The sequence below is a fragment of the Dactylosporangium darangshiense genome, assembly GCF_039537565.1.
Classification (GTDB): Bacteria; Actinomycetota; Actinomycetes; order Mycobacteriales; family Micromonosporaceae; genus Dactylosporangium; species Dactylosporangium darangshiense.
Genome location: NZ_BAABAT010000003.1, coordinates 1 through 57389 on the forward strand (window position 1 = coordinate 1; position 57389 = coordinate 57389).

Consider the following 57389-nt stretch of genomic DNA (forward strand, 5'->3'; position numbering starts at 1 on the left):
CCGCCCGGCGCGCGGCCGCGCTCGTCGCCGCCCTGCGCGCCGAGCTGCTCGCGGCGCGCCGCCGGCAGCGCCGCGCCGGGCGGCCACGGTGACCGCCCGGCGCGCGGCCGCGGCGGCGTGCCTGGCCGCGACCCTCGCCGCACTGCTGCTGCCCGGCCGGTGGTACCTGCTGTCGCTGCTGCCGTTCGCCGCCGGCGCGTGGCTGGTCATGCGGCTGGACCGACGTGCCGCGCTCGTCCTCGTCCTGCTCGGCGCCGTGCTGCTGCCCCTGACCGCCGCTGCGCGTCCGCCGGACAGCAGCGACGACGTGTACCGCTACATCTGGGACGGCCGCGTCCAGCTCGCAGGCGTCGACCCCTACCGGTATCCGCCCGCCGCGCCGCAGGTCGCCGGGCTGCGCGACGACACGCTGTGGCCCGCCGGCGGGCACTGGTGCGTCGCCGGGGGCTGCACCCTCATCAACCGGCCCGCCGTGCCGACCATCTACCCGCCCGTCGCCGAGGGGCTCTTCGCCGCCGTCGCCGCGCTGGCGCCGCCCGCCGCCCGGGAACGCCCGCTGCAGCTGGTCATGGCCGCGTTCGCCGCCGCCGTCGGTGCGCTGCTGTGGCGCGCCCGCGCGGCCCTCGGCCGCGACCCGCGCCGCGCGGTGCTGTGGGCGTGGTGCCCGATGGTGGCCCTCGAGGCGGGCAACAACGCGCACGTCGACGTCGTCGCGGTCGGCCTGGCCGCCGCCGCGATCTGGCTCCTCGCGCGCGGCCGCGCCGTGGCCGGCGGCGTGGCCTGGGGCCTGGCGATCGCCACGAAGCTGACCCCGGCGCTGCTCGCGCCGGCCCTGCTGCGCCGCCGCGGCCCGGCCGTGTGCCTGTCGGCGGCGGCCGCGGTCGGCGTCGTCTACCTGCCGCACGTGCTCGCCGTCGGGCCGGCGGTGCTCGGGTACCTGCCCGGGTACCTGCACGAGGAGGGCTACGCCGACGGCTCCCGCTTCGCGCTGCTCGGCGCCGTGTTCCCCCCGTGGCTGACCGCGCCCGCCGCGGCGGCGACCCTGGCGGCGGCGGCCGTGCTGACCGCGCGCCGCGCCGACCCGGACCGCCCGTGGCGCGCCGCCGCCGCGATGGTCGCGGCGACGCTGCTGGTCGCCGCGCCGGCCTACCCGTGGTACGCGCTGCTGCTCGTCATGCTCGTCGCCTACGGCGCGCCGGCGGAGTGGCTCGCGGTCGCGTTCGCCGCCTACCTGGCGCAGTTCGCCCCCGACATGGGCCTGGCGACGTCGACGGCGCAGCGCATCGGCTACGGCGCGGCGCTGGCCGTCGTCGTGGCCGGCCTCACGGTGCGCCGCCGCGCCGTCAGGGCAGGAACGTCGCCCATTGCCGAATCCGTTCGACCGTGACGCCGGGCCGGGCGTAGTACGGGTCGGCGGCGATGAACTCCTCGACCGCGCGCCGGTCGGGCAGGTCGAGCACGATGACGGCGCCGCTCTCGTCGGCCAGCGGGCCGGCCATCCGCACCACGCCGCGGGCGTGCTCGCCCGTGAGGATCGCCCGGTGCGCCGGCCGCGCGTCGAGCCGGCCCGGGTCCTCGCTGAACGACAGCTCCACGATCCACATGCCGGCATCGTATCCACCGCACACGCCCGTCCACGGCATACGTCCGCCGGGGCGGGACAATGGCGGCGTGCTGACGTTGCCGGAGCCGTGCGTCGTGGTGCTCGTCGGGCCGGGTGCGGCCGGGAAGTCCACCTGGGCGGCGGCCAACTTCCGCGCCGACCGGATCGTGAGCAGCGACGCGCTGCGGGCCCTGGCCGGCGCCGGCGAGGACGACATCGCCGCGTCCGCGGACGCGTTCGAGCTGCTCGAGAGCGTCGTCGAGCGGCGGGTCCGCCGGCGGCTCACCACCGTCATCGACACGCTCGGGCTGGACGCCGACCGGCGCCGGCGGTGGGTGGCTCTCGCCCGCGAGCACGGGCTGCCGTGCGTGGCGATCGCGTTCGACACGCCGGCCGCCGAGTGCCGGGCCCGCAACCGGGCGCGGGCGCAGAAGCGGATCCCCGCGGACGCGCTGACCCAGCAGCTGCGCGCCTGGGCCCGCACCAAGGATGTGCTCGCCGCCGACGGTTTTTCCGCGGTACACCTGGAGACGCCCGTCCGCGTAGTCCCTCAGGCCTTTGCGGACGCGACCCAGGCGGCGCAGCGGCAGCGGGAGGCGCCCGCGTCGCTGCGCTTCGGCCTGCATGTGGGCGAGTTCAAGGGCGTCGACGTGCGCGCGACCGCGCGGGCGGCCGAGGAGGCCGGGTTCGACGCCGTGTACGTGATGGACCACTTCCGCCAGATCCCGCAGATCGGCCGCGCCTGGGACGACTTCCTCGAGTCCTACACGACCCTGGCGTACCTCGCCGCCTGCACCGAGCGGGTGCGCCTCGGCGCGCTGGTCACCGGCGTGACGTACCGCAACGTCGCCCACCTCGGCAAGATCCTCGCCACGCTCGACGTGCTGTCCGGCGGGCGCGCCGTCTGCGGGCTCGGGCTCGCCTGGTTCAAGGAGGAGCACACGGCGTACGGCTGGCCGTTCCCGTCCGTGCGCGAACGCTATGCGCTGCTCGAGGACGCGCTGCGCTTCCTGCCGCTGCTGTGGGGCAAGGGCAGCCCGCGCTTCGAGGGCCGCGTGCTGAGCGTCCCCGAGGCGATGTGCTACCCGCGCCCGGTCCAGGAGCGCATCCCGATCGTCGTCGGCGGCAACGGCGAACGGCACACGCTGCGCCTCGCCGCGCAGTACGCCGACGCCGCCAACGTCATGGGCGACCTCGCCACCGTGCGGCGCAAGGCCGAGGTGCTGCGCGGCTACAACCCGCACACGCGCCTGACCCACCTGAGCACCGCCCTCGTCGCCGCCGACGACCGCGGCGTCGAACGCCTCGTCGAGGCCGGCCGCGGCCGGCGCCCCCGCGAGACGTACGCCGCCTCCGTGCACGCCGGCACCGTCGCCGACCACGTCGGCCGGTTCCGCCAGCTCGCCGAGGCCGGCGTCAGCGAGGTGATGCTCCGCCTGCCCCACCCCGACTGCATGGAGCCGATGTCGCAGGTCATCGCCGCGTTCCGGGGCTGACGTAGACTCCCGGGCATGTTCGTCATCACGCTTCGCTACCTGGCCGAGCTGGACCGCATCGACGAGGCGATGGAGGCGCACAAGGCGTGGGTCGACGGGCAGTACGACGACGGCGTCTTCGTCGCCTCCGGCGCCATGGTCCCCCGCACCGGCGGCGTGATCCTCGCCGCCGGCCTCGAGCGGCCCGAGCTGGAGGCCCGCCTCGCCCTGGACCCGTTCCTGCAGAAGGAGCTCGCGGAGTACGACGTCGTCGAGTTCGCACCGCGGCGCGTCGCCCCCGGCCTGGAGCGCCTGCAGGGGTGAGCACGCCGGAGTACTGGGGCGCGCGCACGGTCCGCGTCGAGGGCGGCATCCGGGCCCGCAGCACGCGCGGCGCCATCGGCGAGAGCTGGTGGTCCAAGCGCTTCCTGGCCGTCCTCGAGTCGTTCGCCCTCGGCACCCGCCTCACCCGCGGCCGCAACTACGCCCGCGCCGGCCAGGTCCTCGACCTGCAGGTGCTGCCCGGCTCGGTGCAGGCGACGGTCCAGGGCTCGCGCCCCCAGCCCTACAAGGTCTCGATCGGCCTGGCCGTCTTCGGCGACGACGTGTGGTCCGTCGTCGAGCGGGCCCTCGCCGCCGAGGCCCTCGGCGCGGCGAAGCTGCTCGCCGGCGAGCTCCCGCCGCACGTCGAGGACGTGTTCCTGGCCGCGGACGCCCCGCTGTTCCCGGCCCGCTTCGCCGACCTCGCGATGCGCTGCACGTGCCCCGACCAGGCCGTGCCGTGCAAGCACCTGGCCGCCACCTGCTACCTGCTCGCCGAGCGCTTCGACGCCGATCCGTTCCTCATCCTGCTCTGGCGCGGCCGCACCCGCGACGACCTCCTGTCCGCCCTGCGCGCCCTGCGCACCGGTGTCCAAGAGGATCTCGAGGTGCTTCCCGCGGAGCCCGCGATCTCCCCCATCGGCACCGCCGGTGCCCTGACCGGCGTCGCCGAGCCGGACGTGGAGATCGAGCGTTTCTGGCTGCCGCCCGTCCCCCTCACCGACCCTGCGCCGTCGTTCGCGACCGAACGGGACCTGCTCCTGCGCCAGCTGCCCACGCCGCCGCCCGAGGTCGGTGGAGCCGAGACCCTGCGGGTGCTGCGGCGCTGGTACCGCCAGAACCGGTCATAAGTACGACCGCACCCCTGCTTCGGCCGGATGCCCGCGTTTTCGGGCTGCAGCAGCATTTTCGGCATGCCAAACCCTCATCCGGTACTGCGGGCAGCCGCCCTCGCCAAGCACTACGGCCGCCGCCAGGCCCTGTCCGGCGTCGACCTCGACGTCCCCGCCCGGCGCATCGTCGGCCTCGTCGGCCCCAACGGTGCCGGCAAGTCGACCCTGCTGCAGCTCGCCTGCGGCCTCATCGAGCCGAGCGCCGGCACCCTGTCCGTCCTCGGCGCCCGCCCCGCCGCCGACGCCGCGCACCTGGCCCGGGTCGGCTTCGTCGCGCAGGACGCGCCGGTGTACGGGGCGCTGACCGTCGCCGACCACCTGCGCATGGGCGCGCGGATGAACCCGCGATGGGACGCACCGCTGGCCCGGGACCGGGTCGCGCAGGCCGGCCTCCCCCTCACGCAGCGGGCCGGCCGCCTGTCGGGCGGCCAGCGCGCCCAGCTGGCGCTCACGCTGGCCGCCGCCAAGCGCCCCGAACTGCTCATCCTCGACGAGCCCGCCGCGGCGCTCGACCCGCTCGCCCGCGACGGCTTCCTGCGCGGCCTGCTGCAGTCGGTCTCCGACCTGGGCGCCAGTGCCATCCTCTCCTCGCACCTGCTGGCCGACGTCGAGCGGGTCTGCGACCACCTGATCGTCCTGGCCGGCGCCCGCGTCCAACTGGCCGGCGACGTGCCGGACCTGCTCGCCGCACACCGCCGCATCCCGCCGGGCGCACCGCTTCCCGACGGCGCCGAGCGCATCCACGACGCCGTGGTGCGCACCCCCGTGCCGGCCGGCGCCGCGGTCGAGCTCTCCGAGCTGGTGCTCGCCTACCTCGGGCGGGCCGCCCGATGATCTGGATGAGCTGGCGGCAGTTCCGCACCCCGGCCCTCGTCGGCGCCCTGGTCCTCGCGGCCTTGGCGGCGTACCTCATCAGCACCGGCCTCGACATCCGCTCCGCCCGCGACGGCTACCTCGCCCAGTGCCACGCCGCCGGCGACTGCCCCGCCGCCCTGTCCCGCCTGGCCGGCGACTACCGCACCCGCCTGCTGCTCCTGGCCGGCGTGCTGGGCCTGGTCCCCGCGCTCATCGGCATGTTCTGGTGCGCCCCGCTGATCGCCCGTGAGCTGGAGACCGGCACGCACCGCCTGGCCTGGAACCAGAGCGTCACCCGCCGCCGCTGGCTGCTGGTGCGCCTGTCCACGGTCCTGCTGGCCGCGGTGCTGGTCGCCTTGGCCGCCAGCGCCCTGCTGACCTGGGCCGCCGCCCCGGTGGACGCCATCGCCGGCGACCGCTTCGCCACCGTCAACTTCGGCGCCCGGTACCTCTCCCCCATCGGCCAGGCGGCCCTCGCCGCCGCGCTGGGCGCGGTGACCGGACTGTTCGTGCGCCGGACGGTACCGGCGATGGCCCTGACCGGCCTGCTCGTCATCGCGATCCTGTTCGTGATGCCCAACGCCGTACGCCCGCACCTGATGCCCGCGCAGCACCTGTCCCGCCCGATGACCGCCGCCGCGATCGACGAGGCCCACGGCCTGGGCACGCTCGGCAGCGCGCCGGTGGTCCGCGGCATCGAGGTCCCCGGCGCCTGGGTGACCGACGTCAGCGAGCTGCTGACCGCGGACGGCCGCCCCCTCGACTCGCGCACCTTCAACGATTGCCTGATGCACGCCCCGAAGACCGGCGCGAGGGGCACGTTCGGCGACTCGTCTCCTTGCCTGGCCTCGCACGACCTGCACCTGGACATCGCCTATCAGCCGAACTCGCGGTTCTGGCGCTTCCAGGTCCTCGAGACGGCGCTGTACCTGGCCCTTTCGGCACTGCTCTGCGCCTTCGCGGTGTGGCGCATCCGCCATCGCACCTGACGCGGGTTGGGGGCACGAAAAGTCGGGCGCTGGCGCGCCACGACTTTTCGGACTTATCGCCTGACGGGGGATTCGCCCGTTTCAGCGGGCGCCACCCGCGTCGCCGCCCTGCTCAAAGGCATCGCCGAACACCGACGGCGGCGCCGCCGGGCGCCAGCCCGCGTCAAGGACCGCCCTCGAGGCCGCGGGTCGCAGCCATCGGCGTGGGGTGTGGGCGTGAGACGCATACGGGCCGCGAACCCGTTCGAAACGATTTATCCGCTGTCAGGGTATAAATCCGACAAGTCGTGGCACGGAGTGCCCGACTTGTCGGGAAACAACGCAGTCGAGAAGGACGGCTCAGAGGGGCGGGAGCGGGCAGTCGGGGCACGTGCAGTCGGTCAGGCTGTCGCAGCGCGCCGCCACGACGCGGGCCAGGGTGTCGCGGACCGTGGTCAGGTCGGCGATGCGGCGATCTATCTCGGCCAGCTTGTCGGTCGCGCGGGCATGCAGGCCTGCCTGCGTGCGGCGGCGGCCGGCGGAGAGCAGGTCGGCGACCTCGTCGAGGGTGAAGCCCAGGCGCTGGGCCGCCTTGATCGCGGTCAGCAGGGTCACCGTGTCCGGCGGGTACAGGCGGTGGCCGCCCGGCGTTCGGAGCGGTTCGGCGAGCAGGCCGCGGCGTTCGTAGTACCGCAGCGTCTGGATGTTGACACCCGCCCGCTCGGCGACCTCGCCCGTGCGCAGTCCGGGGAACGGATGATGCATACGGAAACGGTAAACCCGTACCCGGGTACCGGATGCAAGCGTTCCGCGAAAGCTACCATTGCGGGTCGGCGCGCACGAACCAGACGTGAGGAGCACGGGCTTGAACGCTTGGGAGCAGGTGGAGGCGCTGCGGTTCCCGGGGCGGGAGTTCGACTCGTCGACCGGCGTGGCCCGCTTCCACTATGCGCTCGGTGACCTCGTGCTCACCGAGACGGTGGACTTCGGGGCGCCGAGCGTTGCGCATCCGGCTTTGGAGCGGGTGCTCGATCTGCTGTACGTCGCCGCCTCCACCTCCTACTACAAGATTGCCGCGCCGAAGCGGGTCGAGCTCGACGGGGTCGCGCTCGCCGAAGGGGCGCTGCCGTGGGTTCGCGCGCTGTTCCGCGAAGGGCTGGGCGAGTTCGCCTACCAGAACAAGCTCGAGTACGTGCTGGACCTGCCGATCGAGGCCAAGGAGACCGCCGAACCGCCCGCGTGGGTGCACACGCCGAGCGGGGCGCCGCTGGCCGCGGTCGGAGGGGGCAAGGACTCGATCGTGAGCATGGAGGCGCTGGAGCTGGCCGGGCTGGAGCCGGTGCTGTTCTCCGTCAACCCCAACGCGATCATCCGCGGGGTGATGGCGGTGTCGCCGCAGCCGGTGCGCACCGTGCGCCGCCAGCTCGACCCGCGGATGCGGGAGCTGAACGCGGCCGGTGCGTACAACGGGCACATCCCGGTCACCGCGATCAACTCGCTGATCGCCGTCGCCGCCTCCGTGATGCACGGGCTCGGGCCGGTGGTGATGTCGAACGAGAGCTCTGCCTCGGTACCGAATCTGAACTGGCTCGGGCGCGACATCAACCACCAGTGGTCGAAGGGGCTGCCGGCCGAGGCGCACCTGCGCGACGCGCTGCTGGCGCACGCCGGGCTGCAGGACGCGTACTTCTCGCTGCTGCGCGGTCTGTCCGAGCTGCACATCGCCGGGCTGTTCGCGAAGTTCACCGAGTACGACGAGGTCGTCACCAGCTGCAACGCCGCGTTCAAGCAGCGCGACGCGAGCGAGCGGTGGTGCGGGCACTGCCCGAAATGCCGGTTCGTGTTCCTCGCCCTGGCGCCGTTCACCGGTCGCGAGCGCCTGCTGCACATCTTCGGCACCGATGTGTTCAGCGACATGACGCAGCTTCCGGGGTACCGCGAGCTGATGGGACTCACCGCGCACAAGCCCTTCGAGTGCGTCGGCGAGATCGAGGAGTCGCTCGTCGCGCTGCGGCTGCTCACCGAGCACCCCGACTGGCGCGACGCCCCGATCGTGCGGGCGCTCGCCGCCGAGGTGCCGGCGCTGCCCACCGACGCCGAGGTCGACGCGGCGTTCCGCGGCGACGGGCCGAACGTGGTGCCGCCGCGCTACCTCGAGGCGCTCAACGCGCTGGGTAGTCCGCGCTAGTCGCGATCAGCGCCCGGATCGCCGCGGCGATGCGCGGGATCTCGCGCCGTTCGAGCTGGGTGAAGCTGTCCCCGTACGGCGCGTCGCGGATCAGCATCGCCAGCCCGCCGACGATCTTGCAGCGGGCGACGGCGCGGGCGACCATCGACACCGGATACCCGCCGGAGGGCTGCGCGAGCAGCCCCGTCGTCCACTCGCGGGTCTCCGGGATCTCCTGCATCTCGGTCCACTCGAACCGCCCGATCACCCACAGCGCACCGACCTCGACCTCGTCGATCTCCTCCCGCGGCCGGCCGAAGCGCTGCTTGACGAAGCGCGAGCGCCGCTCGACCACGCTCACCGGCGCGATCCCGGCCGCGTACAGGTCCAGCGCCGCCTGCCCGGACGTCACCCAGCCCCGCTCGGTCGCCGCGGCCGCGTCGGCGCGGTCGTCGCCGCGCCCGCGCACCCGCCGGCGCCGCTCCAGGCACTGGATGCACAGCGCCGCGTAGCCGCCGCCGGTCACCTCGTTGTGCGCCTGGTGCGACATGCAGAAGGCCCGCCCGCATTCGCGGCATCGACCGATCGCCAGCACCGCGCACCCGTCGATCGCACACTCGGCCGCCATGCGGCCGACCATATCGTGCCCCCACCCGTCCCGCAGGATGTCCACACCATCGAGCCGCGTCCACGTCCGGCCGAGCCCGGACGCCACGGACGATTGAACCGCCGCCCCCTGCCCCGCATCGACATCGCCGCTTAGTTCGCCGCGTTGACCCTGCTGGCTTTTTCCGACAAGTCGGGCACTCCGTGCCACGACTTGTCGGATTTATACCCTGACAGGGGATAAGTCCTCGCAGGCACGTCCCGGCGGCACTTTCTCTCCACGATCACGCCAAAACACCGGGGGCAAATCGGACATCGTCCTGATTGTGGAGGCAAAATGCACCCCTTTGTACACTATCTCTCCACGATCACGGCGATGTCCGATTTCGAGCCGCACTCCACGCATGATCGTGGAGAGAAAACGTCGTGAACGGGCCGTCAAGCCGCATTGAATCGGACTTATGCCCTGTCGGGGTATAAATCCGATAAGTCGTGGCGCGGAGCGCCCGACTTATCGTGCAGCAGAGGGAGACGCCGGCGAGGGACGGGCCAGAGGGGAGAAAGGCGCATTCCGGTACTGTCGGCGGCATGACCGGCGCCTTCCCCGAACCGCCGCCGTCGTACGGCCCGCCGCCGTCATACGGTGCACCGCCGCCCTACCCGCCGCCGCAGCCAGGGCCCGAGTCGGCGCCGTATCCCCCGCCGCAGCCAGGGGCCTATCCGGGGGCGCCGCAGCCAGGGGCCTATCCGGGCTACCCGGGGTCGCCGCAGCAGGGGCCCTATCCGGGGGCGCCGCAGGCGGGTGGAAACGGGCGCAAGGCGGTTGTTGCCGTTGTCAGTGTTGTGGCGGTCGTTGCCGTGCTGTGCGTGGCGGGGATCGTGGGCGTCGTGTGGTACACAACGAAGCACGACGACGGCGGGAGTTCGGGGGCCGGCGGGCAGGACATTGCCGGGCTCATCGACTACCGCACGACGCACCCCGACTGGCTCGAGCGCGACCACAAGCCCAGCGGCGAGAAGATCCAGTATCCGATGGTGCCGGCCGCCGGTGGGCCGCATCATCCGGTGTGGATGCGGTGCGCGGGGGACGTGTACACCGAGCCGGTCGACGAAGGCAATGCGGTGCACAGTCTCGAGCACGGGGCGGTGTGGATCACCTACCGGCCGGGGCTGGCCGCCGGTGAGGTCGAGAAGCTGGCCAAGAAGGTGCGCAACCAGGACTTCATGCTCATGAGTCCCTACGTCGGGCAGAGCTCGGCGATCTCGCTGCAGGCCTGGGGGTATCAGCTGCGCGTCGAGTCGGCCGGGGACTCGCGCGTCGACGCGTTCATCAAGGCGTACCGCGAGACCGCCACCATGGAGGCCGGGGTGCCCTGCAGCAACGGGGTCACCAGCAGCGACGCGAGCGCCGAGCCGACCGCCACCGGGTGACGTCGTGCGCCGCAGGGGGCCGCTGCCGTTGCTGCTCGGCGTAGCCGTCGCCGTCGTGGTGGCGGGCTGTGGCGCCCCGCGCGGGACCGACGGGAACCTCGTCGACGGGTGGGCGCTGCCGCCGGCGCCGAGCTACGTCGCGCCGCGTGCCGGGCAGTGCCTGAACGACCCGGGCTTCACGGCGTTCGAGCGGCCGGACCGGGCGAGCGCGACCACTGTGGACTGCGCGCGGGAGCACACGGTCGAAGTGGTCGCCACCGGGGAACTGCGGGACCCGCCGGTCTGGGACTCCGATGCGACGCGGACCGTGTATGCCGCCTGCGATGCGTCGGCGAGCGCGTACGTGGGCGGGGACTGGCACACGGGGCGGCTGCTGCCGTACCTGTCGGTGCCGTCGGAGCAGGGGTGGCGCGGCGGGGTGCGGGCGTGGGTGTGCGGGCTCGCCGAGGCGGCCGACGACCTGTTCTTGCCGAAACAGACCAGCGAGCCGTTGCACGGCCGGTTGCGGGAGCTGGCGCTGGGGTGCGTGGACCTCGACGGCGGGGATCTCACGGCCGACGGGTTCTACCGCAGCGTCGATGCGGTCCTGCCCGTGCCGTGCGCGCAGGCGCACGACACCGAGTTCGTCGGGGTGTGGGCGGCGCCCGCGGGTGCGTTCCCGGCCGACGCCCAGGCGCTCAACGCGACCGTGAGCAAGGCCTGCTTCACGCAGGTGGCGGCGTTCATGGGGGTGACGGAGCTGCAGCTGTACCAAAGGAAAGACGTCTACACCTTCTGGGACGGGCTGACCGCGGCGCAGTGGCGGCTGGGTGACCGGGTCGCGCACTGCTTCCTCAACGTCTCGACGAACACGCCGCTGCGCACCTCGCTGCGCGGGCTCGGGACGAAGCCCCTGCCGCAGGGCTAGGCCGACGGGTCCAGGGTCAGCAGCGCTCGCAGGTCTGCCGTCGACAGCTCGGTCAGCCAGCCCTCGCCGGTGCCGACGATCTTGGCGGCGAGGCCGCGCTTGTCCTTGATCAGGGCTGCGATCTTCTCCTCGACGGTGCCGGCCGTCACGAACTTGCGCACCTGGACCGCGCGGCGCTGGCCGATGCGGAAGGCGCGGTCCGTGGCCTGGTCCTCCACGGCGGGGTTCCACCAGCGGTCGACGTGCACGACGTGGTTGGCCGCCGTGAGCGTGAGGCCCGTGCCGCCGGCCTTCAGCGACAGCACGAACAGCGGCGGCGAGGACGCCGATGCCTCCTGGAAGCGGGCCACGAGCGCGTCGCGGGACGCCTTCGGCAGACCGCCGTGCAGGAACGCGACCTCGCGGCCGAAGCGGGCGGAGAGCTCGGCGCGCAGCATGGCGCCGAACTCGGCGTACTGGGTGAAGATGAGAGCGCGCTCGCCGGCGGCGAGGATCTCCTCGGCGATCTCCTCGAGGCGGGCGAGCTTGCCGCTGCGGCCGGGCAGGCGGCTGCCGTCGCGCAGGGCCAGCGCCGGGTGGTTGCAGATCTGCTTGAGGCGCGTCATCGTCGCGAGCACCAGGCCGCGCCGCTCGATGCCCTCGCTGCTGTCGATGCGGGCGAGCATGTCCTCGACGACGGCCTGGTAGAGGCTGGCCTGCTCGCGGGTCAGGCTGCAGACCACGTCCATCTCCAGCTTCTCCGGCAGGTCGGAGATGATGCTGCGGTCGGTCTTGAGGCGGCGCAGCACGAACGGCTGGGTGACGCGGCGCAGCCGGGCGGCGGCGTCGGCGTCGCCGAAGCGCTCGATCGGCTCGGCGTAGCGCTCCTTGAACTTCGTGGCGCTGCCCAGCAGGCCCGGGTTGGCGAACTCCATGATGGACCACAGGTCGGCGAGGCGGTTCTCGACGGGCGTGCCGGTGACGGCGATGCGGTGGCGGGCGGGCAGTGCGCGTACCGCCGCGGCCTGTTTCGTCGCCGCGTTCTTGACCGCCTGCGCCTCGTCGAGCACGACCCGGTGCCACGACACGGCGCCGAGCTGCTCCGCGTCGCGGGTGGCGACCGAGTAGGTGGTGACGACGAGGTCGAACTCGGCCGGGTCGAGCGCGCGGGCGCGGTCGGCGCCGTGGTGGACGTGCACCCGCAGCGAGGGCGCGAAGCGGGCGGCCTCCCGCTGCCAGTTGCCGACCAGCGACATCGGGCACACCAGCAGCGTCGGGCCGGGCGCCGCCCCGGCGATGAGCGCCAGCAGCTGCACGGTCTTACCCAGGCCCATGTCGTCGGCGAGGATCCCGCCGAGGCCCGCTGTCTCGAGGAACCTCAGCCAGTTCAAACCCCGCATCTGGTACGCCCTGAGCTTCCCCTCGAACGCATCGGGCACGCCGCCGTCGCCCAGGCGCAGGTCCGCCTCGCCGCTGAGCAGGTCGCCGAGCCAACCGTCGGCGGCGACCTCGACCACCGGCAGCCCGCCGGGGCCCTCGGCGGCGCCGCCGGCCAGGTGCAGCAGGTCGGCGACGGTCATCGCCTCCTGCTCGCGGTGCCGCTCGATGAACGACAGCCCCTCGGCGAGGCGGCGCGGGTCGAGCTCGACCCACTGCCCGCGCAGGCGAACGAGGGGCGTCTTGAGGTCGGTGAGGCGGCGCAGCTCGTCCTCGGTCAGCGGCTCGTCGCCGATCGCGAGCTCCCACCGGTAGTCCACGACGGCGTCGAGGCCGAGCCCGCTGTCGGTGGCGACGGTGCCGGGCGCGGTGCCGCCGGACGAGCGCGCGGTGAGCCGTGCGCCGAGCCGGGCGGAGGCGCGCCGCCACCAGCCGGGCAGCACGACGCCGAAGCCGGCCGCGGCCAGCAGCGGCGCGGCGTCGCTGAGCAGCCGGTGCGCGCCGTCGGTGTCCAGGCTGAGCGCCACCGGCCGGGCGTCGCGCAGGGCGTCCTCGAGCGCCGGGTACAGCCGGCTGGCCCGCCCGAGCTCGGCCAGGAGCGTCTCCTGCGGCGCCGGGATGTGCCGCTGCAGGGCCTTGAGCGCGCCCCGGGACCGCCACACCCGGTCGGCGTCGACGACGAGCGTCGGTTCGTCGGCGGCCTGCAGCGCGAACTCGAGCGTCCAGCGCGGCTCGGCCGGCGCCTCCTCCCCCGGCTCCGGCTCGGGCGGCTCGACCAGCCGGAAGCAGGCCCGCACGGCGCCACCGACCGCGTCGGCCTCCCAGCCGGCCAGCCGGTCGCGCAACCGCTCGATCGCGTCCGGCGCCAGGCCGGCGATGCGCCGGTCCCGCCCGGTGAGCGCCCGGAGCCACCCGCCCGCGCCCGCGTCGGCAAGGGCCACGCGCCCGGCGGCGTCGGTGAGCGCATCGAGGATCCCGGCGAGCGCCTCGGCCCGGGTGACCGGGGGCGCGGCGGCCAGGACCGCGGCGGGCAGGGCGAGCGCGAGGGCGCGCGTGTAGGCGGCGTCGCGGCCGGTGAGGACCGGCAGCCAGCGGGCCTCGTCGCCGACGATCCCGGGAAGCATGCGGCCGCGGGCGACGAGGCCGGCGGCAAAGGACGCGACGGCGGCGAGCCAGCGGGTGGAGTCGGCGAGCACGATGTCCTCGCCGGCCAGGGCGGCGAGGCCGCGCAGCAGGTCGAGGGCGTCGTCGGGGGCGTACTCGGCGGTGTCCACGGCCCAGGCCCGCAGCCGGGCGCTGCCCTCGCCGACGGGCATCGCCGCGGCCGGGGACGGCTCGGGGCGGCCGTCGCGGGTGGGCAGGCGCAGGGTGCGCACGGCGCTGGTGGCGGTGCCGCCGTCCAGGTCGAGGCCGGCGACGGCGTAGGGGTGGCGGCGTCCGCGGGTCACGAGCGAGCCGGAGCCGGCGGGTGGCGGCTCCTCCGCCCAGAGGCCGACCCGGCCGTCGACCCAGAGCGCATGGACCACGAGCACCGGTGAAGCCTAGTGGAACCCCAGCGTATCGACCGTGCGACACATCTACCCAGTGACCGGCGTCGTTGTTACCATCCGGTAATCCGAGTCATTTTCATATTGACTCGCAACCCCCGGAAGGGATCCGCCATGTCCCTGCCTCTCGTCAAACGCGCCCTGGGGGCGTTGCTGCTCACCTCCGCCGTCCTCGTCGCACCCGTCGTCGCCGCCGCGCCGGCGCAGGCCGCCGTGCTGGCGCCCAACGACTACTGCCTGGAGCAGTGCAACGACATCCTGCCGCCGGGCGAGAACGGCAACGCCACGCTTGCGGACATCCTGGCCCACCAGGCGCTGGGCTTCCGGCCGGCGCACTCGGCCGACCAGCTCGGGCCCTACGCGAACCTCGTCGCCGCCTACACCGGGCTCACCGACGAGCAGATCTCGTCGTTCTACAACAGCTCGTCGTTCGGGGTGCCGGCCGGCCAGGTCGCGCGCACCTACAGCCCGCGATCCGACGTGACGATCGTGCGGGACAAGGCGCTCGGGGTGCCGCACGTGACCGGCACGACCCGGGCGGGCACGATGTTCGGCGCCGGGTACGCCGGCGCGGAGGACCGCCTGTTCGTCATGGACCTCATGCGCCGGGTCGGGCGCGGCAAACTGACCCCGTTCGCCGGCGGGGCACCCGGCAACCGGGAGCTCGAGCAGAGCATCTGGCGCAACGCCCCCTACACCGAGGCCGACCTGCAGGCCCAGGTCGCGGCCCTGCGCACGAAGGGCGCGCGCGGCGCGCAGCTCTACGACGACGTGCAGCAGTACGTCGCCGGCATCAACGCCTACATCGCCGCCTGCATGGCCGGGCGCAACTGCCCCGGCGAGTACGTGCTCACCGGGCACCTCGACGCGATCACCAACGCCGGCGGGCCCGAGCCGTTCCAGATGACCGACCTGATCGCCATCGCCGGCGTAGTCGGCGGGCTGTTCGGCGGCGGCGGTGGCGGCGAGGTCGAGTCCGCGCTGGTGCGGGTCACGGCCCGGGCGCGGTACGGCCCGGCCGAGGGCGACCGGCTGTGGGCCGCCTTCCGCGCGCAGAACGACGAGGAGGCGGTGCTGACCCTGCACGACGGGCAGTCCTTCCCCTACGGCGCGGCCGACCCGGACGCGCCCGGCGTGGCGCTGCCGGACCTGGGCAGCGTCGCGGCGCAGCCGGTGGTGTTCAACCCGAGCGGCTCGGCGACGACGACCGCCGGTGTCGCGCCGGGCGCGGCGACCAAGCGCGGCATGTCCAACGCCGTGGTGATCGACGCGGCACACTCGGCGACCGGGCACCCGATCGCGGTCTTCGGGCCGCAGACCGGGTACTTCTCGCCGCAGCTGCTCATGCTGCAGGAGCTGCAGGGGCCGGGGGTCAGCGCGCACGGCGTGGCCTTCGCCGGGCTCAACCTCTACGTGCTGCTCGGCCGCGGGCAGGACTACGCGTGGAGCGCCACGTCGGCGGAGCAGGACATCACCGACACCTACGCGGTGCCGCTGTGCAACACCGACGGCTCGCCCGCGACGCTGCAGTCCTCGGCGTACCGCTTCCACGGCGCGTGCACGCCGATGGAGGCGCTCACGCAGAACAACGCCTGGACGCCGACCGTCGCCGACTCGACGCCCGCCGGCTCCTACTCGCTCATCACGTACCGCACGAAGTACGGCCTGGTCGCCTGGCGCGGCACGGTCGGCGGGCAGCCGGTGGCCTTCACCCAGCTGCGCTCGACCTACCGGCACGAGGCTGATTCGGCCATCGGCTTCCAGGCGTTCAACGACCCGGCCGCCATGGGCACGCCGGCCCAGTTCATCGCCGCCGCGTCCGACATCGGCTACGCGTTCAACTGGTTCTACGTGAACTCGGCCGACACCGCGTACTTCAACTCGGGCGCCGACCCGGTGCGCAAGTCCGGCGCCAACCCGAACCTGCCGACGAAGGCCGACGCCGCTTATGAATGGTCCGGATGGAATGCGGATACGAATACGGCCGACTACATTCCGGCGTCACAGCATCCGCAGTCGGCCGGACAGGATTATTTTGTCTCTTGGAATAACAAGCAAAGTAAGGACACCGGCGCGGCGGACGGAAACTTCAGTTTCGGGGCCGTCCATCGCGCGGATCTGCTCGACAAGCGGGTCAAATCCGCGCTGAGCGGCGGCAAGGTCGACCGGGCCGGGGTGGTCCGGCTGGTGCAGGACGCGGCGGTCACGGACCTGCGGGCCGAGAACCTGCTGCCCGAGCTGCTGCGCATCCTGGACCCGGCCGGCACGAGCACCGACCCGAACGTGTCAGCGCTGCGGGCGTGGCTCGCGGCCGGCGCGAAGCGGGTGGAGACCTCCCCCGGCTCGCACGCCTACCAGCACGCCGCCGCCATCCGCACCTTCGACGCCTGGTGGCCGAAGCTCGTCGACGGTGCGTTCCGGCCCGGGCTCGGCGACGACGTCTACGCGGCGCTGACCAGGGCGCTGCAGATCGACGAGTCGCCCTCCGGGGCCACCGGGCCGACCAGCGCCGGCTCGCTGAACCAGAGCCAGGGCCACAAGGGGTCCGCCTTCCAGTACGGCTGGTGGGGGTACCTCGACAAGGACCTGCGCGCCGTGCTCGGCGACCCGGTCCGCAGCGGCCTCGGCCGGACCTACTGCGGCGGCGGCAGCGTCGCCGGGTGCCGGCAGGTGCTGGTCACGACCCTGGCGGCGGCCGTCGCCGAGCCCGCGGGCACCACCTACCCGGGCGACAAGGACTGCTCGGCCGGCGACCAGTGGTGCGCCGACACGATCATCCAGTCGCCGCTGGGCGGGATCACGCACGACAAGATCTCGTGGCAGAACCGGCCGACCTATCAGCAGGTGGTGTCGTTCCCGGCCGGGCGGGGCGCCGACCTGACCAACCTCGCGTTGAACCGCAGCGTGAGCGCGAACGGCACCTTCATCGGCTACACCGCCAAGGCCGCGGTCGACGGGGACCCGACCACGCGGTGGAGCAGCTGGTGGACCGACAGCCAGTCGATCACGGTCGACCTCGGCTCGGCCCGCACCCTGCGCCGGGTCATCCTGCGCTGGGAGACGGCGTACGGGTCGCGGTACCGCATCGAGGTCTCCGCCAACGGCAGCACCTGGCAGCCTGCGGCGGTCGTCGACGCGGGCAACGGCGGCCTCGACAACGTGACGTTCGCGCCGGTCAGCGCCCGGTACGTGCGCATGGTCGGCGTGGCCCGGGGCACCGGCTACGGCTACTCGCTGTGGGAGATCGAGGCCTATTCCAGCTGAGGGGCACACGAGCTGGATCGCCCCGCGGGTGGGCGGCGGCGCGTCCGTCGCCCACCCGCGGGGCCCGGGTCAGTCCCGGGCCTGCCGCCAGGCCCTGATCAGGTCGTGTACCTCGTCGGCGACCTCGTCCGGCTCCAGGTCGTCGGTGTCCACGACCTCGCCGAGGGCGCGCAGGTCGCGGCGGGCGGTGAGGTACGCCCCGAGGTCTTCCAGGCGCCACCCGTCCGCGTCGAGGCTGTCGGCGGCCTCCACCCGTTCGATGAGCACCGGCGGCGAGACGTCCAGCAGCACGTGGCGCACCTCGTGGCCGCGGTGGCGCAGGGCGCCGAGGATGTCCTCGAGGTGCCGGCGGCGCAGCACGGTCATCGGCACCAGCAGCGGGTCGGCGCCCCGGGCCTGCCGGGCCGCGGCCGCCACCGTGGCCGCCCGCCAGGCCGGCAGGTCCTGGTAGTCACCCCGGCGGACCAGGCCGGCGGTGCGCTTGAGCAGCCGGTCGATCACCTCCGGGTCGAAGGCCCGCGCCCCCGGCTCGCGCCGGCACAGCCGCTCGGTCAGGGTCACCTTGCCGACCCCGGACGGGCCGTTGAGCCAGACGATCACGGCGACCCCCGCCTCCCTGCGCACCACGGGCTTCCAGGATTCTCGCAGGCGGGACCGAGGGGGATGCCAGGCCGGCACGGGATAAAGGAAGACATGACGATCCTGACCCTTCCCCAGCGCACCCCCGCCACCGCCGAGCACGAGCGCATCGACGTGCTGCTCGTGGCGCTCGCCGGACGCTTCGCCGACCTCGAGCGGCACCTGCCACAGGGCTGGGAGCTGACCCGCAGGACGGAGCTTCCGGCCGGCTGCCGCGAGCCGGACATCGTCGTGCTCGACGACCCCGGCCCCAGGGCGGTCACCGCCGCCTGCCTGCGCCACCCGGCCGCCTCGATCGTGGCCGTGCTCGGGCCCTACAGCGACCACCAGCGGGTGGTCGACGTCCTGGAGGCCGGGGCCGACGCCTGTGTGCGCTCCGGCACGGCGGCCGTGATCGCGGCGCACCTGGAGGCCTGCCGGCGCCGCCAGGCGGCATAAGGGGGTTTGGCGTATCCCACAACATATTCCAGAGAGCGCTCTCAACCGATTCTCTGATTGACATTGGGCTAGTCATGGGCCAGTCTGATCCCAGTCTTGAGAGCGCTCTCCGGCCGAGGCGGCGGATCGGGTGACCGGCGGATCGGACCGGCGAAATCGTGATCAGGGTGTAACCGGTGTGAGGGTGCGACGGGCGATGGAGCGGCATGCTCCATCGCCCGTCATTGTTTGTGCGCTACACATTGCTGAGCTTCAGTCATGATGGTCCGGCCAACAGATATGGGGGACGCCACAATGGTGATGTCGGGGCGGGACCGGCCCACACTCGAAAACGTCGCGCAACGCGCCGGCGTGTCGCGGGCGACGGCCTCCCGCGTGGTCAACGGGTCGACCTCCGTCGCGCCACACATCCGCGACAAGGTCCTCAGCGCCGTCGAGGCGCTCGGCTACGTGCCCAACCAGGCCGCCCGCAGCCTCGTCACGCAGCGTACCGACTCGATCGCGCTCGTGGCGTCGGAGACGGCCAGCCGGGTGTTCTCCGACGACCCGTTCTTCTCCAGCATCATCCGCGGCGTGAGCCTCGAGCTCGAGGCCGTCGACAAGCAGCTGGTGCTCATGATGGTCGGCCCGTCCGGCCCGAGCCACGACCGGGTCGAGCGCTACGCGACCGGCGGGCACGTCGACGGGGCGATCATCTTCTCGATGCACGGCGCCGACCCGCTGCCCGAGCGGCTCAGCCGGGCCGGGGTGCCCGTCGTCTGCAACGGCCGGCTGCTGATCCAGTCCTCCGTGCCGTACGTCGACGTCGACAACGAGAACGCGGCCGGCGCAGCGGTGCACCACCTGCTCGACACCGGGCGGCGGCGGGTCGCCACGATCGCCGGGCCGCAGGACATGAGCGCCGGCATCGACCGGCTCAAGGGGTACCGCTCGGCGATGCAGGACAGCGGGCGCCGCTCGCTGGTGGCCGTCGGCGACTTCACCCGCCAGTCCGGCGCCCTCGCGATGAGCCAGCTGCTCGGCGACGACCCGGACCTCGACGCCGTCTTCGCCGCGTCCGACGCCATGGCCGAGGGCGCCCTGCGCGCGCTGCGCCAGGCCGGGCGCCGGGTGCCCGACGACGTGGCGGTCGTCGGCTTCGACGACATGGACTTCGCCCGCGACACCGAGCCGCCCCTGACCACCGTGCGCCAGCCGATCACGGACCTCGGCCGGATGGCCGCGCGACAGGTCCTGCGGATGGCGGGCGGCGAGCAGATCGAGCCCGTTCTGCTCCTGCCTACCGAGTTGGTGAAGCGCGAATCGGCATGACGCGAGGCAAACCGGGCGACCGGGGGCGTGAGGCCGGCGCTGGTGCAGCGGGACACAGCGTGAACCTGGCATTGTGGCAGGAATGAGGCTTGCCACCTGGAACGTGAACTCGGTCAAGGCCCGCCTGCCCCGGCTGGTGGAGTGGCTCGAGCAGACCCGGCCCGACGTCCTCTGCGTGCAGGAGACGAAGGTCGCCGCCGACGCCTTCCCGGCCGCCGAGGTCAAGGAGGTGGGGTACGAGACCGCGCACCACGGGGAAGGGCGCTGGAACGGGGTCGCGCTGCTGTCCCGCATCGGCCTCGACGACGTGCGGCGCGGGTTCGACGGGGACCCGGGCTGGGCCGGTGAGCCCGGCGGCGACGAGGCACTGTTCGACGAGCCCCGGCGCGAGGCACGGGCCATCTCGGCGCTCTGCGGCGGGGTGCGGGTCTGGTCCGTCTACGTGCCCAACGGGCGCACGCCCGAGTCGGCGCACTACGGGTACAAGCTCACCTGGCTCGAAGCGCTGCGCGGCGCGGTGGCGGCGGACCTCGCGGCGGGCGAGCGGGTCGCGGTCTGCGGGGACTACAACGTCGCGCCGGCCGACTCCGACGTCTTCGATCCCGCCGCCTTCGTCGGCGCCACGCACGTCACGAAGCCGGAGCGCGACGCGCTCGGCGCGCTGCTGGACACCGGGCTGGCCGACATCGTGCCGAAGCCGATGAAAGGGTCCAACCCATTCACGTACTGGGACTACCGGGCAGGCATGTTCCATCAGGACAAAGGCATGCGCATCGACCTGGTCTACGCGAGCCCGGCCATTGCGGACGGCGTCACGGGCGCCTACATCGACCGCGAGGCCCGCAAGGGCAAGGGACCGTCGGACCACGCCCCCGTCGTGATCGATTTCGATATTTGAGTACTCTGTGTCACCATGCTATCTGACCGGACCGTACTGTTAAGTGTGAAACGATCAACGATCGTCCTGGATAGCCCGTTCTCGTCGGTCTTGCCGCCATGTTTCCGCCACATTGCGTGATCACACCGTTACGATTCGGCGCAAAATCGCCCGTTTAGGTGGGGTATGACCCCAAAAGTCGCTGTGCTTGGATCACGCCCTCATCACGGCGCGGCGTGGACTTGGTTACAGGACAGGGGGTGACCCTTGACGATCGGCCGAACGGGAGACAGGGTTCCTCCAACGAAGGCGACACCACCAAGTCGGCTTCGTGCACGCTCTGCCCGTGGACCGAACCTGCGGATAGGGCACCAGGAGTCCACGAAGACACAGCCGATCGGCTGCTGACTGCCACGGGCCCCGGTCTGGCCGACGCATGCTCGCTGCACGGTGCGACGGCCATCGCTGGCGGCTTCGTGAGGCGGGCAGGCGGCCGGGGAGAGGGGCACCACGCCCATGACTATGGGACCCGTCACGTCGAAGAGCGACGAGCAGGTGCCGACGGTCGAAGAGGCGACCGCTACGCCTGCCGGTGTTCCCGCGAAGGCCATCGAAGGTCGCTCGCTCAGTCAGATTGCGTGGATCCGGCTCAAGCGCGACAAGGTCGCGCTGACAGGAGCCGGGTTCATCATTTTCCTGGTGCTAGTCGCGGTTCTCGCCCCCCTGATCAACAAGGTCTGGGGCCACCCGGTCAACGAGTACCACTCAGACAGGATCGATCCCCTGCTCGGCGGTATCCCGCCGGTCGGCACCTGGGGCGGGGTCTCCAAGGATTTCCTGCTCGGCGTGCAGCCGGTCACCGGCCGGGATCTGTTCTCGCAGATCATCTACGGCGCCCAGGTCTCCCTGCTCGTGGCGCTGGCCGCCACGATCGCGGCGGTCGCGATCGGCGTGGTTCTCGGTATCGTCTCCGGCTACTTCGGCGGCGTCATCGACAACCTGATCAGCCGCCTCATGGACCTGATCCTGGCGTTCCCGTACCTGCTCTTCTCGATCGCGCTGATCTCGGTCGTGCCGGCGAGCACCGGCTGGCGCATCGGCGTGGTCATCTCGGTGATCGCGTTCTTCAGCTGGCCGTACATCGGGCGTATCGTCCGCGGCCAGACTCTCTCCCTGCGGGAACGCGAGTTCGTCGAGGCGGCGCGCAGCATCGGGGCGGGCCCGTCCCGCATCCTCTTCCGTGAGCTGCTGCCCAACCTCGTCGCGCCGATCCTCGTCTACGCGACGCTGATCATCCCATCGAACATCCTCTTCGAGGCCGCACTGTCGTTCCTCGGCGTCGGTGTGCTGCCGCCCACTCCCTCGTGGGGCCGGCTGCTCTCGGACGCCGTGCAGTACTACGAGTACGACCCGATGTACATGTTCGTGCCCGGCTTCGCGATCTTCCTCATGGTCCTCGCCTTCAACCTGTTCGGCGACGGCCTGCGTGACGCCCTCGACCCGAAGTCCGGCCGGTAGCCCCCTGGCCGCCGGCCGGCCTTCGGGCCTGCCACGCAATCCTTTGCACCAACGACGTCCGGCCCCCGCCAGCCCGGTCGAACCCTGTGCATTCCCCGACTTCACTCGCACAGCAGCACAGCTCGGACGGCCCGTCCCTCGGCGGGCCGCGCCAAACAAGGAGGGAAACCCAGTGAGAATGAGGACAGGGGCATTGGTGGCCGGTTCGGCCGCTATCGCCCTGGTGTTGTCCGCCTGTGGATCGGGCGGCGACGCAAAGCCCAGCGCGAGCGAGACCGCCGGTGGCGTCTCCGGCTTCAACGCCGCCACCAAGGGCGTGGTGAACCCGTCCGACAAGAAGGGCGGCACGCTCAAGCTCGTCAACAACAGCGACCCCGACTCGTTCGACCCGGCGCGTGCGTACTACGCGTGGGTGTGGAACTTCATGAAGGGTTACTACGTCCGCTCGCTGCTCACCAACGAGGCGAAGCCGGGCGAGGACGGCCTGAAGCTGGTTCCCGACCTGGCCGCGGCCATGCCGGAGATCACCGACGGCGGCAAGACCTACACGTTCAAGCTCAAGTCGGGCGTGAAGTTCGAGGACGGCTCGCCGATCACCTCCAAGGACATCAAGTACGGCATCGAGCGCAACTTCGCGACCGATGTCCTGTCCGGTGGCCCGCCGTACCTGGCGTCGGTCCTGGACCAGGGCCAGAAGTACCCCGGCCCGTACAAGGACACCGACGCGAACAAGCTGGGCCTGAAGTCCGTTGAGACCCCGGACGACAGCACGGTCATCTTCCACCTGAAGGACCCGCTGTCGGACTTCGCCTACCTGCTCGCCATGCCGGCCGCCGGCCCCGTCCAGCAGGCCAAGGACACCGGCGAGAAGTACGGTGACAAGCCCGTCTCGACCGGCCCGTACAAGTTCCAGTCGTACGACCCGGGCAAGAAGGCCGTTCTCGTTCGCAACGAGAACTGGGACCCGAAGACCGACACCGTGCGCAAGGCGCTGCCGGACGAGATCGACCTGACCATCGGCACCGCGGTCGAGGAGATCGACAACCAGCTGCTGAGCGGCGAGGTCGACATCGACACCGCGCAGACCGGTGTCCAGCAGGGTGCCCAGCCGAAGATCCTGCTCGACCCGGAGAAGAAGAAGAACGCGGACACCCCGAACACGGGCTTCATCCGCTACTTCTCGATCAACACCAAGGTCGCGCCGTTCGACAACATCCACTGCCGCAAGGCCGTGCAGTACGCGACCGACAAGGTCACGATGCAGACCGCGCGTGGTGGCGCCGACGCCGGTGGCGACGTCGCCTTCAACATGCTGCCCCCGACCATCGCGGGTCACGACGACTACGACCCGTACAACACCAAGTCGGGCAAGCCGCAGATCGACAAGGCGAAGGAAGAGCTGGCCGCGTGTGGCAAGCCGAACGGCTTCGACACCGTCCTCGCCACCCGTAACTCCGGCAAGGAGCCCAAGACGGCCGAGGCCCTGCAGGCTGCCCTGAAGAACGTGGGCATCAACGCTCGCCTCGACCCGACCGAGCCGTCGCTGTACTTCCGCTCGACCATCGGCGCGCCGTCCAACGTGCACGCCAAGGGCTACGGCCTGATGATGGCCGGCTGGGGCGCGGACTTCCCGACCGCTTACGGCTTCCTGCAGGTGCTGGTCGACGGCCGCGCGATCTCGGCTTCGGGTAACAACAACTACTCCGAGCTGGACGACCCGGAGATCAACAAGCTGATCGACCAGGCCACCGCGGAGACCGACCCGAAGAAGGCCGCCGACGTCTGGGCCCAGATCGACCACAAGGTCATGGACCAGGCCGTCATGGTGCCGTTCGTCTACGACAAGGCGCTCAACTACCGCAACCCCCGCGTCACGAACGTGTTCGTGACGGAGTACTACGGCATGTACGACTTCGGCAGCCTGGGCGTGTCGGGCTGACCCTCGGGTCCGCTCCAGCCCCAAGCACCGAAGCAGCAAGCCTGAACAGCCGGTAACCCGCCCTTCACGAGTACAGAAGGCAGGTGAGGGCCACGGCGCCGGCCGGTGAGACGGGAACCCCGTCGAGCCGGTCGGCGTCAGGCCGCACACGTGATCAATTACATCTTGCGCCGCCTGGTCACCGCGGCACTGCTCATCGTGGCCGTCTCCATGGTCACCTTCGCGATCTTCTTCCTGATCCCGAAGGCGGCGCACGCCGATCCCGCTGAGATGTACGTCGGTAAGACGGCGACCCCGCGCGACGTCGAGGCGACCCGGATCAAGCTGGGTCTGGACAAGCCCATCTACGTCCAGTACGGGAAATTCGTGAAGGGGCTCGTCGTCGGGCGGGACTACGACAGCGGCCCGACCGTCACCCACTGCTCGGCGCCGTGCTTCGGCTACTCCTTCCGCACCGACCGCGAGGTGTGGCCGCTGCTGCTCGACCGGCTTCCGGTCACCATCTCCCTCGCCCTCGGCGCCGCGGTGCTCTGGCTCGTCGGCGGTGTCGGCGGCGGCGTCATATCCGCGCTGAAACGCGGGAAAATCTCCGACCGGGTCGTGATGATCATCGCGCTGGCCGGCGTGTCGCTACCGGTGTACTTCACCGGCCTCGTCTTCCAGCAGCTGTTCGTCCATCAATGGAAGATCTTCCAGGGCGGCGAGTACATCAACTTCGTCGACGACCCGCTGGGCTGGGCCAACAAGCTCTTCCTCGCCTGGGTGAGCCTGGCGCTGCTGTTCGCCGCGACCTACGCGCGGCTGACGCGGGCCACGATGCTCGAGACCCTCGGCGAGGACTACATCCGCACCGCCCGCGCGAAGGGCCTGAAGGAGCGGGTCGTCGTCGGCAAGCACGCCATGCGCGCCGTGCTCACGCCGATCGTGACGATCTTCGGCCTCGACCTCGGCACGCTGCTCGGCGGCGCGATCCTCACCGAGCGGGTGTTCAGCCTGCCCGGCATCGGCAAGCTCAGCGTCGACGCGGTGAACCAGAAGGACCTGCCGATCATCCTCGGCGCGACACTGTTCGCCTCGTTCTTCATCGTCTTCGCCAACCTGATCGTGGACCTGCTCTACGCCGTGATCGACCCGCGGGTCCGGCTCACATGACCCGACCCGCGTCCCGGTCCCCTCACGGCACCCCTGGAAAGGAGTGAGCATGTCCAGCAGCCTGCTCACCGACGTCAGCCCGAACCCGGGCGGCCCCGGCTCCCAGCCCGCGCAGTCGTTCCTCGACGTGCGCGAGCTGCGGATCCACTTCAACACCGACGACGGCGTGGTCAAGGCCGTCGACGGCCTGACGTTCCAGCTGGAGCGCGGCCAGACCCTCGGCATCGTGGGCGAGTCCGGCTCCGGCAAGAGCGTCACGAGCCTGGGCATCCTGGGCCTGCACCGGCGCGGCTCGGCCAAGATCTCGGGTGAGGTCTGGCTCGACGGCGAGGAGCTCATCGGCGCCTCGCCCGAGCGGGTCCGCCTGCTGCGCGGCGCGAAGATGTCGATGATCTTCCAGGACCCGCTGACCGCGATGCACCCCTACTACACGGTCGGGGCGCAGATCATCGAGGCGTACCGGGTGCACCACAAGGTCAGCAAGTCCGACGCCCGCAAGCGGGCGATCGAGATGCTCGACCGGGTCGGCATCCCGCAGCCGCAGCGGCGCGTGGACGACTATCCGCACCAGTTCTCCGGCGGTATGCGCCAGCGTGCGATGATCGCGATGTCGCTGGTGAACAACCCGCAGCTGCTCATCGCCGACGAGCCCACCACGGCGCTCGACGTGACGGTCCAGGCCCAGATCCTCGACCTGATCCGCGACCTGCAGTCGGAGTTCAACTCGGCGGTCATCATCATCACCCACGACCTCGGTGTCGTGGCCGAGGTGGCCGACGACATCCTGGTGATGTACGGCGGCAAGTGCGTCGAGCACGCCACCGCGGAGGCCGTCTTCCGCCGCCCCGAGCACCCGTACGCCTGGGGCCTGCTCTCGTCGATGCCCCGCGTCGACCGGGAGGTGCGCGACCGGCTGGTGCCGATCAAGGGCAACCCGCCGTCGCTCATCAACCTCCCGAGCGGCTGCTCCTTCCACCCGCGCTGCCCCTACGCGGAGCGCAACGGCATCCCTTGCAAGACGGTCGAACCGGCCCTGGCGGAGGCCACGCCCAAGCACGGCGTCGCCTGCCACATCCCGCCGGCGGAGCGCGCGGCCATCTTCAAGTCGGACATCGCCCCGAACCTCTGAGGAGCACGACAGTGTCGACGACGAGCACCCAACCCCAGCCGGCCGCGGTACCACAGCGCGGCGGCGAGAACCTCCTCGAGGTGCGGGGCCTGGAGAAGCACTTCCCGATCATGCGGGGCGCGTTCATCAAGCGGAAGGTCGGCGCGGTCCGCGCGGTCGACGGCATCGACCTGGCCGTCAAGGCCGGCGAGACGCTCGGCCTCGTGGGCGAGTCCGGCTGTGGCAAGTCCACCACCGGCCGCCTGATGACCCGGCTGCTGGAGCCCACCGGCGGCCAGGTGCTGCTGGAGGGCCAGGACATCTCGCACTTCGGCGTGGGCAAGATGCGCCCGCTGCGCCGCGAGGTGCAGATGATCTTCCAGGACCCGTACTCGTCGCTGAACCCGCGGCACACCGTCGGCTCGATCGTCGGCGCTCCGCTGCAGGTGCAGAACATCAAGACGGCGCACGGGCAGAAGCGGGAGGTCCAGCGGCTGCTGGAGCTGGTCGGGCTCAACCCCGAGCACTACAACCGCTACCCGCACGAGTTCTCCGGCGGCCAGCGCCAGCGCATCGGCATCGCCCGTGCCCTGGCCCTGCAGCCGAAGCTCATCATCGCCGACGAGCCGGTGTCCGCCCTGGACGTGTCGATCCAGGCGCAGGTCGTGAACCTGCTGGACGACCTGCAGCGCGAGTTCAACCTGACGTACGTGTTCATCGCGCACGACCTGTCCGTCGTCCGGCACATCTCGGACCGGGTCGCGGTCATGTACCTGGGCAAGGTCGTCGAGGTCGGGTCGCGCGACGGGCTCTACGCGACGCCGCTGCACCCGTACACGTTCGCGCTGCTGTCCGCCGTGCCGGTGCCCGACCCGGGCCGCCGCGACAAGGCGCACCGCGAGCGCATCCTGCTCACCGGCGACGTGCCCAGCCCGATCGACCCGCCGTCGGGCTGCCGCTTCCGCACCCGGTGCTGGAAGGCGCAGGACCTGTGCGCGTCGCAGGAGCCGCCGCTGCGGGAGCTGCTGCCCGGCCAGACGGTCGCGTGCCACTTCCCGATCACCGACGAGGAGCGCTCGGCGCGCGGCGCGGCCGCCGCCCGGGCCGCCGCGGCGGAGATTCCGGTGGACACGTCCGAGGATCCCTTTGCGGAGCCGATCGCCTGACGGTTTTTGACAGTTCGGGGAGTCGCCTTCTGGCGGCTCCCCGACTTCGTTTCCGGGCCGATCGCCATACGGTGTGCTGATGTACGCCGACGACGCCACCCGGCTGGCCCGCCTCGAACGGCAGGTCGCATTCCTGTACCGCCACTTCGGCCTCGACCCCGCCCTCGCCGATGCGTTTCCCGGCGCGGCCGGAATGCCGCCGGAGTTCACCGAGGCGCTGCGGGCGCAGAACCTCATCGCCGCGATCAAGATCTATCGCCAGGTCACCGGCGCCGGGCTGGCCGAGGCCCGCGACGAGGTGGAGCGCATCGCGCGCTCCGTATGACGGGTGACTGTGCGCGGACGGTGAGGCCCGGGAGTCACGGGCCGCGCCCACGGCGGACGTCGCGGTAGCTCTGATTCAGGCTTTTCAAGGCTTTTGACGCCCCCTCGCCCTGAAAATCTTGACGGGAAAGGGTTTCCCCGTATCAACAACTCTTGTTCGATGTCCCCATCCCCTCGACCAGGGAGGTTATGTGGGATTCAACAAGAGGCTCACCGGCGCCGCGGTTTTCACCGCGACGCTCACGGTGACGGCGGCCGGCCTTATGTCGGCCCCGGCCAGCGCTGAGACCTCGGCGACGACGCAGTACACGGTCATCGCCGCGGACAACGTCTCGGCCGCCGACGCCACCGCCGCCATCAAGAAGGCCGGCGGCCAGGTGATCGGCAGCAACGACGCGGTGGGCATGTTCACGGTGGTCGCGCCGCAGAACGGATTCGTGGAGAAGGCTGCGGCGACGTCGCAGCTGGTCGGCGCGACCCACCAGGTCGCGATCGGCAAGGCCCCGAAGAAGGACCGGCCCGGCGACGTGGAGCGAGAGGCCCAGCAGGCGGCCGCGGCCGCCAAGAAGAGCGGGAACAAGCCGACCACGGCCGGCATGGACCCGCTCGACGACAAGCTGTGGGGCCTCTCGGCGGTCAAGTCGGACAAGGCGCGCAAGGTCAACGCGGGCGACAAGCGCGTGACCGTCGGCATCCTGGACACCGGCGTCGACGCGTCGAACCCCGACATCGCCCCGAACTTCAACTGGGCGCTGTCGAGGAACTTCGCACCGGACAAGACCGACATCGACGGCCCGTGCGAGGTCGCGAGCTGCCTCGACCCGGTCGGCACCGACGACGGCGGCCACGGCACGCACGTCGCCGGCACCATCGGCGCGGCGGCCAACGGCTTCGGCGTCTCCGGCGTCGCGCCGAACGTGTCGCTGGTCGAGCTCAAGGGCGGCCAGGACTCCGGGTACTTCTTCCTGGAGCCGACCGTCAACGCGCTCGTGCACGCGGCCAACAACGGCATCGACGTGGTGAACATGTCGTTCTACGTCGACCCGTGGCTGTACAACTGCACCGCCAACCCGGCCGACTCCCCGGCCGCGCAGGCGGAGCAGCGCACCATCATCAAGGCGATGTTCCGCGCCCTCACGTACGCGCACTTCAAGGGCGTGACCCTTGTCGCCGCGGCCGGCAACAACCACGAGGACGAGGGGCACCCGCGCACGGACATCTCCAGCCCGGACTACCCCGCCGACTCGGCCTACGACCGGCCGATCGACAACCGGTCCTGCTGGGACCTGCCGACGGAGGGCCCCTTCGTCATCGGCGTGTCCGCGCTCGGCCCGTCGCTGAACAAGTCCGACTACTCCAACTACGGGCTCGAGAACATCAGTGTCGCGGCGCCCGGCGGGTACTTCCGTGACGGCCTCGGCACCGATACCTATCGAACGGTCGGCAACGAGATCCTGTCGACGTACCCGAAGAAGGTGCTGCAGGAGGAGGGCTCGGTCGACGCGGACGGCAACGTCCTGCCCGACTTCGCCGACTCCGTGTTCAAGCAGTGCAACGCCGCCGGGCAGTGCGGGTACTACACGTACCTGCAGGGCACCTCGATGGCCTCGCCGCACGCGGCCGGCGTCGCGGCGCTGATCGTCAGCGCGCACGGCAGCAAGCAGGGCAAGGGCTTCGGCCTGGAGCCGTGGAAGGTGGAGTGGATCCTCTACACCTCCGCCGCCGAGCACGCCTGCCCGAACCCGCGCACGGTGTCCTACGTCGACGTCGGCCGCCCGGCCGAGTTCGACGCGACCTGTGACGGTGGCAAGGAGTTCAACGGCTTCTACGGCTTCGGCATCGTCGACGCCTACGCCGCGGTGACCGCCCACGCCTGGTGGGAGCACCACTAGCCGGTTTGCGGGCCGCCTCGCGGAACCTCTGCGAGGCGGCCCCCCGGGCAGCTTAGGATCATGCCCGTGGCTTACCAGGCGGCTTCGGACCGATACCAGGACATGCACTACCGGCGCAGCGGGCGCAGCGGACTCAAGCTGCCGGCGATCTCCCTAGGGCTGTGGCACAACTTCGGCAGCGAGCGGGCGTTCGAGACGCAGCGCTCCATCGTGCGCCGGGCGTTCGACGCCGGCGTGACCCACTTCGACCTGGCCAACAACTACGGCCCGCCGCCGGGCGCCGCCGAGGAGAACTTCGGGCGGATCGTGGCCGAGGACCTGCGGCCGTACCGCGACGAGATCGTCGTCTCCACGAAGGCCGGTTACCTGATGTGGCCGGGGCCCTACGGGGAGTGGGGGTCGCGCAAGTACCTGCTCTCCTCGCTCGACCAGTCGCTGCAGCGGATGGGCCTGGACTACGTCGACATCTTCTACTCGCACCGCCCCGACCCGGACACGCCGCTGGAGGAGACGATGGGGGCGCTGGACGCCGCCGTGCGCTCCGGCAAGGCCCTCTACGTCGGCATCTCCAACTACAGCCCCGAGCAGACCGCCGAGGCGGCCCGCATCCTGCGCGACCTCGGCACGCCGCTGCTGATCCACCAGCCGCGGTACTCGATGCTGGACCGCTGGATCGAGCCGGAGCTGCTCGGCGTGCTCGAGGCCGAGGGCGCCGGGTGCATCCCCTTCTCGCCCCTCGCGCAGGGGCTGCTGACCGACCGGTACCTCGACGGCATCCCCGAGGACTCCCGGGTGCGCACCAGCGTCTTCCTGAACGAGACCGACCTCACCCCGTCGCGGCTGCAGCTGATCCGGGCGCTGAACGAGGTGGCCCGCGAGCGCGGCCAGAGCCTGGCCCAGCTGGCGCTGGCCTGGGCGCTGCGCGACTCGCGGGTCACCTCGCTGATCATCGGGGCGTCGAGCGTCAAGCAGCTGCTGGACAACCTCGGTGCCCTGCGCAACCTGGAGTTGTCGGGCGACGAGCTGGCCCGCATCGACGGGCTACTTGCTGAGGAAGGCGCCTAGCGCGCTGATCACCGGCTGGAGGGCGGGCGGGATCGCGCCGTCCTTCGCGGTGATCTGCCGGCCGCTGTACGTCACGGTGTAGGTGTAGGCGTCGGCCACCGCCCCGTTGTCGTTCACGGTCGGCATCTTGTTGAAGTCGGTCGAGGCGAGCGCGGCCTTGAGCGCGTTGAGCTCGTCGGTGGTGAGCTTGCCGTCCCTGCTGCCCTGGCGGGTCGTGATCGTGTATGACCCGTCGGGGCGCACGACCAGCTTGTCGTTGTTGCCGGCCAGCCCGCCGGTGCGGGTGAAGGTCACCAGCGTGTCCATGGCGGTGGTGTTGCCGCCGGTGTTCGCCTTCGAGCTCGGGTCGGTCTGCGGCCCGGCGCTGGGGTTGCCGGTCGCGGCGCTACTCGCCGTGTCGCTGCTCACGGCCGCCGGCCCGGAGGTGGCGGCCGAGCTGGCCCCACCGGCGTCGTCCTGGGCGTCCGAGCAGGCGCCCAAAGCGAGCGTGAGCAGGGCGGCAACGAGGATCCGGGACTTCATCGTGATTCAGCTCCATCCATAGGTCTTCCTCTTTGGACTGCGGCTCGACCGACCCGGTTCCCCGGATAATCGCGCGTTTTTGTCATACCCCCACGACATGATGACCCCATGCGTCTCACCCCCTACCGCCGCGTCCTCGCCCTACCGGGCGTGCGGCCCCTGATGGTGCTGGCCCTGCTGGCCCGCATCCCGATCACCGCGATCGGGGTGACCATGACCCTGCACGTCGCTCAGGACCTCCACAGGGGCTGGGGCGCGGCGGGCCTGGTCGGGGCGGCGCTGACCGTAGGCACGGCCCTCGGCGGCCCGCTCAACGGCCGCTTCGTGGATCGCCGCGGCCTGCGCCCCATGCTGGTGGTGACCACGGTGGCCGAGGCCGTCTTCTGGACCGCCGCGCCGTCCCTGTCCTATCCGGCGCTGCTCGTCGGCGCCTTCGTCGCCGGCGTCTTCTCCCTGCCGGTCTTCTCGGTGATCCGCCAGTCGATCGCCGCGCTCGTGCCCGTGGAGCACCGCCGCCAGGCCTACGCCCTGGACTCGATGTCCGTCGAGCTGTCGTTCATGGCCGGCCCGCCGCTGGCCGTGGCGCTCATGAGCGCCCTGTCGGGCCGCGTCGCCATGTGGTCGATCGGCGCCGCCCTGATCCTGGCCGGTGCGGCCCTGTTCATCGCGAACCCGCCGGTCCACGAGACCGCCGCCGACCCCGGCTCCCCCGCCGCGCCCCCGGTGCGCCGCCGCGACTGGCTGACCCCCCGCTTCGTCGCCGTCTGCGCCGCCGCCGCGGCCACGACCGTCGTGCTGGCCGGCACCGATCTGGGCATCGTCGCCATGCTGCGCAACGCGGACCAGGTCGGCCTGGTCGGCGCCCTGCTGGCCGCGTGGGGCGTGTACTCGCTGATCGGCGGCTTCGTGTACGGCGCCCTGCCGCGCGCGGTCCCGCTGGTCGCCCTGCTCGGCGGCCTGAGCCTGTTCACCATCCCCGCCGGCCTGGTCGGCGACGCCTGGCCCCTGCTGTTCCTGACGCTCCTGCCGGCCGGCGCCCTGTGCGCACCCACCCTGAGCGCCAGCGTCGACCTGGTGAGCCGCCTGGTCCCGCCGTCGGCCCGCGGCGAGGCCATGGGCTGGCACGGCTCCTCCCTGACCGTCGGCCTGGCCATCGGCTCGCCGCTCGCGGGCTGGGCCATCGACACCGGGTCGCCGTCGTGGGGGTTCGCGGCGGTGGGGCTGCTGGGGGCGGCGATCGCCGGCGCCCTGCTGGCGTTCCGCCACCTGGACCGTCCGGCCCCGGCGGCGGCGCCGCCTGCGCCCGCGGACGCCGCAGCCACGGACGCCGCGCCCGCGGACGCCGCACCCGCCGAGGCCGCGCCCGGGACCGCCGCGTTCGCATCCGCCGCGTCTGCCGCGCCCGCGTCGTCCGACGCCGCGCCCGGAACCGCCGCGTTCGCATCCGCGGCCGCCGCGCCCACGGCGTCCGCGGGCGCTGTGCCCACCGCGTCTGCCGTGCCCGCGCCGTCCGACGCCGCGCCCGGAACCGCCGCGTTCGCATCCGCGGCCGCCGTGCCCACGGCGTCTGCCGCGCCCGCACCGTCCGACGCCGCGCCCGGAACCGCCGCGTTCGCCTCCACCGGCACTGTGCCCACCGCGGCTGCCGCGCTCGCGCCATCCGACGCCGCGCCCGGAACCGCCGCGTTCGCCTCCACCGGCACTGTGCCCACCGCGGCTGCCGCGCTCGCGCCATCCGACGCCGCGCCCGGAACCGCCGCGTTCGCGTCCAGGGCCGCCACGCCCACCGCGGCTGCCGCGTCCACGCCGTCCGACGCCGCGCCCGGAACCGCCGCGTTCGCGTCCGCGGGCTCTGTGCCCACGGCGTCTGCTTCGCCCGCCGTCGCTGCGGCCGGGGCCGCCGCGTCCGCGCCGTCGCTCGCGGGCACCGCGCCTGCTGCGCCGTCTCGGACAGCGGCGGACGCCATCCAGGAGCGCACGCCGTTTGCCGCACCGGCGCCCGCGCACAGCTAGTCGGCGTGCCGCCGCGGCTCACGCTCCGGGCCGCGGCGGGCGCCACCCAGTTGCGCAACCGAACCAGCGTCCATGCCCGCGCCGTCGCTCGCGGACACCGCCTGCCGCCCCGCCTCCGGTAGCAGCGGACGCCACACGGGAACACACGCCGTCTGCCACACCAGCGCCCGCACGCACATAGTCGGCGTACAGCCGCGGCCAACGTTCCAAGCCGCGACGGGCACCGCCCGGCAGCACAGCCCGAACCAACGGCCATCCCCGCGCCGTCGCCCGCCGGCCCCTGGCCGGGACCGCCACACCCGCCGAATCCGCGCACGCGGCCGGACCGACCGCATCCACATCCGCATCTGCGGTCGGCACACTCAGGAGCGCTGCGGCCAACGTCCCCGGTCGCGGACACCTCGTCAGCCGCCGCGTCGTCTCCGGCCGCGGCAGACGCCACACGCGAACACATGCCGCTTCCGCACCGGCGTCCGCGCACAGCTAGTCGGCGTGCCGCTGCGGCTCACATTCCGGGCCGCGGCGGGTGCTGTCCGGCAGCGCGGCCCGACGACCGCATCACCAGCCAGGCGCCGGTGTAGCGGGAGAGGCGGGAAAGGTCGTCCACTGCATTGGCCAGGGAGGGGCGCGGGGCGCTGACAAAGGGAGCGTTAAGGGGCGTAGAGGGGAGCAAAGGGGGCGCTACCGGAATGTCGGATGTTCGGCGCGGGTAGCGGGCTGAACTGCTTAAACGCTCAACTGAAAACGTGTCTTGTCAGTTAAGAGTGAAAGACTGGACGAGTTCCAGTCTTCGGATGATGCACCCGGAAATCAGAGGAGTGTGGGGGCTCCTACGAAGGATTAGCTCATTTACTGTATGCCGTCAATCAACTGCGGTACGTATTGTAGTGCCGGGAACTGGTAGTAGAAGAAGCTCGCCATGTTGTCGCGGAGGACCGGCTGGCGTCTCGCGAGAAGCTGGGAGATCTGGGACAAGTTGGACACCGTGCTGGTTAAATCTTTGTGTTGCAACGTTTCCAAGTGATTCCGGGATTACCGGCGTACCGTATGCGCCTTTTACGACGTTTGGGAAGAACTGGCTCACTGAGCGTGTACCGGTGCCGGTCAGGATGCCGTTGAAGTGCTGGCCGCGTAGTGCGGGGACTCCCAGATGTCCGGGGGTGCCAGGCATGATCAGCGTGCCGCCGTGGTCTGTCATGTCGCGCAGGGCCGCTACCACCTGCGGGGATTCGCTCAGGGTGCGATACCGGACGCCGCCGGAATAGACGCTCTTGGCGTCGTCGTAAACGAGGAATACCGCCACGGCGAACGGGACATTACGAGAATGCAGATAATCGGCGATCCGGCGTAGCTGTGCCGGGTCGGAGTCCGGGTCGACGTCCTCGAAGCGGATCAACGGGTGCGGTGTCGTTCCCTCGTGCCGGGGGCGAGCAGGTCGGACAGCAGGTCGTCGAAGATCGCGTACGTGAACGGGACCTCGGCCACCTAGGTCAGGGGCGGCCGGCCCGCGTCGCCCACTGGGTCGTGATGCCGGACGGCCGTGGCGACCGCATCGTCGATCGTCGCTGCATGAAAACCGATTCCGGGGTACTTCCGGATCAACTGCCACACGTTGCCGCCCGGCCGCCACGCCGGCCAGGAACTCCTGCGGCAGCGGCTCGTCATACGTCGATCAGATATAGATCGTCAAGCAGGTGTCGTAGTGCCGATCCGGGGGTGTACTTCGTCACTGCCCCGGGGCTCTCAGGCGCCGCGGTGCGAGGGCGGATTGCCTGCTTGGAGCGCCTAGAGCTCGGTCAGGCAACCGTATTGCCCGGTTGTGTCATACAGGACGAGCATCCCGCTCGCCGGGTATGCAGGAGAACGGCCCGGTGACGAGGGCGGCCGCAGTTGTGCCGATTGGAGAGGTTTTGCAGGAGCTCACCGCGAACGCGACCACGACGACCAGCGCGATCCCGATGACCTCGACGGCGAGGCGCCGTTGTGGGGCGAAGGTGACAGTCAGTATTCGTTGGACTGCGGTTCGATGCATGAGCAACTCTCCGGAGAAGTCGCCATCAATGCCAGCAAATCGGGCGCAATCCACCCGTCGGTCGGGCTTATCCGGCGGGTCCGTCGACAAACGGGATGGTTGCGTCCGTCACTCAGCGCGGTACGATCCGGCAGAGCCGCCCTGCGGTGATCGGTGTGGAACCCCCTCCACATCGCACCGCTCGTGGCAAACCCGACGGAGGGCGATCTTGATTCGTTGCTGCCCGCTTGCAGCTCGCACACCGGACGCGCTGGGCCACTCGTGGCCGCCAGCCGGGACGGCGGCCACGCGGTCGGCAACCGCCCGAGTCGGGGCCTGGCTCCATAGTGCTGAGAGGTCCGCATGAGCACGGCGATGCAGGTGCGGCTGCGTCACTGGCCCGGGATGAAGGTTTCCTGGCTCGGTGCCGGTGCGGTCGTCCACTCCGGTGAGGAGCCCAGTGCGGGCGCGGCGGCGCTGGTCGTCTCGCCGCACGGTTCCGCCGAGTGCGCGGTGGTGATCAGCTCCCACACGGTGAAGCTGCAGCCCGCGATGATCGAGGAGCTGGCCGAGGTACTGGCGAACGGGCTGCCCCGCGGTTTCTCCGCGATGCGCTTCGTCGCCTGGGACGGCGCCTGCGCAACCAACGAGCGCCCAGCCGCGGCGCACATGCTGGCGATGCGGCTCGGCATCGACGTCATCGGTGCGGCCGGCCCGCTGCTGGGCGTGCCCGGCGGCTCGCTGTTCGCGCCGATCGGGCGCGGCGAGCAGCGGCCCGGCGGCTTCTGGCGCTTCCGCACCGGCGTGCAGCCGGTCCGCGTCGGCTGGCGCTTCCCGGCACCGGCCTGGGAGTCGGACCTGTGCACCGAGATCCCGGAGCTGCCGGGCGACCTCGTGCTCGACCAGATCCCGGCCGGCCTGTGGCTGCACCGCCGCCGCGTCGGCAGCGTGACCGACCTGGCCTACTCGGTGCCGACCGACCACGCCAACCCGGCGCTGATCCTCGGCCACCCCGGCGACCAGCCGTTGCAGCGCGACGAGCTCGCGCGCGCGGTCGGCGCCATCCCGACGCTCGCGTCCGACCGTTGCGTCTACACGCCGTACGGGCAGGACCCCATCGCCGACGGCCCGGTCGGCCCCGTCGTGGCCGACGTCCTCGGCCGCGCGGTCCACGTGCGCACCGGCCTGCCGCTGTGCGCGCCCGCCGGGCAGCGGGCCGTGGTCACCATCGACGCCAAGGGCCTGCCCCGCTGGCGTACGTTCGCCCGCGAGCTGTGGCACGCGCCCCGCACCGGCGCGCCCCGCGCGGTCGACTGGGTCAACCCGTGCCCCGACCTGCTGGACACTCCGGCCGGCCAGGCGACGTTCTCGCTCGGCTCCGGCTGGGTGCTCGAGGTGGTACAGGCCGGGCTGTGGATTCGCCCGGAGCACCTCAACGACCCGGCGGACTGGATCCGCGGCCTGCCCGTCGACGTGAACCGCTGCGCCGTCATCGTGGGCGCGCCCAACGCCGCCGAGCTGCCCCCGCCGGCGCACACCATCGCCGAGATCCTCGAGAAGCTGCCCATCGACGCCCGCAAGCGCGCGTACCTGACCGTGCCGCGCGGCGCCGCACCCAACGTCTTCATCCTCGCCACCGGCCTGCGCGACTCGCTGCCGGAGCCGGGCGAGGTGGAGCTCGTCGCGCCGTCCGCGTCGGCGGCGACGGGCATGACCGGCTCCTTCCCGGCCGTCCAGGACGCACCGCGGCACGCTAGCCACCCGGCCGCCGGCCGCCGCGGCGACGCCAACGGGCCGTACCTCGTGGACGGGCGCCCCGCCAACGGGCACCCGTCGGGCGCGCACCCGACCGTCACCCGGCCCGACGGGCCCGAGCGCGGCTACGAGAGCCGCACGGGCGAGTACGGTGCCGCCTACCCGGAGCCGCGCACGAACTCGTTCGAGGCGCCGCGCAGCTACGACGAGGACCGCCGCGACCCGCGCACCGGCTCGTTCCCGGCCGCGACCGGCTCGTTCCCCAACGCGACCGGTTCCTTCCCGGCCGTCGACCCGACGGGCTCCTTCGAGGCGCCGCGCGCGAACGGCTACGACGAGGGCCACCGCGGCTCCCGCACCGGCTCGTTCCCGGCCGTGTCCGACCCGACGGCGACCGGCAGCTTCGCGCCGCTGACCCCGAACGGCTCGCAGCGCCCCGGCCGCCCCGGCGGCTACCCGGGCGAGCCCCCGGTCCAGCAGCCGCGCCAGCGTCCGGCCGACGCCACAGGATCGTTCCCGGCCGCCAATGGATTCCGTGGTACGCCGGAGTCGACCGCACCCATCGTGCCCGGCACGGCGCAGGGCGGCCCCGCGAACGGCCACGGCGGCACCACGTACGGCGGCGGCCAGGGCTTCCCCGGCCAGGGCCACCCGGGTCAGGGCCACCCCAGTCAGGGCCACCCCGCCCAGTCCCACAACGGCCACAACGGGCACGGCCCCAACGGCTACGCGCACAACGGCAACGGGCACGGTCCGGCGCCGGTCAACGGCCATGGACCGGCTCCCGTCAACGGCCATGGACCGGCTCCCGTCAACGGCCATGGACCGGCTCCCGTCAACGGGCACGGACCGAACGGACTCAACGGCGCCGGGCACCCCGGGCACAACGGCAACACGTACGGCGGGATGCACCCCGACCTGCACGTCGCGCCGCCGCACGCGTTCCACCGCGAGGACCAGCCGCTGCAGAACGGGCCGCACGGGTACAGCTTCGACGCGCCCAACTACGACGAGCACCACTTCGATCCGGTCACCGCGCCCACCCGGCACCACGACGAGCCCACGGGCCGTATGCCGGCGCAGCGGGCGCCGATGCCCGACGAGCAGGCCGAGCCCGCCGACGAGACCTCCTCGATCACGACGGGCCGCGAGATCCGCTCGCACAACAAGAAGGGCAAGGCCGTCCGGGCCGACGACAAGACGAGCACGCAGGAGCTCGACCGGTTGCTCGGGTTCTTCGACGAGATCCGCCGGGCGAAGGCGTGGGACGAAGACTCGAACGCTCCGGATGAGCAGGCTGCCAAGCGCGCCGCGGCGGGCCAGCCCCCGGCCGGTCCGCGGCGAGCCCGGCACTGATCTAGACGCATCGAACCGCCCCGGTCGTTGTCACGGCCGGGGCGGATTTTTTGTGCTCAGAGCCGCCGGCCGTCGGGAGCTGGGCATAACCGAAAAGTCGGATATGTCCGTCGCGGGGCGGCGGACATATCCGGTGCGCGGGGCGACGCGGGAAGAGGCGCCGCGCGACGGCCGCTAGGATCGCACGGTGCTCGACATCATGCTGCCGCACTACGGCGAGCTGAAGTTGCTGAAGGTCGCCGTCGAGAGCATTCTCGCGCAGACCGACGAGCGGTGGCGGCTGACCGTCATCGACGACAACCCGGCGGAGCGGGAGACCGGGATTCCCGAGTACTTCGCGGCGATGAGCGATGCGCGGGTGCAGTACCGGCGCAATCCGCGCAACCTCGGGATCACCGGGAACTTCCAGCAGTGCGTGGACCTCGCGACCGGGCCGTTCATGGTCATCATGGGGTGCGACGACGTGATGCTGCCGCGGTACGTGCAGCGGGTGCACGAGCTGCTCGAGGCGCACCCGGATGCCGTGCTGGTGCAGCCGGGGGTCGAGGTCATCGGGGGCGACGGGGCCGTGGTGAAGACCCTGGCGGACACGACGAAGCGGCGGGTGTACGCGCCGAAGTTCGCCGGGACGGTGGCGATGGCCGGCGAGGAGCTCGCGGTGAGCCTGCTGCGGGGCAACTGGCTGTACTTTCCGTCGCTGGTGTGGCGTACCGCGGAGATTCAGGCGGTCGGGTTCGACCCCGAGCTGAAGGTCATCCAGGACCTGAAGCTCATCCTGGCGCTGGTGACCCGCGGCGGGGGGCTCGTCGCCGACGACGAGGTCGTGTTCCAGTACCGGCGGCACGGCGAGAGCCTGTCGGCGTCGACGGCGGTGACCGGGAACCGGTTCAGCGAGGCGCGGGAGTTCTTCGTGGCGGCGGCGCGGCACATGGACGAGCACGGGTGGCCGCGGGCCGGGCGGGCCGCGCGCTGGCACCTCTCGTCGCGCATCCACGCGCTCACGATGCTGCCGGCGGCGGCCCGGCAGCGCAGCGGGGGCAGCGTTCGCGTCCTGACCCGCTACGCGTTCGGCAGAGCCCGCTAGCCGGAACCTGTCCGGATCCGCGCCGCTCGTTCGTCGTGCATGAAGACGAGCGAGACAGGACGGAGCCGGACGATGGTGCCGATGTGGCAGGAGATGACGCCGAGCGGGAGCGACCGGCGGGCGGTCGAGGCGGACCTGGGGCGGCTCGCGCGGGCGTGCCGGCGGGCCGTGGACCGGTTGCGCGGGAAGGGTGGGAGTCGAACCCACACGGGCGTGAACCCAACGCCGTTTTCGAGACGGGTGCCGGCACCAAATCGGCTGGCCTTCCCAATGACACACGCGTACCCCCGGGAGGATTCGAACCTCCGGCCTCCTGGTTCGTAGCCAGGCGCTCTCTCCACTGAGCTACAAGGGCGCGGAAAGTGAGGGGATCGAACCCCCGCGGGGTCTCCCCCGTCGACGGCTTAGCAAGCCGCAGCCTTACCTCTCGGCCAACTCTCCATGTGGCGCCGCCCCCGGCGAGGGGGCGGCGCCGTGCGTACCCGGAAGAGGATTCGAACCTCCAACCTCCTGACCCTGAATCAGGCGCCTCTTCCCTTGGGCCACCCGGGCGTGGATCCGACCGGACTTGAACCGGCCACCTCCGCTTTGCAAGAGCGGCGCTCTACCTGATGAGCTACAGACCCGTGGGGCCCCGGCGGCGGGCGGTAGCGAAGGAGCCGCGCCGCCGGGGCCATGTGTCAGCGCTGGACGAGCGCGCCCCACGTCGGAACCGACGCCTTGACGCGCAGCACCATGCCCGCTTCGGCGGGGGTGCGGTCACCCTTGCGCTGGTTGCAGCCCGTGCAGGCCGCAACGGTGTTCTTCCAGCTGTTCCGGCCGCCGCGCGAGCGGGGCAGGATGTGGTCGATGGTCGTCGCCTCGGCGCCGCAGTAACCGCAGCGGCGGCCGTCGCGGGCGTGGACACCGGCGCGGGACCAGGCCGGCCCGCCGGTGAAGCGCCAGCGGGTGACGACGTAGGACACGAGCCGAACGACCCGCGGGAGCGGGTAGACCCCGATCAACCGGTCCGGCTCCGCCTCGTGGATCACGGCCACCTCACGCAGGAGCATGCGGATGGCGTGGCGGATTGAGACCCGGTGCAGGGGTCCGAGGTCGGCGTTGAGTACGAGAACCGCGGTCACCGGGCCTCCTCCCTTCATCTGCACGACGAACTGCAACTGCAACCAAACGATCTTGCGTGCCGCGAGCGGGAGTCGAACCCGCACTGGTTCCTTTTTGAAGGGAACGCCTCTGCCATTTGGGCTACCACGGCGTGTGTCGCTATATGCAATTTTCAACGACCAACTTCAATGCCTGAGGGCATGAAAAAACCGCCCGGTGTTGCTCCGGGCGGTTCGCGTGGCCGGGGGCGTCCCCTAGCCTCGCCACCTACCCGTGGCCTTCGACAAGCCGCTGAGCAGCCACGACCGGCGACCCGCGGCCAGCGCGGCGCGACGGATCGCGCTGTGCGCGTCCAGTCGTGACTCGCGGTGCTCGCTCATCGTCCGGTCCTTTCCGATCCGCTCTGCGTGCTTGACGTATTCAAAGATAGGCTCGGTGCCGCCGCCGATGCAAGAGATTAAATGGCGGCCGTGTAGTGCGCGAGGTACAGGTTCATCTCGTCCGTGGACTCGTCGCCCTCGTTGACGCTGAACCACAGCGAGTTCTCCAGCCAGAAGCGGTGGACGAACTGCTCGAAGCCGTCGGCGGCCCGCACCATGTTGGCGATGAGGGTGGTGCGGTCGACGTCCTCGAGGCCGACGATCTCCAGCAGCCACGGCGAGGCGATCACGAACGGCTCGGCGCCGGGGCGCAGGTAGAGGTACCAGATGACGGTGTCGCGCTGGTCGCGCAGGAACCGCACGAGCTGCGCGGCGGGCTCGACGGGGCTCGGGACCGGGCGCGGTGCGAGGTCGAAGTCGCAGCCGGTGCAGGACGGGATGGCGTCCATCAGGACCTGGCTGCTCATGAACCGCTCGAACGGGGCCGGCAGCGCGATGTGCTCGGCGAGGGCGGCGACCTCCATGGCCCGCAGCGGGTCGTGCGGCGCATCGGGCACCAGCCAGGAGAAGGTGCCGTCGAAGCGCGACTCGTCCACGACCGGCAGGCTCTCGGTGGGGTAGAGCTCGTAGGTGCCCACGCTCGCCCGGGCGACGCCCAGGTCCGTACCCCACCAGCCGTGCGGGAAGTCGATCGTCATGTGTCGCACGGTAGTTCGGCGTCTGTGGTTCTTCCGTCGCCTATCGGACCGAGAGCATTTCCTTTCAGGTCAAGATCCCAGATCAGGCACTGACCGCGGGCCGCACGCCGGCGAGCGGGACGGGCCCGAGGTACGTCAGGTTGACGACGATTGCTTCCACCGTGGACGGTTTGCTCACATACTCGTGCGCCCCGCGGCGGGCGAACGCTGGACGGGCGGCTCAGGCTCATGGGGTACACCTGCTGCGTCTTTGGCTCTTGAAGCCCGCAGCGGGGCGCTCAGCGGCCCCGGAGGGCGGCTCAGGGTGCGGGGCTGGTCCGCTTCAGCTGGACGGTGGCGATGTTGCTGGCGAGGCTCATGGCCACGGAGCCGCAGTTGACCCGCTGGGGCGAGGGGACGTGGGCCGTCAACGGTCCGCTGTAGTCGGTGTGGCCGTTGCGGATGAACGTCTCCGTGCCGTCGGGGCGGGGCGAGGAGTACGTGATGACGCCGTTGCTGACCTTGTACTGGTAGGAGATGAAGCCCGCGAAGACGTAGTCGAAGGTGGTGCTGCCGTTGCTGCCGCGCAGGTGCGTGCCGTCGCCGTAGTCGATGACGACGCGGCCGGTGTCGCTGTAGCGGTGGTATGCGCCGTTGCCGCTGAACAGGAACGTGCCGGTGTTGCGCACGGTGACCTGCTCGTCGTGCTTCTCCTCCAGCCACACGCCGGCGATGCAGGGCGCGGCGGAGGCGCTGGGCCCGGCGCTGGCGGAGGCCGACGCGCTCGGGTCATCGGTGGCCGAGGGCGTGTCGGCCGGCGTGGGCGCGGCGGTGTCGCTGGTTTCGACGACCGGGTTGGCGTCGGCGCCGGAGGGCGCGGCGGTCTCGTCGCCGCCGGACGTCAGGGCATAGACGATCACGGCGCTCACGAGCGCCAGGCAGACGACGCCGAAGATGATGCCGGGGATCAGCAGCGGATTGCGCCGCGCGGGCTGCGGAGGCGTCGCATAGGCCGGGTGCTGGGCCGGGAGCTGGGCCGGGCCGCGGTAGAGACGGCAGTTGATGCAGTAGCCGGCGACGTCGACCCTATCGGCTCCGCAACGTGGACAAGGCACTCGACCGCTCCCTCCGCCGGGGTCAATCTACCGTGGCGTCCATTGTGGAGACAGCCCGCCCGTGCCCAGAAAAATGGTGAGACCGGCATCCACGGGGGAAGACGCCGGTCTCGATGAAAACTTTAGAGCCCTGTGCGGCTTTGCGCCAGCCGTGGAGACGGTCAATCCGCCGGAACCGGTTTCGGATTTCCGACTGTGACGCTCGCCGATCTTCGAAGCCCTTCGACACCGCTCTGCAGCGCCACGGCGGGGTGACAGTGCGCAGTCACCGGCGGCGCAGCGTGGCCGGCGCGGCGGACCGGTATGGTTTCGCCGGACGAATCGCTGGGAGGAGGCGGATGTCGACCCTGTTCGTCGCCGGGCTCGGCATCGTCGGCCTGGCGCTGCTGACCGTCGGCGCCGACCAGCTGGTCGTGGGCGCGGGTCGCCTCGCGACGGTGCTGCGGGTCGCGCCGGTCATCGTCGGGGTCGTCGTCATCGGGCTGGGCACGAGCGCGCCGGAGTTCGTGGTGTCGGGAACGGCGGCGGTGCGCGGCAACGCGGGGCTGGCGCTGGGCAACCTGGTCGGGTCGAACATCCTCAACGTCACGCTGATCCTGGGCGTGGTCGCGGTGGTCTCGCCGGTGCTCGTGCGCTCCTCGGTGCCCGTGCGGGAGGCGCCGCTGATGGTCGCCGGTGTCAGCGTGTTCGGGGCGTTCGCCCTGGTCGGGCTGAAGCTTGTGGCCGGGGTACTGCTGGCGCTGCTGAGCCTCGGCGCGCTGGCCCTGCTGGTGCGCCTGTCGCGGGTGCCGCCGGACGACCCGCTGCCCGACGACGTTGCCGCGTTCGTGGAGCCCTCGCCGCCGCCGGGGCGCTGGTGGGTCGAGGTGACCCGCATCGCGCTCGGCCTGGCCGCGACGCTCGGCGGCGCGCAACTGGTGGTGGCCAACGCCTCGACGCTGGCGCACCGGTGGGGCGTCAGCGACACCCTTATCGGCTTCACCCTGGTGGCCGGCGGCACGGCGCTGCCGGAGCTGATGACGTCGGTGCAGGCCCAGCGCCGCGGCGAGGGCGACCTGATGGTCGGCAACCTGCTGGGCAGCAACCTGTTCAACAGCCTCATCGGCGGCGCGGTGGTGGGCCTGGCGGCGGGGCGCGACACGATCGCGCCGTTCGGCTTCGCCGCGGTCACCGCGATGGTCGCGGCGGGCGTGCTGGCGTGGCTGCTGCTCAAGCGGGGTAGCCGGATCACCCGCCCGGAGGCTTGTGTCCTGCTGGCCGTCTACGGGCTGACCCTGCCGTTGTTGATCTCGGCCAATCCGTGACGTTTCCGCCCTCCGGCGCTGGGTACGCGGGTCGAATGGGCGACGCAATGGTCCGGACGCACCGCTCCGGCGACGTTCCGGGCGGCACGATCGTGGTGGAAGTCCTAGGGCCGCTGGAGGCGGCGACGGTCGGGGCGCTGCGCTCGGTGGTGCTGGACACCCTGGAGACCTACCGCCCGCGCCAGCTGACCGTGGACCTGCGCCGGGTGCCGTTCATGGACTCGATCGGCATCGGCACGCTGGTCGCCGTGAACAACAAGGCGCGCGATGTGGGCGGGGCGATGGAGGTGCGCAGCCCGTCGCCGTTCGTGCACCGGCTGCTGCAGATCACCGGGCTGACCGAGCTGTTCGGGCTGCCTGACCTGCCCGACGATGCGCCGGTCTCCGGCGCCCCCGCGGACCTGGGCTTTACCTCCTAGGCGCCGCGCGGCCGCGGTCCCGCGTCAGCGCGGGGAACCCCCAGGACCAAGGACCGGGGCCGCCGCCACGGGGGAAGCGGCGGCCCCGGCCGTCCTTGGGTTGCACGAAATGTACTCCCCCGGCCAGCCGCTGCACAGCCCCCAATTCGTGCCGTCTTCCCGACCGTGTGGATCTGTCCAATGTGGAACACACGACCGCACACGATCGCACAACCCGTTGGCAGAAAAGGGTTTCGGAGCGGATCTCGAAAGAACGTTTACCGTTGCTCGGCTACATCAATGCATGGCGGTCGACGACTGGGCGCGCTCCCACGGCGCTCAGCCCAGGCGGGCGGCGCGGCGCCCGGCCTCGGCCGGGGTCAGCAGCTCGCCGTCGAGCACGACGGCCCAGAAGGCGTCGAGCGGGATGCGCTCGAACAGCGGGGAGCCCAGGCCCTCGAAGACGTCCTCCGGGACCAGCTTCAGCGACGTCGTCACGACGATCGTCGGCACGCTGCGGGCCAGCTCCAGGGTGCCCTTGATGTTGAGCACGCGGGTCGGGCTGATGGCGTCGGCGCCGCCGATGCCGGTGACGGGCTCGAGGCCCTCGGTGCCGGGCGCGTCGACGGTGCCGGCGGGCAGGCCGGCCACCGTCGCCTTGACCAGGGCGCTGCTGGGCGCGGTGCGCACCCAGCCGCCGCGTTGCCGCAGCACCCGCGTGGCCACGGACACCGAGCGCTCGACGTCGCGGTCGAGCTGCTCGCGGATCGCGCGCAGGGCGGGGCCGGGGTCGTCGCCGTTGGCTGCGCGCGCGATGTGCCACATCGAGGCGTACCCGGGCAGCAGGCCCGGCAGCGGTGCCACCATCGCGCGCAGGGCCGCCGGGTCGTGCACGAACTCGGCCAGGCCGTCGAGCACCTGCCGGGCCACTCCGGTGGCACCTGACGTGCGGTCCTGTACAGCCGCGGTGAGTAGCGGCGACAACGTTGGCGCGCTCATGCTGCTCCGAATGCTCCTGTCGAAAACGGACAACGACCCCAGACGGACTCATGTATGAGACAGCTGGGGTCGATCTCCGTCAAGTAGACAAACGAGCAAGAACCGCTCGGCGCAGCGGGTCTTTACCGGGCGGCAATCGGGGTGTAATCCCGGGCGCCGTAACCGGTGTAGACCTGGCGGGGCCGGCCGATCTTGGTGTCGGGGTCCTTGATCATCTCGCGCCACTGCGCGATCCAGCCGGGCAGGCGGCCGAGCGCGAACAGGACGGTGAACATCGTCGTGGGGAAGCCCATGGCCTTGTAGATCAGGCCCGTGTAGAAGTCGACGTTCGGGTACAGCTTGCGGGAGACGAAGAAGTCGTCGGCCAGCGCGATCTCCTCGAGCTGCATGGCCAGGTCGAGCAGCGGGTCGGGCTGCGCCATGCGGCCCAGGACCTCCTGGGCGGCCTTCTTGACCAGCGCCGCGCGGGGGTCGTAGTTCTTGTAGACCCGGTGCCCGAAGCCCATGAGCCGGACGCCGTCCTCCTTGTTCTTGACCTTGCGCACGAACGAGGCGACGTCGCCGCCGTCGGCCTGGATGTCCTGCAGCATCTCGAGCACGGCCTGGTTGGCGCCGCCGTGCAGCGGGCCGAAGAGCGCGTTGACGCCGGCGGAGACGGACGCGAAGAGGTTGGCCTGGCTGGAGCCGACGAGGCGGACCGTGGAGGTCGAGCAGTTCTGCTCGTGGTCGGCGTGCAGCAGCAGGAGCATGTCGAGGACCTTGACCGCGACAGGGTCGATCTCGTAGGGCGTCGCGGGCACGCCGAACGTCATGCGCAGGAAGTTCTCGACGTAGCCCAGCGAGTTGTCCGGGTACAGCATGGGCTGGCCGATGGCCTTCTTGTAGGCGTACGACGCGATGGTCGGCACCTTCGCCATGAGCCGGATGGTGGAGATCTCCACCTGCTCCTCGTCGAACGGGTTGAGGCTGTCCTGGTAGAAGGTGGACAGCGCGCTGACCGCCGAGGACAGCACCGCCATCGGGTGCGCGTCGCGCGGGAAGCCGTCGAAGAAGCGGCGCATCTCCTCGTGCAGCAGCGTGTGGTGCTGGATGCGGGTGGTGAAGCTCTGCAGCTGCGTGGCGCTGGGCAGCTCGCCGTGGATCAGCAGGTAGGAGGCCTCGAGGAAGGACGAGCCCTCGGCCAGCTGCTCGATCGGGTAGCCGCGGTAGCGCAGGATGCCCTCGTCACCGTCGATGTAGGTGATCGACGAGACGCACGACGCCGTGTTGACGAAGCCGGTGTCGAGCGTGACCTGGCCGGTCTGCTTGAGCAGGGATCCGATCTCCAGGCCCGACGGTCCCTCGGTCGCCTTGCGTACCTTGAGCTCGAGCTCGCCCTCGGGGTATGTGATGTTGTACTCACTCATGCGCGTCGTTCCCGTCTCGTCCCGCAGTCCGGCTCCTGGCCGCGGCCGCCATTGCCCACGACCGGCGCTTATGGCGCCCTTCGGGCAGGATTTCAGATGTACGTGGTGCAGTGCGCGGCGGGGCGCGTCAGTGCGACATTTCCTACCCCAATAGTCCCACCGCCCCGCACGGGTGTGTCCACTTCACCCCGTTTTTCCGTGAGATGTACGACATGCAGACTCTTCTGGCTGCGCTGGGCGCGGTCGCGCTTGCCCCTTCCGCCGGCCCCAGCGCCGCGGTCTCGCCGGACACGGTGACGCCGGGCGGGCCGGTCACCTTCAGCGTCGTGTGCGCCGACGGGGTGCGCGAGGCCGACGTCGCCGGCACCACGCTGGGCCTGGCCGAGCGCATCCCGATGGAGCCGGGAAAGACCTCGGGCGTGTTCTCCGTGACGGTCAACATCCCGACCAGCACCCAGGAGGGGACATTCAACGTCAGCATCGACTGCGGGGACGGCACGTCGGCCGTGGTACAGCTGGTCGTCGCGCCCACGGGCGGGGTGCCCACCGGCGGCGGGGCGATGTCGCGCCCGCCGAACCACGCGCTCATGGCCGCCGGCGGTGGACTGCTGGTCATCGGCGCCGCGGGCGCGCTCACGCTGCGGCGTCGCACCGCTTGACGCTGCTCGTCCGGCCGGACGGGCGCTGGCGGGCGCTGCCCGCGCTGCTGATCATCGCGCTGGTGGTGGCCGGCGTGACGATGATCGGCCGGTCGCTGGGCACGGCGCCGCCGTTCGTGCCCGCCGGGTCCGGGTTCTCGGGGATCACCGGCAACTTCATGACCGGCGCGTCCGCGCCCGTGCGGGTGGTGATCTCGGCGATCGGCGTCGACGCGCCCGTCGAGCGCGTCGACGTCGACGAGGACGGGATGCTGCAGCCGCCGGCGCTGTCGGAGGCGGGGCAGGTCGGGTGGTACCGCCGCGGACCGACACCGGGCGAGCGCGGCAACGCCGTGCTCGTCGGGCACGTCGACACCGCCGCCACCGGGCCGGCCGTCTTCTACGAGCTCGGCCGGCTCAAGCCCGGCGACGAGGTGACCGTCGACCGGCAGGACGGGTCGGCGGCGACGTTCCGGGTCGACGCGGTGCAGCTGTACGACAAGACGGCGTTCCCGGCCGGGCAGGTCTACGGGCCGGCCGGCGGCGCGCGGCTGCAGCTGGTGACGTGCGGCGGGACCTTCGACCGGCAGCGCGAGGGGTACCTCGGCAACACCGTCGTCACGGCGTCGCTGGTCACCTCGAGCGGGTGACGGCGTTGTGCGCCCCCGCCCGCGGGTCCGACCTGCGTCGCCAAAATGTCGTACCCGGCTCGTAGAGTTCCGTGCATGTCGTTGGATCTGTTGGAGCTCCTCCCCGCCGGCTGGCGTGACGTGATGAAGCCGCACCTCGACCTCGAGGTGGTGCAACGCCTGCAGACGTTCGTGGAGGCCGAGTATGCGGCCGGCCCGGTGTATCCGCCGCTGCCGGACCTGTTCACCGCGTTCCGGCTCTGCCCGCCGGAGCAGGCGCGGGTGCTCATCCTGGGCCAGGACCCGTATTTCAAGGAGGGCCAGGCGCACGGCCTGAGCTTCTCGGTGCGCCCCGGCGTGCCCGTGCCGCCGTCGCTGCGCAACGTGTACAAGGAGATGCGCGAGGACCTCGGCGTCACCCCGCCGGCCAACGGCGACCTCACGCCGTGGGCCGCCGACGGCGTGCTACTGCTCAACGCGGTGCTGACGGTCCGCGCCGGCAAGGCCGCCTCGCACGCCGGCCAGGGCTGGGAGCACTTCACCGACGCCGCGATCCACGCACTCAACTCCTTCGACCGGCGGGTCGTGTTCGTGCTGTGGGGCGGCTACGCGCGCAAGAAGGCGGTGCTGGTCACCAACCCGCAGCACCGCGTCATCGAGGCCGGCCACCCCAGCCCGATGAACCCGGCCGGCTTCCTCGGCTCCCGCCCGTTCAGCCAGGTCAACGCCGCACTCGACGAGGCCGGCCTGCCGCCGGTGCACTGGGTCTGACATGACCCGCGGCGGAGTGCGAGAGGCGGTTCCGGGCCTGGTGGGCCCGCTGTGGCGGGCGCTGCTGGTGTTCCGCATCGCCGCGCTCGGCTACGCCGCCGTGCTGATGCTCAACAACTTCCACCACTACGCGTGGCCCGCCGGCGGCTGGCTCATCGTCGCCGTCATGGCGCTGTGGACGGCGGTGAGCAGCCTCGCCTACGCGCGCCCCGAGCGCCGCGGCTGGCCGCTGCTCACCGCCGACCTGCTCGTCGCCGCCGGCTGCCTGCTCGCGTCCCGCTGGATCGTCAACCCCGACGGCCTCGGGGTCGGTGCACCGACCCTGCCGATGGCCTGGGTCGCCAGCCCCGTCGTCGCCTGGGCCATCTCCGGCGGCCGCCGCCGCGGCGCGATCGCCGCCATCCTGCTCAGCGCCGCGGACGTGGTCGTGCGCGACGGCATCAGCCAGGCCACCGCCAACGGCCCGGTCCTCATGATCCTGGCCGGCATCGGCGTCGGCCACATCGCCCGCCTCGCGATCGACGCCGAGTCGCGCATGCAGCAGGCGATCGAGCTCGAGGCCGCCACGCGCGAGCGCGAACGCCTGGCGCGCGGCATCCACGACTCGGTCCTGCAGGTCCTCGCCCTGGTCCAGCGCCGCGGCACGGAGCTGGGCGGCGAGGCCGCGGAGCTCGGCCGCCTGGCCGGCGAGCAGGAGTCCGTGCTGCGCGCCCTGGTCACGTCGGCCCCTGCGCGCGCCGCCTCCTCCGCGTCGGACTCGCCCGCGCGAGGCGGCATCCCGGGCTGGCGCTGGCCCCCCGGCCGCCCTCGCCACGCCGACCCGCCCACCGGCTCCGCCGCCCCAGCCGCCGGCTCCGCCGCCCCGCCCGCCCGCTCCGCCGGGCCCGCCCGCTCCGCCGCCCCGCCCGCCGGCTCCTCCGTCCCGGCTGCCGGATCCGCTCGGGCTGGGGGATCGAGTGGGCGTTGGCTTGCCGGTCGTGCTCGCCACGCCGGGCCGCTGTCGGGCGTCGGCATGCGTGGCCGATCGGGCTGGCGTTGGCTTGCCGGTCTTGCTGGTCACGCCGAACCGGTCGCACAGCGGGACGCCGCCGAAGCCGGCGTGTCCGGTTCCGCGGGCCGTTCCGCCGGCGGGGCGCCGTCCCCCTACGGCCCGTCGGCGCCCGGTTCGCCGGTCGGGGCCTCGCTGGTGGCCGGCTCACCGGTCGCGAGCGCCGCCGCGGACGCGTCGCCCGAGGCCGACCTGGTCGACCTGCGCTCGCTGCTCGACCCGCACGCCTCGCCGAAGGCCGCGCCGCCCACCACCCCGATGCCGAAGGTCACGATCGCCGCCCCCGCGACGCCGGTCCTGCTCCCCTCCCCCGTCGCCGCGGAGGTCGCCGCCGCGGTCGCCGCCGCCCTGGACAACGTCGCCCGCCACGCCGGCGCCGGCGCCAAGGCCTGGCTCCTGCTGGAGGAGCTCGACGACACCGTGACGGTCACCGTTCGCGACGACGGGCGCGGCATCCCGGAGGGCCGCCTGGCCGAGGCCGAGCGCGCCGGGCGCCTGGGCGTGGCCCAGTCGATCCGCGGCCGCGTCCGGGACCTGGGTGGCACCGTCACCGTCTCGTCGACGCCGGGTTCCGGGACGGAGGTCGAGCTGCACATTCCTCGCTGACGTCGTTCCCCGCCCGGTCCGCGGGCGCCGCGCTCCTCTCCCGCTGCCGCCCCCGCCGGGCCGCGCTCTCCCGCCCCCGCCGGGCCGGGCCGCAGTCTCCCCCGCCCCGCCGGGGCGCACTCGCCCCCACCCTGTCGAGCCGCGTTGCCTTGCCGGGCCGCTTCCGCCGAGGTCATCCTCCGCGCGCCCTCCGCCGCCGGCTTCCCACGCTGTTGGCTGCGCTGTCCCACACCGCGTCGGGCCGGGACAACTTGCCGTGATGCGCAGGCTGCGGTGAGGAGGTGCCGTCCGTGTCGCGCGGGGCGGGATGGGCTCTCCGCGCGACGGTGGGAGCCGTGGGGCGGGGTGGTTTCCGCATCGCCGGGGTCGCGCGGGGTGGAACCGCGCGGGCGGCGCGATGACGAGGGTCGGGGTGCGGGGTGCGGGCGTGGGGTGCGGATTGTGGGAACGGGCGGGCTCGGGGGCGAGGCCGAGGGTGGTCGGCGTTTATCGTGCTTGGGTGGACGTCGGGGCGAAGCTGCGGGTGATGGTGGTCGACGATCACCCGATGTGGCGCGAAGGGGTTGCCCGGGATCTCGACGAGGGCGGGTACGAGGTGGTCGCCGCCGTCGGGGAAGGGGCGCAGGCCGTCCGGATCGCCGGGTCGGTGCGGCCCGATGTCGTGGTGCTCGACCTGCAGTTGCCGGATCGGTCCGGGGTCGAGGTCATCCAGGGGATTCTTGGCTCTTGTCCCGAGGCGCGGATCCTCATGCTGTCGGCCAGCGGGGAGCAGCAGGACGTGCTCGACGCCGTCAAAGCCGGAGCGACCGGATACCTGGTGAAGTCCGCCGCGCGGGAGGAGTTTCTCGCGGCGGTGCGGCGGACCGCCGACGGGGATCCGGTGTTCACGCCTGGGCTGGCTGGGCTGGTGCTCGGGGAGTTCCGGCGGCTGGCCAGCGTCACGCGGGCCGAGGACCCCGACGCGCCGCGGCTCACCGAGCGGGAGACCGAGGTGCTGCGGCTCGTGGCCAAAGGGGTGACCTACCGGGAGATCGCCGAGCGGCTGGTGCTGTCGCACCGTACGGTGCAGAACCACGTCCAGAACACGCTCGGGAAGCTGCAGCTGCACAGCCGGGTCGACCTGGTGCGGTACGCGATCGAGCGAGGGCTGGACGAATAGAGAAACCTGTTCGTCGTGGGGCGCTAGACGCCGTAGATGTCCAGCAGGTAGTGGCCCAGGACGGACTTGGTGTTCAGGTCCAGGATCAGGACCAGGAAGACGTTCGGCTGCTCGCAGTTGACCAGGACGTGCTGCAGGTTGGCCTCGGGCATGTGCCAGGCGTACGTGACGCTGCCCTCCGAGAAGTCGTGGCCGGCCAGGTCGGACGCCGGGACCTCGTCGAAGTAGGGCCAGAAGTCGAACGGGGGGTCGGCGTCCGGGCCGAGGCGTATCGGCTCGGGCTCCATCGTCGCCTTGTACTCGGCCTCGCTGAGCAAGCGCATCCCGACAGCATGCCGCGAGTGTCGCGGCACAGGAAGGCGGGGTACTCAGCCTCGGTTGAGTAGCGCACCCGATTCGCCGCGTCGCTGTCCGGCCGCATGCTGTGGGCCATGGTGAGTTATCCCTGCCCGTTCTGCGGTGCGCCCGCCGAGCTCGAAGGCGGCTGCAGCGGCTGCGGCCGGCCGCCGTTCCCCGACGCCGCGGAGGTGGTGCGGCTCAACGGGCGCACCATCGAGCTGTACGCCGAGGTCGAGGCGGCCCGCACCCGCTACGGCGCCGCGGTGCAGCGCTTCAACGCCGTGCAGTCGCAGCGGAACATGCTCGCCGCCCGCGTGAAGGCCGCCGTCGCCGCCGGGTCGGAAATGCCGCCTGTTGCGCCAAGTACTGCGAAATTCCCGGCGCCGGGGCCGGTAGCCGGCACTCCGCAGGGCGGCACGAACGAGCCGGCCGCCGGGTGGGCATCGCCGCAGGGGACCGGAGCCGCCGCGGCGCGGGCGTTGCCGGGGGCCGGGGACGCTGTGGCGCCGGTGAGCGGCTGGCCCGGCGGTGCGCAGGCGGCGGGGCGGCAGCCGGAGGCGGCGCCGCGCACGGTGCAGAACCTGCTGTTCGTGTTCGGCGGGCTACTGCTCGGCAGCGCCGCCATCGTCTTCGCCGCCGTGGCGTGGGCCAGCTTCGGGGTGCTCGGGCGGGCCGCCATCCTCGGCGTCGTCACGCTGCTGACGCTCGCGGTGCCGCCGGTCGCGCTGCGGCGAGGGCTGCGGGCCACCGCCGAGACGTTCGCGGCGCTCGGGGTGTTGCTGGTGCTGCTCGACGGGTACGCCGCGTGGTACGCCGACCTCGGCGGGGTCGCGCGGGCCGCGATGCCGACGACGTACTCGGGGCTGGTGTTCGCGGCGACGGCGGCGGTGGCCGGCGGGTACGCGGCGCTGACCCGGCTGCGGGCGGCGCGGCTGGCCGCCGTGGTCGCGGTGCTGCCCGTGCTGCCGCTGCTCGCGCTGCACCGCGGGTTCGGTGCGACCGGCTGGACGCTGGTGTTCGTGTGCGTTGCGGTGCTCGGGGTGCTGATCGGTCGTACCGTGGAGCGGCTCGCCTGGATCGCGGCGGGCGTCGCGGTGCTGTCGGCGCTGCCGCCCGCGCTGCACGCACTGGCCACTGTGGACGGTGTGCCCGCGGCCCTGCGGATCGGCGGGGTCATGGCGCTGCTCGCGGCGCTCGTCGTGGTGGCCGGGCTGGCGCACGAGGGCACGACGCAGGCGGGCGCCGGGATCGCCGTCGGCATCGTGGCGATGGCCGGGGCGCGGCTGGTCGCCGAGGTGTTCCCGCACCAGCGGTACGCCGCGTTCGCCGCCCTCGCGCTGCTGCTCGCCGCCGCCGCAACCGTTGTGCCGCAACGGGTCCGCCGCGGCGCGCGGGTGGGCGCGATCGTGGTCGGGGCCGGGTTCAGCGCCCCGTACGTGTACCTCGCCGTCCTCGCCGCCGTGCAGACCGCCGCCCGCGCGCTGCCCGCCTGGCGCCCGCCGGCGGCCCCGGCGCCGCCGGTCCTGCCGTACCAGCTCTTCGACTGGCAGGAGCCCGCCGGCCTGGCACTGCTCGGCGCCGCGCTCTGGCTGCTGCTGCGCCACCGCGCCGTACCGTGGACGTCGGCCGTCCTCGTCGCCTTCGCCGCCCCCGCGGCCGCCACGGCCGTCAACACGTCCGTGGTGTCCATTGTGGACGCGGTGGTACTGCTCGTGCTCATCGGCGCCGCCCTGCGCACCGACCGCATGGCGGCCGCCGCGATCCCGTTCGTGGCCGCGCATCTGGCGCTCGTCGGCCTCGCCACGCCGGCGGCGACCTTGGTCGTCTACGCGGTCCTCGGCGGACTGTCCACAGTGGTCGCGCTTCGTGCCGCCGATCGCGGCCTGGGCCTCCCGGCCGCCGTCGTGGCCCTGCTCACGCTGCCCGTCACGGCCGCCGCCGCCTTCCGCCTCCTGCGCATCGGTACCGCAGGATCCGGCCCCCTTCCGCCCGCCCTGCTCGGCGCGACGGCGGGCCTGGCGGCCGTGACCGCGGCGGCGTTCGCCATGCGCGAGCGCGCCGACAACGCCGGCACGATCGCCACCGCCACGGCCGGCGCCGCCGTGACGGTGGCCGCGTCGGTGCAGTCCGCGCAGCATGGCGGCACGACCTGGTTCGGCACGTACGCCGCGGCCGCCCTCGCCGCCACCTGGCTCGCCGCCCGCGCCTTCCGCCACGCGCCCTGGCCGCCCGCACCGTCTCCCGCCGCGTCGCCCTCCACCGCGCCCGCCGCGGACGACGACGCGAAGACGAACTCCGAGGGTGCCGCGACGCCGCCCGCCGACGCCGCGGAGCCGGAGCGCAAGGGCGCGTCGGGCCCCAGCGACGCGAACGGCGACGCGGCGGGCGGCGCCGCGGAAGGGAAGCGGCTGTCGCACGGCGCGGGTGGGGGCGAAGGGGCGCGGCTGGTGCATGCGGCGCCCGGGGTCGTGCCGCTGCTGCTGGCGGTGGTCTCGCTGGTGCCCGCCGTGGGCGAGGTGCTGCTGCGGCCGCTCAGCTGGCTCGGGGCGATCTGGAGCGGGGCGCCGGGTGGGGTGGGGGTCGGCTCTGGGGGTACCGGATGGTGGGGCACTGAACACGGCGCGTTCGGGGCGGGAGCGGCGGCCTGCACCCTCGCGGTCCTGGCCGGGCTCCTGGTGGCGGTGGCCCGGCGGGTCGGGGCGGACCGGTGGGGGTTCGCGGCGCCGCCGGCGAGCCTGGCCGTGATGCTCGGGTGCGTCGCGCTCGAGGCGCCCTGGCCCACCGTGCCGGCGGTCACCCTCGGTGCAGGGTTGGTCACCGGGCTCGGCGCGGCGCTGCGCCGGCCCTCACTCGGCGTGGCTGTCGGGGCGGTGACGTGCTGGTTCGGCGTGGTACCGGGGCTGGCCGGGCTGCTCGCCACCCCCGCGGCCACGCTGGCCGGGCTGTCGGCGATCGTCGCCGCCGCGGTCCTCGGCGGGCTCGCCGGGCGGACCGTGGCCGCCCGCGCGATCCCCTGGGCCGTCGCCGGGGTCGGCGCGGGGTGGCTGTCGTTCGCGGCGGCCCGGGCGGCGGACCTGCCGTTGCGGGCGGCGGCGTACTGGGTGCTGCTCGCGGCCGCGCTCGCCCTCGCTGCCGGGCGCCTGCTGCGCGGCCGCACGCTGCTGCCGGACCCGGTTCCGGCGCCCGTCACCGAGATGCCGACCGCCGGCTCGGCGCTGCCGGGCGGTGACGCAGCCGATTCCGGGCGCACGCCGCTGCCGGAGCCGACTCCGGCGCCCGTCGCCGGTACGCCCGCCCCTGGCCCGGCGGTCCCCGGCCGTGGCGCGGCCGGTTCCGGGAGACCGGTTGTGGTGCGCGGCGCGTGGGCGGCCGGGTTCGAGGGGCGGCTGCTCGAGAGCGTCGCGCACGGGATCGCGGTCGTGGCCGTGCTGCTCACGACCGGGTACGCGGGCGCGGCCGCCGGCGTCGTCGGGCTCTGGGGGGTCGCGCTCGGGCTGCGGGCGCTCGCGGGGCCGGCGCGCCGCGTCCACACCTGGTTGGCGATCGCGGCGGAGGTGCTCGCGTACGAGCTGGTGCTCGCCAACGAGGGGGTCTCGCTCGCCGAGGCCTACACCGTGCCGGTTGCGCTGGCGGCCGTGGTGGCCGGGTGGGTCGTGGCGGGGCGGGACGCGGCGGTGCCGAGCTGGACCGCGTTCGGGCCGGGGCTGCTCGCCGGGTTTGTGCCCAGTGCGGCGCTGGTGGTCGTCTCGCCGGGGGATCCGGTGCGGCGGCTGGTGCTCGGGGCGGTGGCCGTGGCGGTTCTGCTGGCCGGGGCCCGGCTGCGGCTCAGGGCGCCCATAGTCGTCGGCGGCGCGGTGCTCGTGCTGGTCGCGTTGCACGAGGTGGCGTTGTACTGGGACGAGCTGCCGCGCTGGGCGCCCCTTGCGGTCGCGGGGGCGTTGCTCGTGGGGTTCGCCGTGACGTACGAGCGGCGGCTGCGGGACCTGGCGCGGCTGCGCGCGGCGATGGGGCGCATGCGGTAGGCGGGCGCGAGCGGGCCGCGGGTGCCGGCCCGCTCGCGGCCCGGCGCTACACGGCGACGATCGTCGAGGTGCGGCGGGCCCGCTCGGCGGCGGAGAGGATGTGGACCACCTGGGCGCCGAACGCGGCGTCGCAGGCGTGCGGCACGCCCGTCGTGGCGGCGTCGAGCAGGGCCGAGACCGCGGTGCCGAAGGCCTCGACCTGGGTCGTGTCCCAGGCGGGGAGGGTCGTGGCGCCGTGCTCGCCGAAGTACGAGAAGCCGAAGCTCGTCGCGTCCGGAGCGGCGTCCAGGGTGAGCGAGAGGGTGCTCGCGGCGCCGCCCTCGTGGCGCAGGAGCAGGTGGGCGGTGTCGCGCGGGCCCTCGGCGGCGGAGAGGTCCACGACGGGGCCGAGCAGCGGCAGGATCACGGACAGGGCGTGCGGGCCCAGGTCCCACAGGCCGCCGTGCTCCTTGCGCCAGACCGAGCCGGCGTAGGGGTTGCCGGCCTGGAAGATCGAGGTGTACATGGTGCCGTGCGCCGCATACCAGCCGCCGAGGGCGGCGTTGTCGCGCAGGAAGGTCTCGATCGACGGGACGAAGCGGTTCGTGAAGAACACGACCGTGGCGACGCCGGCGCTGTTCGCGGCGGCGACCACCTCGTCGGCGGCGGACGGGTCCAGGGCCAGGGGCTTGTCGAGCAGCAGGTGCTTGCCGGCCTTGGCGGCGTGCACGGCGAGGGGTGCCTGGACGTCCGGCGGCAGGGCGATCGCGACGGCGTCGACGTCGGCGAGCAGCGCGTCGACGTCGCCGTAGGCGGGCACGCCGTAGCGCGAGGCCAGGTCGGCCGTCCTGTCGGGGCTGCGGCCCCAGACGCCGGCGAGCGTCGCCGAGGGGTGTGTGGAGAGCGCGGCCGCCTGCGTGACCGTCGCCCAGTGTCCCGTGCCCAAAACGCCGAATCGCATCGGACCATTGTTCCCCAAGGCGGGCCGGCGACGATCACCGGCCGAGGTGGGTCGCCCGGCGAACCGTGCCGTCAGACCCGGGCCGCGCGGCGGCGGGAGCGCTGGGCGGGTGGGGTGGTGGTGCGGGGCGTCTGGCCGGGCGGGCCGCCGCGGTGGCTCGGGTCGCGGCCGTTCGGGTCGCCGCCTCCGCCGCCGGGCGGGCGGCCGTTGGGGTCGTTCGGGTCGTACGGG

The 57389-nt window shown here is 72.4% G+C and carries 46 protein-coding genes, 6 tRNA genes and 1 pseudogene (1 of these 53 running past the window's edge); 32 read left to right on the forward strand and 21 right to left on the reverse strand.

What is annotated here, in order from left to right; all coding sequences use genetic code 11:
• Positions 1–88 precede the first annotated feature (88 nt).
• A complete protein-coding gene (locus ABD901_RS06705) occupies positions 89–1387 on the forward strand; it encodes a glycosyltransferase 87 family protein (RefSeq protein WP_345122407.1) in 1299 nt (432 codons plus the stop codon).
• Here the strand turns inward: ABD901_RS06705 and ABD901_RS06710 are convergent.
• A complete protein-coding gene (locus tag ABD901_RS06710) occupies positions 1344–1604 on the reverse strand; it encodes a YciI family protein (protein ID WP_345122409.1) in 261 nt (86 codons plus the stop codon). The genes ABD901_RS06705 and ABD901_RS06710 overlap by 44 nt on opposite strands.
• 67 nt (positions 1605–1671) lie before the next feature.
• On the opposite strand from ABD901_RS06710, the gene ABD901_RS06715 reads away from it, so the two are divergent.
• The 5 genes from ABD901_RS06715 (at position 1672) to ABD901_RS06735 (ending at position 6136) form a co-directional block, all read left to right on the forward strand.
• Positions 1672–3099, forward strand: a complete 1428-nt coding sequence (locus ABD901_RS06715; protein ID WP_345122411.1) for an LLM class flavin-dependent oxidoreductase — start codon at positions 1672–1674, stop codon at positions 3097–3099.
• A gap of 15 nt (positions 3100–3114) precedes the next feature.
• Positions 3115–3402, forward strand: a complete 288-nt coding sequence (locus tag ABD901_RS06720; RefSeq protein ID WP_345122413.1) for a YciI family protein — start codon at positions 3115–3117, stop codon at positions 3400–3402.
• Positions 3399–4250 carry an SWIM zinc finger family protein gene (locus ABD901_RS06725; RefSeq protein ID WP_345122415.1) on the forward strand — a complete coding sequence of 284 codons (852 nt, stop codon included), beginning with the start codon at positions 3399–3401 and terminating at the stop codon, positions 4248–4250. The genes ABD901_RS06720 and ABD901_RS06725 overlap by 4 nt, the downstream gene beginning before the upstream one ends.
• A gap of 63 nt (positions 4251–4313) precedes the next feature.
• Positions 4314–5126: an ABC transporter ATP-binding protein gene (locus ABD901_RS06730; protein ID WP_345122417.1), complete on the forward strand. Its 813-nt coding sequence runs from the start codon at positions 4314–4316 to the stop codon at positions 5124–5126.
• A gap of 5 nt (positions 5127–5131) precedes the next feature.
• Positions 5132–6136 (forward strand): ABC transporter permease subunit, encoded by a 1005-nt coding sequence (locus tag ABD901_RS06735; RefSeq protein ID WP_345122419.1) that lies wholly within the window; start codon positions 5132–5134, stop codon positions 6134–6136.
• Between the two features lie 339 nt (positions 6137–6475).
• Here the strand turns inward: ABD901_RS06735 and ABD901_RS06740 are convergent, their stop codons facing one another.
• Positions 6476–6880 carry a MerR family transcriptional regulator gene (locus tag ABD901_RS06740; RefSeq protein ID WP_345122421.1) on the reverse strand — a complete coding sequence of 135 codons (405 nt, stop codon included), beginning with the start codon at positions 6878–6880 and terminating at the stop codon, positions 6476–6478.
• Between the two features lie 100 nt (positions 6881–6980).
• Between ABD901_RS06740 and ABD901_RS06745 the strand changes: the two genes are divergently transcribed.
• Positions 6981–8303, forward strand: a complete 1323-nt coding sequence (locus tag ABD901_RS06745) for a MurL-like N-terminal domain-containing (protein ID WP_345122423.1) — start codon at positions 6981–6983, stop codon at positions 8301–8303.
• Here ABD901_RS06745 and ABD901_RS06750 read toward each other — a convergent pair.
• Complete coding sequence (locus ABD901_RS06750) at positions 8278–8910, reverse strand: hypothetical protein (protein WP_345122425.1); 633 nt, start codon at positions 8908–8910, stop codon at positions 8278–8280. The genes ABD901_RS06745 and ABD901_RS06750 overlap by 26 nt on opposite strands.
• A gap of 566 nt (positions 8911–9476) precedes the next feature.
• On the opposite strand from ABD901_RS06750, the gene ABD901_RS06755 reads away from it, so the two are divergent.
• Together ABD901_RS06755 and ABD901_RS06760 are read left to right on the forward strand one after the other, a co-directional pair.
• Positions 9477–10319, forward strand: coding sequence for a thioredoxin-like domain-containing protein (locus tag ABD901_RS06755; RefSeq protein WP_345122427.1), 843 nt, complete (start codon positions 9477–9479; stop codon positions 10317–10319).
• A gap of 4 nt (positions 10320–10323) precedes the next feature.
• The gene (locus tag ABD901_RS06760) at positions 10324–11226 is read left to right on the forward strand and encodes a septum formation family protein (protein ID WP_345122429.1); all 903 of its coding nucleotides are present in this window, start codon (positions 10324–10326) and stop codon (positions 11224–11226) included.
• On the opposite strand, the gene ABD901_RS06765 is transcribed toward ABD901_RS06760, so the two are convergent.
• Positions 11223–14174, reverse strand: coding sequence for a DEAD/DEAH box helicase (locus ABD901_RS06765; RefSeq protein WP_345122431.1), 2952 nt, complete (start codon positions 14172–14174; stop codon positions 11223–11225). The genes ABD901_RS06760 and ABD901_RS06765 overlap by 4 nt on opposite strands.
• A 129-nt stretch (positions 14175–14303) precedes the next feature.
• On the opposite strand from ABD901_RS06765, the gene ABD901_RS06770 reads away from it, so the two are divergent.
• Complete coding sequence (locus ABD901_RS06770; protein WP_345122433.1) at positions 14304–17453, forward strand: penicillin acylase family protein; 3150 nt, start codon at positions 14304–14306, stop codon at positions 17451–17453.
• A gap of 69 nt (positions 17454–17522) precedes the next feature.
• On the opposite strand, the gene ABD901_RS06775 is transcribed toward ABD901_RS06770, so the two are convergent.
• Positions 17523–18080 carry an AAA family ATPase gene (locus tag ABD901_RS06775; RefSeq protein WP_345122434.1) on the reverse strand — a complete coding sequence of 186 codons (558 nt, stop codon included), beginning with the start codon at positions 18078–18080 and terminating at the stop codon, positions 17523–17525.
• Positions 18081–18146: 66 nt separating this feature from the next.
• Between ABD901_RS06775 and ABD901_RS06780 the strand changes: the two genes are divergently transcribed.
• The 11 genes from ABD901_RS06780 (at position 18147) to mgrA (ending at position 30882) form a co-directional block, all read left to right on the forward strand.
• Positions 18147–18530, forward strand: coding sequence for a Uma2 family endonuclease (locus ABD901_RS06780; RefSeq protein WP_345122435.1), 384 nt, complete (start codon positions 18147–18149; stop codon positions 18528–18530).
• Positions 18531–18830: 300 nt separating this feature from the next.
• On the forward strand, positions 18831–19841 hold the full coding sequence (locus ABD901_RS06785; RefSeq protein ID WP_345122436.1) for a LacI family DNA-binding transcriptional regulator: 1011 nt from the start codon (positions 18831–18833) through the stop codon (positions 19839–19841).
• An 82-nt stretch (positions 19842–19923) separates the two neighbouring features.
• On the forward strand, positions 19924–20739 hold the full coding sequence (locus tag ABD901_RS06790) for an exodeoxyribonuclease III (protein WP_345122438.1): 816 nt from the start codon (positions 19924–19926) through the stop codon (positions 20737–20739).
• A 495-nt stretch (positions 20740–21234) separates the two neighbouring features.
• Positions 21235–22236 carry an ABC transporter permease gene (locus ABD901_RS06795; protein ID WP_345122440.1) on the forward strand — a complete coding sequence of 334 codons (1002 nt, stop codon included), beginning with the start codon at positions 21235–21237 and terminating at the stop codon, positions 22234–22236.
• A 178-nt stretch (positions 22237–22414) separates the two neighbouring features.
• A complete protein-coding gene (locus tag ABD901_RS06800) occupies positions 22415–24175 on the forward strand; it encodes an ABC transporter substrate-binding protein (RefSeq protein ID WP_345123539.1) in 1761 nt (586 codons plus the stop codon).
• A 150-nt stretch (positions 24176–24325) separates the two neighbouring features.
• Positions 24326–25327, forward strand: coding sequence for an ABC transporter permease (locus ABD901_RS06805; protein WP_345122442.1), 1002 nt, complete (start codon positions 24326–24328; stop codon positions 25325–25327).
• Between the two features lie 49 nt (positions 25328–25376).
• Positions 25377–26456 (forward strand): ABC transporter ATP-binding protein, encoded by a 1080-nt coding sequence (locus ABD901_RS06810; RefSeq protein ID WP_345122444.1) that lies wholly within the window; start codon positions 25377–25379, stop codon positions 26454–26456.
• Between the two features lie 110 nt (positions 26457–26566).
• A complete protein-coding gene (locus tag ABD901_RS06815) occupies positions 26567–27601 on the forward strand; it encodes an ABC transporter ATP-binding protein (protein ID WP_380139738.1) in 1035 nt (344 codons plus the stop codon).
• A gap of 79 nt (positions 27602–27680) precedes the next feature.
• Entirely contained in the window at positions 27681–27926 is a 246-nt protein-coding gene (locus tag ABD901_RS06820) for a hypothetical protein (RefSeq protein WP_345122449.1), read from the forward strand.
• Between the two features lie 262 nt (positions 27927–28188).
• On the forward strand, positions 28189–29817 hold the full coding sequence (locus tag ABD901_RS06825; RefSeq protein ID WP_425556671.1) for a S8 family peptidase: 1629 nt from the start codon (positions 28189–28191) through the stop codon (positions 29815–29817).
• Positions 29818–29877: 60 nt separating this feature from the next.
• On the forward strand, positions 29878–30882 hold the full coding sequence (gene mgrA / locus ABD901_RS06830; protein WP_345122453.1) for an L-glyceraldehyde 3-phosphate reductase: 1005 nt from the start codon (positions 29878–29880) through the stop codon (positions 30880–30882).
• On the opposite strand, the gene ABD901_RS06835 is transcribed toward mgrA, so the two are convergent.
• Positions 30859–31404 carry a hypothetical protein gene (locus tag ABD901_RS06835; RefSeq protein ID WP_345122455.1) on the reverse strand — a complete coding sequence of 182 codons (546 nt, stop codon included), beginning with the start codon at positions 31402–31404 and terminating at the stop codon, positions 30859–30861. The genes mgrA and ABD901_RS06835 overlap by 24 nt on opposite strands.
• A gap of 108 nt (positions 31405–31512) precedes the next feature.
• Here ABD901_RS06835 and ABD901_RS58975 point away from each other — a divergent pair.
• A pseudogene (locus tag ABD901_RS58975) lies at positions 31513–32709 on the forward strand (MFS transporter); the annotation flags it as partial.
• A 1570-nt stretch (positions 32710–34279) separates the two neighbouring features.
• On the opposite strand, the gene ABD901_RS06845 reads toward ABD901_RS58975, so the two are convergent.
• Entirely contained in the window at positions 34280–34813 is a 534-nt protein-coding gene (locus ABD901_RS06845; RefSeq protein ID WP_345122459.1) for a DUF2334 domain-containing protein, read from the reverse strand.
• A 978-nt stretch (positions 34814–35791) separates the two neighbouring features.
• Between ABD901_RS06845 and ABD901_RS06850 the strand changes: the two genes are divergently transcribed.
• Both ABD901_RS06850 and ABD901_RS06855 read left to right on the forward strand, forming a co-directional pair.
• Positions 35792–38539, forward strand: coding sequence for a hypothetical protein (locus tag ABD901_RS06850; RefSeq protein ID WP_345122461.1), 2748 nt, complete (start codon positions 35792–35794; stop codon positions 38537–38539).
• A gap of 187 nt (positions 38540–38726) precedes the next feature.
• Positions 38727–39623 carry a glycosyltransferase family 2 protein gene (locus ABD901_RS06855; protein ID WP_345122463.1) on the forward strand — a complete coding sequence of 299 codons (897 nt, stop codon included), beginning with the start codon at positions 38727–38729 and terminating at the stop codon, positions 39621–39623.
• A 182-nt stretch (positions 39624–39805) separates the two neighbouring features.
• Here the strand turns inward: ABD901_RS06855 and ABD901_RS06860 are convergent.
• The 9 genes from ABD901_RS06860 to ABD901_RS06900 form a co-directional block, all read right to left on the reverse strand.
• Positions 39806–39892 (reverse strand) — tRNA-Ser (locus tag ABD901_RS06860).
• A gap of 13 nt (positions 39893–39905) precedes the next feature.
• Positions 39906–39978 (reverse strand) — tRNA-Arg (locus ABD901_RS06865).
• A gap of 1 nt (position 39979) precedes the next feature.
• Positions 39980–40064: transfer RNA gene (locus tag ABD901_RS06870), tRNA-Ser, on the reverse strand.
• 38 nt (positions 40065–40102) lie between these two features.
• Positions 40103–40175: transfer RNA gene (locus ABD901_RS06875), tRNA-Leu, on the reverse strand.
• Position 40176: 1 nt separating this feature from the next.
• Positions 40177–40249 (reverse strand) — tRNA-Ala (locus tag ABD901_RS06880).
• A gap of 54 nt (positions 40250–40303) precedes the next feature.
• Positions 40304–40747 (reverse strand): HNH endonuclease, encoded by a 444-nt coding sequence (locus ABD901_RS06885; RefSeq protein ID WP_345122466.1) that lies wholly within the window; start codon positions 40745–40747, stop codon positions 40304–40306.
• A gap of 57 nt (positions 40748–40804) precedes the next feature.
• Positions 40805–40878: transfer RNA gene (locus ABD901_RS06890), tRNA-Leu, on the reverse strand.
• 306 nt (positions 40879–41184) lie between these two features.
• Positions 41185–41805 (reverse strand): hypothetical protein, encoded by a 621-nt coding sequence (locus ABD901_RS06895; RefSeq protein ID WP_345122468.1) that lies wholly within the window; start codon positions 41803–41805, stop codon positions 41185–41187.
• Positions 41806–42104: 299 nt separating this feature from the next.
• The gene (locus ABD901_RS06900; protein WP_345122470.1) at positions 42105–42899 is read right to left on the reverse strand and encodes a hypothetical protein; all 795 of its coding nucleotides are present in this window, start codon (positions 42897–42899) and stop codon (positions 42105–42107) included.
• Positions 42900–43237: 338 nt separating this feature from the next.
• Here ABD901_RS06900 and ABD901_RS06905 point away from each other — a divergent pair, with 338 nt between their 5' ends.
• On the forward strand, positions 43238–44203 hold the full coding sequence (locus ABD901_RS06905) for a sodium:calcium antiporter (protein WP_345122472.1): 966 nt from the start codon (positions 43238–43240) through the stop codon (positions 44201–44203).
• Positions 44204–44238: 35 nt separating this feature from the next.
• On the forward strand, positions 44239–44622 hold the full coding sequence (locus tag ABD901_RS06910; protein ID WP_345122474.1) for an STAS domain-containing protein: 384 nt from the start codon (positions 44239–44241) through the stop codon (positions 44620–44622).
• 318 nt (positions 44623–44940) lie between these two features.
• Here ABD901_RS06910 and ABD901_RS06915 read toward each other — a convergent pair whose 3' ends face one another.
• Positions 44941–45600: a hypothetical protein gene (locus ABD901_RS06915; protein ID WP_345122476.1), complete on the reverse strand. Its 660-nt coding sequence runs from the start codon at positions 45598–45600 to the stop codon at positions 44941–44943.
• A gap of 122 nt (positions 45601–45722) precedes the next feature.
• Positions 45723–47006 carry a citrate synthase gene (locus ABD901_RS06920; protein WP_345122478.1) on the reverse strand — a complete coding sequence of 428 codons (1284 nt, stop codon included), beginning with the start codon at positions 47004–47006 and terminating at the stop codon, positions 45723–45725.
• 212 nt (positions 47007–47218) lie between these two features.
• Here ABD901_RS06920 and ABD901_RS06925 point away from each other — a divergent pair, with 212 nt between their 5' ends.
• From ABD901_RS06925 to ABD901_RS06945, 5 genes are all read left to right on the forward strand, one after another.
• A complete protein-coding gene (locus ABD901_RS06925) occupies positions 47219–47665 on the forward strand; it encodes a hypothetical protein (RefSeq protein WP_345122480.1) in 447 nt (148 codons plus the stop codon).
• The gene (locus ABD901_RS06930) at positions 47662–48294 is read left to right on the forward strand and encodes a class F sortase (protein WP_345122481.1); all 633 of its coding nucleotides are present in this window, start codon (positions 47662–47664) and stop codon (positions 48292–48294) included. The genes ABD901_RS06925 and ABD901_RS06930 overlap by 4 nt, the downstream gene beginning before the upstream one ends.
• 75 nt (positions 48295–48369) lie before the next feature.
• Entirely contained in the window at positions 48370–49044 is a 675-nt protein-coding gene (gene ung / locus ABD901_RS06935; protein ID WP_345122483.1) for a uracil-DNA glycosylase, read from the forward strand.
• A 1-nt stretch (position 49045) separates the two neighbouring features.
• On the forward strand, positions 49046–50698 hold the full coding sequence (locus ABD901_RS06940; RefSeq protein WP_345122485.1) for an ATP-binding protein: 1653 nt from the start codon (positions 49046–49048) through the stop codon (positions 50696–50698).
• A gap of 526 nt (positions 50699–51224) precedes the next feature.
• Positions 51225–51857 carry a response regulator gene (locus ABD901_RS06945; RefSeq protein WP_345123541.1) on the forward strand — a complete coding sequence of 211 codons (633 nt, stop codon included), beginning with the start codon at positions 51225–51227 and terminating at the stop codon, positions 51855–51857.
• 23 nt (positions 51858–51880) lie between these two features.
• Here ABD901_RS06945 and ABD901_RS06950 read toward each other — a convergent pair whose 3' ends face one another.
• Positions 51881–52180 carry a hypothetical protein gene (locus ABD901_RS06950; RefSeq protein ID WP_345122487.1) on the reverse strand — a complete coding sequence of 100 codons (300 nt, stop codon included), beginning with the start codon at positions 52178–52180 and terminating at the stop codon, positions 51881–51883.
• Between the two features lie 108 nt (positions 52181–52288).
• On the opposite strand from ABD901_RS06950, the gene ABD901_RS06955 reads away from it, so the two are divergent.
• A complete protein-coding gene (locus ABD901_RS06955; protein ID WP_345122489.1) occupies positions 52289–56218 on the forward strand; it encodes an SCO7613 C-terminal domain-containing membrane protein in 3930 nt (1309 codons plus the stop codon).
• Positions 56219–56264: 46 nt separating this feature from the next.
• Here ABD901_RS06955 and ABD901_RS06960 read toward each other — a convergent pair whose 3' ends face one another.
• Together ABD901_RS06960 and ABD901_RS06965 are read right to left on the reverse strand one after the other, a co-directional pair.
• On the reverse strand, positions 56265–57158 hold the full coding sequence (locus tag ABD901_RS06960) for a Gfo/Idh/MocA family protein (protein ID WP_345122491.1): 894 nt from the start codon (positions 57156–57158) through the stop codon (positions 56265–56267).
• Positions 57159–57229: 71 nt separating this feature from the next.
• Positions 57230–57389, reverse strand: partial view of a protein kinase domain-containing protein gene (locus ABD901_RS06965; RefSeq protein ID WP_345122493.1) — the 3' portion only. The gene runs 1490 nt beyond the window's last position; only the last 160 of its 1650 coding nucleotides appear in the window; the start codon falls outside the window, past its right edge — the gene reads right to left on this strand; it ends in the stop codon at positions 57230–57232.

Excerpts from the sequence above, each read along its gene's own strand:
- ABD901_RS06710 (WP_345122409.1), bottom strand. The coding sequence starts at position 1,604 with ATGTGGATCGTGGAGCTGTCGTTCAGCGAGGACCCGGGCCGGCTCGAC.
- ABD901_RS06720 (WP_345122413.1), top strand. The coding sequence starts at position 3,115 with ATGTTCGTCATCACGCTTCGCTACCTGGCCGAGCTGGACCGCATCGAC.
- ABD901_RS06730 (WP_345122417.1), top strand. The coding sequence starts at position 4,314 with ATGCCAAACCCTCATCCGGTACTGCGGGCAGCCGCCCTCGCCAAGCAC.
- ABD901_RS06735 (WP_345122419.1), top strand. The coding sequence starts at position 5,132 with ATGAGCTGGCGGCAGTTCCGCACCCCGGCCCTCGTCGGCGCCCTGGTC.
- ABD901_RS06740 (WP_345122421.1), bottom strand. The coding sequence starts at position 6,880 with ATGCATCATCCGTTCCCCGGACTGCGCACGGGCGAGGTCGCCGAGCGG.
- ABD901_RS06750 (WP_345122425.1), bottom strand. The coding sequence starts at position 8,910 with ATGGCGGCCGAGTGTGCGATCGACGGGTGCGCGGTGCTGGCGATCGGT.
- ABD901_RS06755 (WP_345122427.1), top strand. The coding sequence starts at position 9,477 with ATGACCGGCGCCTTCCCCGAACCGCCGCCGTCGTACGGCCCGCCGCCG.
- ABD901_RS06770 (WP_345122433.1), top strand. The coding sequence starts at position 14,304 with ATGTCCCTGCCTCTCGTCAAACGCGCCCTGGGGGCGTTGCTGCTCACC.
- ABD901_RS06780 (WP_345122435.1), top strand. The coding sequence starts at position 18,147 with ATGACGATCCTGACCCTTCCCCAGCGCACCCCCGCCACCGCCGAGCAC.
- ABD901_RS06785 (WP_345122436.1), top strand. The coding sequence starts at position 18,831 with ATGTCGGGGCGGGACCGGCCCACACTCGAAAACGTCGCGCAACGCGCC.
- ABD901_RS06790 (WP_345122438.1), top strand. The coding sequence starts at position 19,924 with ATGAGGCTTGCCACCTGGAACGTGAACTCGGTCAAGGCCCGCCTGCCC.
- ABD901_RS06795 (WP_345122440.1), top strand. The coding sequence starts at position 21,235 with ATGACTATGGGACCCGTCACGTCGAAGAGCGACGAGCAGGTGCCGACG.
- ABD901_RS06800 (WP_345123539.1), top strand. The coding sequence starts at position 22,415 with ATGAGGACAGGGGCATTGGTGGCCGGTTCGGCCGCTATCGCCCTGGTG.
- ABD901_RS06810 (WP_345122444.1), top strand. The coding sequence starts at position 25,377 with ATGTCCAGCAGCCTGCTCACCGACGTCAGCCCGAACCCGGGCGGCCCC.
- ABD901_RS06815 (WP_380139738.1), top strand. The coding sequence starts at position 26,567 with ATGCGGGGCGCGTTCATCAAGCGGAAGGTCGGCGCGGTCCGCGCGGTC.
- ABD901_RS06820 (WP_345122449.1), top strand. The coding sequence starts at position 27,681 with ATGTACGCCGACGACGCCACCCGGCTGGCCCGCCTCGAACGGCAGGTC.
- ABD901_RS06825 (WP_425556671.1), top strand. The coding sequence starts at position 28,189 with ATGTCGGCCCCGGCCAGCGCTGAGACCTCGGCGACGACGCAGTACACG.
- mgrA (WP_345122453.1), top strand. The coding sequence starts at position 29,878 with ATGCCCGTGGCTTACCAGGCGGCTTCGGACCGATACCAGGACATGCAC.
- ABD901_RS06835 (WP_345122455.1), bottom strand. The coding sequence starts at position 31,404 with ATGAAGTCCCGGATCCTCGTTGCCGCCCTGCTCACGCTCGCTTTGGGC.
- ABD901_RS06850 (WP_345122461.1), top strand. The coding sequence starts at position 35,792 with ATGAGCACGGCGATGCAGGTGCGGCTGCGTCACTGGCCCGGGATGAAG.
- ABD901_RS06895 (WP_345122468.1), bottom strand. The coding sequence starts at position 41,805 with ATGACGATCGACTTCCCGCACGGCTGGTGGGGTACGGACCTGGGCGTC.
- ABD901_RS06905 (WP_345122472.1), top strand. The coding sequence starts at position 43,238 with ATGTCGACCCTGTTCGTCGCCGGGCTCGGCATCGTCGGCCTGGCGCTG.
- ABD901_RS06910 (WP_345122474.1), top strand. The coding sequence starts at position 44,239 with ATGGGCGACGCAATGGTCCGGACGCACCGCTCCGGCGACGTTCCGGGC.
- ABD901_RS06915 (WP_345122476.1), bottom strand. The coding sequence starts at position 45,600 with ATGAGCGCGCCAACGTTGTCGCCGCTACTCACCGCGGCTGTACAGGAC.
- ABD901_RS06920 (WP_345122478.1), bottom strand. The coding sequence starts at position 47,006 with ATGAGTGAGTACAACATCACATACCCCGAGGGCGAGCTCGAGCTCAAG.
- ABD901_RS06925 (WP_345122480.1), top strand. The coding sequence starts at position 47,219 with ATGCAGACTCTTCTGGCTGCGCTGGGCGCGGTCGCGCTTGCCCCTTCC.
- ung (WP_345122483.1), top strand. The coding sequence starts at position 48,370 with ATGTCGTTGGATCTGTTGGAGCTCCTCCCCGCCGGCTGGCGTGACGTG.
- ABD901_RS06940 (WP_345122485.1), top strand. The coding sequence starts at position 49,046 with ATGACCCGCGGCGGAGTGCGAGAGGCGGTTCCGGGCCTGGTGGGCCCG.
- ABD901_RS06945 (WP_345123541.1), top strand. The coding sequence starts at position 51,225 with ATGGTGGTCGACGATCACCCGATGTGGCGCGAAGGGGTTGCCCGGGAT.
- ABD901_RS06950 (WP_345122487.1), bottom strand. The coding sequence starts at position 52,180 with ATGCGCTTGCTCAGCGAGGCCGAGTACAAGGCGACGATGGAGCCCGAG.
- ABD901_RS06955 (WP_345122489.1), top strand. The coding sequence starts at position 52,289 with ATGGTGAGTTATCCCTGCCCGTTCTGCGGTGCGCCCGCCGAGCTCGAA.
- ABD901_RS06960 (WP_345122491.1), bottom strand. The coding sequence starts at position 57,158 with ATGCGATTCGGCGTTTTGGGCACGGGACACTGGGCGACGGTCACGCAG.